Origin of the sequence: Bacillus sp. V59.32b (assembly GCF_003429085.1) — a bacterium.
Taxonomy (GTDB): Bacteria; Bacillota; Bacilli; order Bacillales; family DSM-1321; genus Peribacillus.
Window position 1 is genome coordinate 57,672 of the sequence record NZ_QVTC01000017.1, and the last position, 52,666, is coordinate 110,337.

A 52,666-nucleotide genomic window follows, 5' to 3' on the forward strand; every position below is an offset into this window, starting at 1 on the left:
CTATCCTGCACTACCTCTTCGATTTTATTCTTTACAAATTAATCTGGAAAGGGGCAGAGTAAATGGCATTTCTTTGGATGTTGATTGTTGGCGGGGTTATTGGATGGCTTGGCGGTTTGATCATTGGGCGTGATGTACCGGGCGGAATCATTGGCAATATCGTTGCTGGTTTTGTTGGGGCCTGGCTCGGTTCAGTACTATTGGGATCTTTCGGACCTGTCATTGGCGGATTTTATATTATCCCGGCATTAATCGGTGCAATCATTGTCGTTTTTCTAGTCAGTTTGGTCTTGCGAAGCATAAGGCGATAATCTGAAATGGATCTAAACACGGACTTATTCCTCCTTTAGTAAACGAATAACCATTTGGGGGGAGCCGGCAGTAGAGAATTTATCAGAATTCTGGTACTGACAGGTTTCCCATTTAGTCATCTTGTTGCATATGAATTTCAAACAAAGCTTTAAGTAACCGGCACTCTGCCATTACCGGGAAACATGCATCGCCTTAACCTAAACTGAGTGGAGGTATTCAGGTATGGAGAAGAAAGTAGTTGGCGTATTTAACGATGTGGATGAGGTAATCCGTTCCATTAATGATTTGAAAGAGCAGGGCTATACTTCCGATGACATTTCACTGATTAGCAAGAACAGAAAGGAAAATGAATATATCGCGGAGGAAACAGACACGAAAATGGAAAAAGCCGGAGTCACGGGCGCGGCAGCTGGTGGATTTATCGGTGCTGCCGTAGGACTGCTCGCTGGCATCGGTGCTTTTGCCATCCCGGGGATAGGTCCAATTATTGCGGCCGGGCCTATCCTTTCCACTCTTGGAGGAGCGACAGCCGGTGCAGGTGTCGGCCGCCTAATTGGAGCATTAATCGGCTTGGGTTTATCTGAAAAAGAAGCAAACGAATACGTAGAGAATATAAAAGAAGGTAAAATTCTCTTACTCGTAAATCGAGACGAGAATAAGCAGCCAGGAATTCAGATAACCCTCCGCCCCAATAAGGCATTAAATACCTCTGAAAATGTCAGGGAAGAAACAGTCAGGCAGGGTAAGAACTTTGAATCTTGATAAACCGAAACTGTAGGTTGAATAATGCTTAGCAGAGGGAGTCTTAAAAGGCCAAGGATCATGGCTTTAAAGAGACACCTCTTTTTTATTTACAGATAATTTGAACGGTAAGAAGTCTTTTATTTTATGGCTTCTATTCTTATTTATTTTCTTATTTAATTGGTGCTTTTCCATTTCCTCAATGATTGTCGTTATATTTTTAGTAACACTGAGCACGAACTTGCATCTGATCACATTCCGCTTGCTTTATAATTTCCTGCACGATTAGCTATAATATAGGATAGCAATATGTAAAGAATGTGATTTAGGAAAGGGTTCGGTTTATGAAAAAAGTTATAGTAGTCGGGGCGGGTATTCTCGGAGCATCGACAGCCTATCAGTTGGCGAAAATGGGTGCTGAGGTTCTGATTATAGATCGCAATGATAAAGGGCAGGCAACAGCTGCAGCTGCAGGGATTATTTGCCCATGGATATCGCAGCGGCGCAACCAGGCCTGGTATCAGCTGGCAAAGGCAGGAGCACGCTATTACCCGGGACTGATTAAAGAGCTTGAAAGCGAAGGGGAGACAAATACGGGTTATGCTCAGGTAGGTGCTCTCAGTATCCACACTGACATGGAAAAAATGAAAAATCTAGAAGAACGTGTACAAAAACGAAAACCGGACGCATCGGAAATCGGTGATATTTCCCGGCTTGATGAAAAGGAAACCCGAAAGCACTTCCCGCCGCTCGCTGAAGGGTATCATTCGGTTCATATTGGCGGAGCCGCCCGTGTCGATGGCCGTGCGCTGCGTGATGCGTTAAAGAGATCTGCACAAAGAAACGGGGCAACCCTTTTAACCGGGGATGCTGCACTGCAATTTAATTCGAACCGGGTAACAGGTGTAACGGTCGGTGATGAAACCCATTCGGCTGACAAAGTAATCGTTTGTGCGGGTGCCTGGGCCAATCAAATATTGAAGTCTTTAGGCGTTAATTTCCAAGTAAGCTTTCAAAAAGGACAAATCGTGCAGGTGCAGCTTCCTGATGCAGCTGACACACACAAGTGGCCGGTGGTCATCCCGCCTTCGGATAAATATCTTTTGGCTTTTAACGACCAGAGGGTATTAATCGGTTCAACCAACGAAGATGATATAGACGGTTACGATGTACGGGTAACAGCGCGGGGAGTGCAGGAACTCCTCAACAAAGGCTTGGAAATGGCTCCGGGTTTAGCGGATAGCACTTTTTTGGAAACAAGAGTCGGTTTTCGACCCTTCACCCCTGGTTCTTTGCCGGTGATCGGTTCTCTGCCCGGCTGGGATGACATTATAGTCGCAAACGGGCTCGGGGCATCCGGGTTGACGATGGGACCATATATCGGGAACCAGTTGGCAAAGCTGGCACTCGACATGGATTTGGATATAGACCTCAATGATTATGATATTCAAAAAGCAATCGGGGACAATTGATCCCCCATTGCTTTTTGTTTTTATTATATGTTTGTATTTGATAAAGCAAGCTCGTCCTCAGGCAGTGCCTTCGTTTTTCCGTCATCATTCAGCACATCACGCCATGTATGTCTTGGTTCATAACCAAGAATCTGTTTGGCCTTATCGTATGACATAAGAGTCTGATGGCCTTCGATAGGTGTCTTTAAAGTGACATTCGGGAAAAATCTGTCTACCAGCTCCTTGCTGGTCTCAGGAAAAATGGTATCCGGGGCCGTAATATGGAAAATTTCGAATCCCAAATCATCCTTTTCTATGGCAAGAAGACAGGCTCTGGCTGCATCCCGGACATCGCAATAGGCCCATGCATTTTTCTTTTGAGCGTCTCTTTGTCCTTCTTCACTCCAATGCATGATCGGAATTTTTTCATATTCATCCGGCTCATACATATTGGCAAACCGCAGCGCAACGACTTGGGTGTTTGCCATCTTGTTAAACATTTGTGACAGGTTTTCAGTCAACCGTTTTGCCATAGCATAGGAAGATTTGACGATTGTCGGATGTTCTTCGTCCACCGGCAGGTAGCTAAGTTCTTCCGGCTTGAACGGATAGCCGAGAACCGTTTCACTTGATGCCCATACAAGCTTAGGGATTTGAAGATCTTTGCAGGCTTCAAGGATGTTGAAATTAACGATCATATTGTTTTCAAATATTGCCTGGGATGTATTCCGTACATCTGTAGGGATATTCCCCAGGTGGACAACTGCGTCGCTTCCTTTTAAAAGCTGAACGACCTGGCCATAATCACGCAATTCGGCCTGGATAAAATTTTGGGCGCGAGATTCCTCCCGCAATTTTCTATCCGATGCTGTGACCTCATGACCGGCTTCCAGGATGGTCCTGACCGTCCATCGCCCGATTTTACCTGCTGCTCCCGTTACCACTACTTTCACGATTTACCGCTCCTTTATCATGTTTTACCAATTAGGGTACGCCTTCTGAGAATTGCCCGGATAAATGAGCACAAAATCCTCACAGCCAGTCGCACCTAATATCCTTGTTAGATTTCCCGTTTGTTAATTTTTTATGGGAGGAGACAGAATACCAAATAATGGTGGTTAACCTTATGTTTGGCCAAAAAAGTTTGATGTTGTGGAGAAATCATAATTAACTTTGTGTCAATAATACTTTGCAATAATTGAAGGATAAACTGTGGTAAAATGATATACAAATAATCATGCTGTAGACAATCGAGGTAAGTAATGAAGATTTATCGGTTGAAAAAAGATTATAAACATCTTTTCAAAAAAGGAGCAATATTCTTTCTCGTTTCACATTCTGAATTTATTGGAGTCAAAGAGTTTGTCCTCCAATCTCAAGATCTGAAAGTAAAGCTGAATGTAAATGAGGAAGAACTAGAGAGTTATTTTTTTGAATCAAAAGAATTTATTTATACAGGAGAGTAAATGATGAGAGAATTAATTCAAGATTGTTTTATTGATACCCTGGGCATGCCGCCAAGTGACGAACAAATCGAAACTGTTATCAAGAATATGCCCGAAGAATTAGTCAACTTAGCCGAGCAATCGGGAGAAAACGATAGCGAAGTTAGAGATAAAGTGTACGTATGGCTGAATGAAAACATTAATGACTTTCTATAAAAGCCTTTGTTCTTATTAATTTTATATCTTATTTTTCATTATAATTAGTATTGCAAAAGAAACTTTCACTGATTCATTCAACCTAAACTATATAGCTAAAAGGGACGATAAGACATTTAGTAATATGATAATAATTAGTTTAATGAGGTGCATTTATGGCTAACGCGGCAGGTCGAAAAAGGCTAAAGGTTGAAGGGGAAAACGGCAGTATTGAACTGACGAGTTATGATAAAGGACACGTATACATAGGTTACTACAATTTGGTTGTATTAGGCGAGGTTAAAAACGGTTATATACGCACTACCCATATGCTTTATGAATTATTAAATGTATCCAAATCATCGTTAAAGCTTGGAAAGGAAGAGTTACAGAGGATAGAGAGTTTTATAGAAACTCTAAATTCCGATAAATCGTTAATCACATCCAATCAGGCATTTGAGGCAGCTTTAGAAGCAAGGCAACCATTTAAAGGTGCGGTGGTCTGTATTCTTCGCATCGAGCGATATGATGACAGTGGAGACCCTTATTATATGTATCAATTGTATAAAGATGGTCATGGATATGGAGAATTGACGAGTGAATCACTGATCATGCGCAACCTTATGCAATTAATACCTGCCCTTGGCAACCTTCAGTTAATCGATGTGGTAAAACTAAAGGGCAACAATGTAAAGCCGTTTGAAACATGGACAGAAGTATTAGATTTTGAAGAATAATAAAGGGCCGGCGGATGCCGCTCTTGCGGAGCAATCACTGATCTGGCCCCATCTTTCCGGCTCGCGGTTTATTATATATTGATATAGAATAGTACAGAAAACCCCTTGGGCCGGATCAACCCTTGGGGCTCTTCTTTATTATTAGGCTGTAATGTGCATTAACTTTAGTGTCCTTAACTAAGATATTGATCTTTCTGATTTTTTCACGATAAAATGCCGGAATATTTATGGCTTCTGATTCGGGCCGTTTAGATCTAAAATAATTTTGCCAGACCATTCTTGGCCACTTGGTGTACCGACCCTTATGTCAACTTCATTAGGCCAGGAAGGGTGCAGCCTTGGTTGACCTCCAGGATAATTCCCCGCTTGTTGCCCTGCTCGGTAACCATCCCGATAACCTGCCCGATAACCATCCCGATACCCTTGTCTATAGCCTTGTCTATAACCCTGTCGGTATCCTTGCTGATACCCTGGTTGTTGCCCGGGATACTGTCCTGCTTGTTGCCTGTTAAGTTCCTCTGCTGTTATTTCTGTCTGCATATCATGTTCCTGACTTATTGGATTAACCGGCACATGATAGTACTGATTTTCATTATCCATATAATCACCACCTCATGCATGGTATGCTGTTTGGTAATCATTGAGCCTTTCCAAGCGATAAAAATTACAGAACCATCATCGTGTATGAAAAAATCAGTACATAGTTACTTAATTGGACGGTTTAGATAAAGACGAACTAATAGACATAGTATCCACTGAACAAAAACAAAACCCCTTCCTGATAAACATTCTAGATCTTTTAAAGAGGAACAGTCTTTCACCTGGACGCACTTCTATCCTGTGCATTGTACTCCATTGATTAACATTTTTGAATTGAATTTCTTCTTTCTGCAAATAATACAAATTGGTTAGGAAAAATAAACAATAAAGGAATGGAATCAAAAGTGGAACAAAATATGGGAATACATGAGAATATGAGCAACTTTGAAGGTAAGTTCAATCTAGATAAAACTGGATTTGATCCTAAGATGCCAGGTCACACAAGCCATCATGACATGATACTTAGGCAGGAGCCGAGAACAGTAAAGAAGATTGGAGCAGGTATAAGCCTGCCATATGAAACAAGAGAAGAAATGGCTTTACATCTTGATGATCACCAATGTGCATTAAATGTTGCCCTTCATCAGTATAATAAACATCACTGGTTGACAGAAGGGGCAGAGGCATTTTTAAGTTTACACGAACTTCTGAATGAACACAGAGAAAAAACAAATGAACATATCGATATGGTAGGGGAGCGTGTAGCACGTTTAGGTGGTGTCCCAACAGCGCATCCTATTACACAGCATGAACTTTCTTATATTAAGCATGAAGTGGAAGGACGCTATACGATGCGGGATTTCCTTCGGAACGATTTAGAACATGAGTTGAAAATTCAACAAATGTTAAGAAAAACGATTGAGCGAGCAACAGAATTAAAAGACTTTGGAACTGCGGAGATTCTACAGGAAGTGTTAACAGACCGTGAAGATTTAGGATACCATTTATATAGTAACCTTGAAGATGATTCTTTAGTTCGTGGCATGACCCACTTAGTGGATAATCACGAGGACATTGCTGGAGATCGCCCCATGGATCCTAAAAGTAAGTTACAGTAAAAATAATAAGAGGTTAGAAAGACCGAAAAAATTTGAGGATGTAAGAAGTTTTGTGTAAATGGTTAAACTTACCATTAAGGAGATGATCATTTATGCAAAACGAAACAAACTGGTTGGCTAAAGAATTAGCGAAAGATTGTCGGACAGTGGAAGACATTCAGGAAAAGTTGAAGGATCTGTTCAAAAATACCATTCAACATGTATTTGAAGCTGAGATTGACGATCACCTTGGCTACAAGAAGCATGATAACGAAGGTGACCATTCCGGAAACAACCGAAATGGATATAGCGAAAAAAAAGTTAAAACCAAGTTTGGAAATACAGAGTTAAAAGTGCCGAGAGACAGAAAAGGCAAATTTGAACCACAGATTATCAAGAAGTATGAAACTACATCGAACGGACTGGAAGACCAAATTATAGGCCTTTATGCAAAAGGCATGTCGACCAGAGACATTGAAGACCACATGCAGGATCTCTATGGAATAGAAGTCTCGCCTTCCATGGTCAGTAAGGTAACCGATAAAATCATGCCCCTTATTGTGGAATGGCAATCACGTCCCTTGGATCGGGTCTATCCGATCGTCTTTTTGGATGCCATCCACTTCAAAGTACGGAAAGAAAATCGGATGGTAAGCAAGGCTGCCTACAGTGTTTTAGGAATCAATCTGTCTGGCCACAAAGAGATTTTGGGCATTTGGATTGGAGAAAATGAGAGTGCGAGTTTCTGGCTGGGAGTCTGTAATGATTTGAAAAACAGAGGGATACTGGATATCCTGATTGCCTGTAAGGACGGGCTTTCTGGCTTCTCTGAGGCTATCAGCACAGTCTTTCCGCAGACCGATATCCAGTTATGCATCATTCACCAAATCCGTAATTCTATGAAGTATGTTTCATATAAGGAACAAAAAGCCATTATGACAGACTTGAAGAAAATCTATCAGGCCCTCACTCTGGAAGAGGCTGAACTGGAGTTCTCCAACTTCAAGGAGAAATGGGTCAAAAAGCACCCAATCATCATCAAATCATGAGAAAGAAACTGGCTGGAATTGACCGCCTATTTTAGTTACCCTGCCGAAATCAGAAGGCTCATTTATACCACAAATACGATTGAAGGCTATCACCGTCAGCTCAGGAAAGTCACCAAGACAAAGACAGCCTATCCAACGGATGATTCCCTCAGGAAGATTATTTATCTGGCTACTATGGAAATCTCAAAGAAATGGACGATCCCTGTAAGAGGATGGAAGAATGTATATCACAACTGGCCATTTATTATGGGGATAGATTGGAAGCTGAGCTTTCAGCCTGACCGAAGTGTTGTTCCGGCTTGACATGGAGCCTCTGCGGGCAGGATTTCTGGCGATTGCGCGATACCTTCTAAAAGAAAGGCATCACCCGGCTCAGAGCCTATCATACCCGCAACTCCATATAAAGCCTTTACATATAACGAAGTGAAAACCCCATTTACACAAAAAGATTTATACTCCCCAATCGAACCCACCAGAGACGACACGCGCCTCTCACGCGGTTTTGAAGTTAGAGGAAATGTGTTATTTCTAGTTTTTTAAGGGTTTTTTTTGCTGTAAAATCCCTGTTTATAGGCGTTTCACCTGTCTTGAATCAACGTTTCAAGGCTCTTTTCACTTTTGTGGAAAGGGTCTTTTTTATATCTGAAAAATACTTTTGGTCACATTTTGATCAGATTTGACCACATATCATAACTCAATGTACTTCTGAGATTTTTTTGCTGTTTACTCATTAAGTGTATCTGCTACATGAGTATAAATGTTCATCGTCAATTGTATATCAGAATGTCCTAGCCGCTCCTGAACCTCTAGATATTTTAATCTATAAATAATTATAATAGACTATGATATAGTTATAATTGAGACAGAAATGGTGTGTTCCTAGGTCACGCCTGGCTTTTTGTGACACCTAAGCAGGAGCGCCTACATCGTTTTTGCAAATAAAGGGGATAAGGAAGGTTATGATGAGCAGCATACAGAAAAAAACAGACGTTATCTTAATTGGTGGCGGAGTCATGAGCGCGACTTTGGGATCATTACTGAAAGAGTTAGCACCGGAATGGGAAATCAAAGTGTTTGAGAAGCTCGCAAACGCAGGAGAAGAAAGCTCTAACGAATGGAATAATGCAGGTACGGGTCATTCTGCACTGTGCGAGCTTAACTATACATCCGAAAAGTCTGACGGATCTATAGATATTAGCAAAGCTATTAAAATTAATGAACAGTTCCAAGTTTCAATGCAGTTTTGGACTTATCTTGTAAACAGTAAGCTGATTAATAATCCGCAAGACTTTATCATGCCATTACCTCATATGAGTATGGTACAAGGGGAAAAAAATGTAGCTTTTTTAAAGAGACGTTTTGAAGCGCTTTTAAACAATCCTCTGTTTAAAGGTATGGAATTTTCCGATAACCCAGAAAAACTAATGGAATGGATTCCGCTTATTATGGAAGACCGTACATCGAATGAACCTATAGCGGCAACAAAAATCGACTCTGGTACAGACGTTAACTTTGGTGCTTTAACACGCATGATGTTTGACCACTTAAAGAATAAAAACGTCGATATCAAATACAAGCAGAGTGTCGATAATATTAAACGTACTAGCGATGGCTCATGGGAATTAAAAGTGCGTAATGTCGATAACGGTAGCGTAGAACGCCATACTGCGAAATTCGTCTTTATTGGAGGCGGGGGCGGAAGCCTGCATTTACTACAAAAATCTGGTATTCCTGAAGGGAAACATATTGGCGGATTTCCAGTAAGCGGAATATTTATGGTATGTAATAATCCAGAAGTTGTAGCGCAGCATCATGCAAAAGTATACGGCAAAGCTAAGGTTGGAGCTCCTCCAATGTCTGTTCCGCATCTTGATACAAGATATATCGACAATAAAAAATCGTTACTATTTGGACCGTTTGCCGGCTTCTCACCAAAGTTCTTAAAAACAGGTTCAATGTTCGATTTAGTAACTTCCGTAAAACCGAATAATGTCCTAACTATGTTGGCGGCAGGCGCAAAAGAGATGTCTTTGACAAAATACCTGATCCAGCAAGTTATGTTATCGAAAGAACAGCGCATGGAAGAGTTACGAGAGTTTATCCCGAACGCCAAGCTTGAGGATTGGGATTTAGTAGCAGCTGGCCAACGTGTACAAGTTATCAAAGATACTGCTGAGGGCGGCAAAGGAACGCTTCAATTTGGTACCGAAGTTATTACTGCAGCCGATGGCTCGATTGCAGCATTACTAGGTGCTTCTCCAGGTGCTTCTACTGCTGTTCACGTTATGCTTGAGATAATTAAAAAATGCTTCCCGCAACATTTGAAAGAGTGGGAACCAAAAATCAAAGAAATGATTCCTTCTTATGGCGTGTCACTAATGGAAAATCCAGAGCTTCTGCACGAAATTCATACTTCAACAGCAGAGACGCTTGGTCTAAGCAAAAAAGAGCTAGTCTATAGTTAATTCTTTGGATGTAGAAACAAAGGTATTTAATGAAAACGTTTAAGCAACATTTTTTATCAATGGATTGAAGGTTCTTTTTTTCAAAATTCGCAGTTAGAGAGGCTACGGTGAACCGTATCATAAGTGTTCGTTGGTGCTCCAACCGAGGTGCGAATTTAAACACTGGATTCTTATTATAACAAGATGAAGCGAAGACCCTCACTCTTACCAGTGGGGTCTTTTTCGTTGTACAAATCAACATGGAACAACTTTCAAAGTTGGTTGGAGTTTATACCAGCTGCCAGTGAAGATTTAGCAAGGGAAGTATGTGAAAAGAAATATACTCACGTAAATGACTTTTATGTAATTAAATATGCTGTAGAGGTTGAAATTCAGGGTTCAGTTAAAACAAAATAGTAAAATATAATAAAAACCCTCTTTTAAATTAAGATACCTAAATATTATCTTGAATTACCAAATATTACATAAGATAATAAGTATGTATGTGCAATGAGTTAATTTAAGGAGGAATTATAAATGTCTATAGTATTATTTTGGATTGGCTTTGTGGGTATACCTATTTTCTTGGTCTTAGCATTCTTAGATTATCGCAAAAAGTCAGGGAAGATGAAACGAAACTTGTATTTAGCTGGAGCTAGTTTTATATTGTTTTTAATTGGTATAGCTATGACTCCTGAAGCTAAAGTAGAAACTCAAACAGCATCATCAGAAGTAAGTCAGGAAGAAGCTGATCAACTTAACGAAGATATAGAAGCTAAAGAAACTGAACTTAGTGAAATAGAAACCAAGGTAAAAGATAATCAAGAAGCTTATGATGCAGCTATGGCAATTGTAAATGATAAAGAAAACGCTGAAAAGGAATTAACCGATTTAAATAGCGCCGTTGATTCCAAGAAAGGTGAAATTACAGATTTAAACAATGACATTAAAGCAAAAGAAAAAGAATTAGCTTTATTAACGGGCAAAGTGCAACAAAAGAAAGAGGCTCCAAAATCATTGAGTGCTGGCAAATTCACTGTTGGTACTGATATACCAGCCGGACGTTACAAAGTCACATCGAACGGTGGATCTGGGAACTTCTTTATTAATGAAGGAATGGATGCAAACGTAATTATTGGTGGTGGATTTGGCTTAAAAGAATATATTACTCATTTAAATGATGGTGATGCTATTGACATTAACTTCCCTGCCAAATTTACACCTATAGAGTAGTTTATATCGTGGTGTGGTAATTGACGTTGCTGCACCACAAATATTAAATCATCAAGAAGGAATTAAAGCCGAAAGAGATTAATACTATAATCAACAATCTTTTGGAGGATGATGCAAGATGAAAAAGATTCTAACTTTAATTGCTGCTTTGAACCCCGATTTTCGAGATTTTATTGTTAGAATTAAAAACGACATGACTAGTAAGGAAATAAAGAAAGAAAAATACGATAAGGTTTTTGAACAGAAAAGCTATATAAGTTCAACTAAAGATTTTCCTGAATTGCACTTGATTCCATCCTTAATACACAGTCGGTCAATGACTGTCTAGGATTTATATTCTTCATAAAAGCCTGGACGTTCTTCCTAATTACTTGTTTTTTCTGCATTAAAAATAGCGCCCTATAAATAATTTAGTGGACTACAAGTGAAAAGCTTACACAGTCTCATAAAACGGTCTAAAACGGTTTCCCTATTTTTAACACAAAAACCGTGTAGTGCTTCAATGGATTCAATCGTATCGTGATTTCTAATTATCGTTGTCACATCAATATTTTTGGCGGGACCGTGTGGGAATCGAACCCACCAGAGACGACACGCGCCTCTCACGCGGTTTTGAAGACCGAGGAGCGCACCAGCTACCCTTCCGGCCCCGTACTGTAATCAGACTTTCCTATTATATAAGCGAGAAAAACAAATATCAACATGCACGCTCGAAAAACGTTGTTCTCATGCTTTATGGTTGAGTACTGGCAAGTATAAGATGTACTCCCGACAATTCCCTTGTAAAGGAAATCTATCAAGCCTATAATAAATGTAACTATTAAACATATTATATTGGGGTGAACGCCGTGCTGAGCGGATGGTTTTTGTGGTTTATCCTATTTTGGATAGTCGTATTGATTTCCCTGTTTGCCATTGGCGGCTTTTTCATGTTCAGGAAGTTTCTGAAGCGGCTTCCTAAGGAAGATGGGAAATCCGATATGGACTGGGAAGAATATTATGTAGGGAAAACCAGGCATTTATGGAAAGCGGACCAGAAGGAACTGCTGGAAGATCTGGTGGAGCCTGTTCCAGAATTGTTTCGGGATATTGCCCGCCAGAAAATTGCCGGTAAGATTGGTGAACTGGCCGTGGAGGAAAAGGTATCTGCAATCACGGAGGATTTAGTCATCAGGGGCTATATTTTGGCAACTCCGAAACGTGACCATAAGTTTTTGCGAAAAAAGCTTAACGAAAGACAAGTAAATATGACACCGTATGAGCATCTTTTTAGTTAAGTTTAAACAAGCAGGCAGATCAGAAAAATGATCTGTCTTTTTTTATAACAATTCTTGGAACATATGTACGGAGTCTTATTGAAAGAGTTATAATACTTAATAGAGATGATAGAGCGGAGTGATGGAAATGAAGTTTATTCATACGGCCGATTGGCATTTAGGAAAAATCGTCCACGGTGTACATATGACGGAGGACCAGAGGCATGCTCTCATACAATTTATTAAAATCGTAGAGGAAGAGAAGCCGGATGCGGTTGTTATTGCCGGAGATTTATATGATCGATCTGTTCCGCCGACCGAAGCAGTTGAATTACTTGATGAAATATTATATACGATAAATGTAGAGATGAAGACGCCGGTTGTGGCGATTTCGGGAAATCACGACAGTGCCGAACGCTTATCCTTCGGTTCTTCCTGGTACCGGCACAGCCACTTATATATGCAGGGGAAACTGGACAACGGCTTTGAGCCGGTGCATATCAATGGCGTTAACTTTTATTTAGTACCATATACAGAGCCTGGTGTCGTTCGCCAGCTTCTTGAAGATGACAGCATTCATTCCCACCAGGATGCAATGAAAGCCATTGCCGGAAAGATTGAAAAAACCCTGAACCATAATGAGCCGAATGTATTTGTCGGACATGCCTTTGTAATTGGAGGGAAAACGTCCGATTCAGAGAGAGCTCTATCTGTAGGAGGATCGGGAGTTGTTTCGCATGATTGCTTCGATGCTTTCAATTACACGGCTCTCGGGCATTTGCATAGTCCTGATGCGATTAAAAGCCCAACCGTTTATTATTCGGGCTCCCTTTTGAAATATTCATTTTCAGAGGCGAAGCAAAAGAAATCGATTTCGATTGTGGATATGAAGGCGGATGGAAGTTTCGATGTTTCCTACCGCTCACTATCCCCTAAACAGGATATGCGTGAAATCGAAGGCTTCATGGAAGAGCTGCTGGATCCGGGGTTCTACCAGTCTCAAAGTATAGAAGATTACTTAAAGATCACACTGATGGATGAGGGCTCGTTGATCGATCCAATCAACCGTTTACGTCAGGTGTATCCGAATGTTCTTCATCTGGAACGGAAATGGGATCTTATCGACCTCAAACGAAAACAGTCTTTTTCGTCTATCAAGGATGAAAAGAAGTCCGAGCTGGACCTTTTTGAAACGTTTTATAAGGAAATGACAGAAAGAGAGTTTGATAGGCCAAAGCGTGATGTCATGACCTCGGTTATTGAGGCTGTCAAAAAGGAGGAAGCTGTGAAATGAGACCTCTTATATTGACGATGCAGGCTTTCGGGCCCTATGCAGGGAAAGAAACGATCGATTTTACGGCATTGGGCAACCGGACGATGTTTGTAATCTCCGGTAAGACCGGCTCGGGAAAAACGACGATTTTCGATGGCATCAGCTTTGCGATTTACGGGAAAGCAAGTGGAGAAGACCGCAACGGACAGGAACTCCGAAGCCAGTTTGCAGACGATGACCTTTCTACAGAAGTAACGCTTGAATTTGCCTTGCGCGGAAAAACCTATTCGATTTGGCGGGCTCCTCAGCAGGAAAGAAAGAAAAAGACTGGTGAAGGTTACGTCATGGTGACTTCTAAAGCTGAGCTATATGAAATTGATGCTGCCGGAGAGAAAAAGCTACTTGGTGCCAATGTCCGGGAAGTCGACGAGAAAATAAAAACAATCATGCAGATCGATGCCAACCAGTTCCGACAAATCCTGATGATACCGCAGGGTGAATTCAGAAAGCTGCTCACTTCGGAAAGCAAGGATAAAGAACAAATTTTGCAGAAGCTATTCCATACGGAATTGTATAAAAGAATCGAAGAAAAGTTAAAACAAGAAGCGGCCGAACTCCGTAAACTCAGCGAGAAAAGCAGAAACGACCGAATCCATCTGATGAAGGAAATACAGGCGGGAGACAATGAGGAACTGATTACTGCCATTAATGCTGATGAACCCAATGAACTATTAGTGCTCCCATTACTGGCAGAAGAAATTCAGCGCAGTGAGGAGAAAATCACTGGCCTAGAAGCGGAAATGAAACAAAAACAAGTGGCAAGAGATCAAGTGCAAGCAGAAGTCTTCAAAGCGGAAGAACTGCTGAAGCGCTTTGCTGAACGGGAGAACTTGAAGCGGGAAAAGGCAGCGCTGGAAGAGAAGAAAACAGAAATTGATCAATACAAATCACAGATTTCCCTTGCTCAGAAGGCAAGGGTGCTGGAAAAGCAGGAACAATTATACTTGAGAGTCGGCAAACAGGTTAAACTGGTAACGGGCGAACTCGAAGAATTGAAGGGTAAAGCAGCTGCTTTGGCAACAGAAAGGGCACAGAACGAAAAGAGCTATGAAGCGGAACTTTCTAAGGCACCCCAGCGGGAGCAAGCACTATCCGAAATTCACCGCCTGCAACAGCTGAGTGAAGCGGTTCAGACCTTTTCAACAGTAAACGAAAAGACAACACTGTTAGAAAGACAATGGAAGGAAAGCAGCCAAAAGAGAGAACTTACGGAAGCCAATCTTGCCGAAATGGAAAAAGAGGCTGAGCGGCTACTGCTTGAGAAGAACAATAGTGAGAAAGCAGCTGTTTTATATGCGGAAAAAGAAAGAAAATTGGAAAAAAACGAAGAACTATTAAATAAATTAAGTAAGATAAATGCAACGAATCAAGAAATGCTTAGACTGCAAGAAACGGTGAAGGAAAAGCAGAAGCGTCTTGAGGCCGCCAAGCAAAGATTCTCAATCGAAAAAGAAAAGATGGAGCAGCTCGAATTGGACTGGCGGAAGAGTCAGGCAGGGATGCTTGCAGTAACGCTTGAACATGGGCAACCATGCCCGGTTTGCGGCTCGCATGAGCATACATCTCCGGCGCACCCTCCCGTTGATATGCCGAGTGAAGAGGCATTAAACAAGCAAAAAACTGCCCTTACTGCGACTGAAACAGATAAAGGAAGTGCAGAATCTCAATATTATCAGGCTGAATCCCAATATAACACTGTAAAAAAGGTGTTTACAGAAAAAATCGAAGAAATTCAGGGCATCCTTAGAGACTTTGATATTTCCAGGATTCATGATTACCAAGACAACCACAAACAGCAACAAGCCGATCTGGCACGAGAATTATCTGATTTAAAGTCAAAAAAAGAATCCCTTGCCGAGCTAGATGAAAAGCTGAGCGTCTTAAAAAAAAAATCTTCAACAGCCAAGTCTTCACTGGAAACCTTGAAAAAAGCCGAAGATACCGTGAAGGCACAGTTCATTGAGAAAAACGCCAGGCTTTCTGGCTTGAAAGAATCAATCCCTGAAGAAATCCGTACGCAAGAGGCCTACCAGCTTGTGTTAAAAAAAGCAATGGCAGCCCATCAAAAGCTGCAGACTGCTCTGGAGGAATCCCAAGCGCAGCTTCAGAAATTCAAGGAAGCAGAGTCAGCTGTTTTGGCTAATCAACAGTCAATCGTAAACCAGCTGGAGAAGCTGAACGAAGAGCTGGAAAAAGAGCGAAACAACTTCAAAGAAGAGATGGAAAAACAAGGGTTTGAGTCGTATGGTGCTTACACTTCATCCAAGAAAAGTGAGAGTGAAATCAACTCGCTTGAAAAATATATCAATGAGTACGAACAGAAATTTCATAGCGTGACTGGGCTGTATCATGATCTTGAATTAAGATTAAACGGGGTCGAAAAGCCGGATTTAGAGGGGCTGCAAAACAAGTTCCTGCTAGTCGATAGTGAATTGGAAGGTGTCCGAAAGCTTCAACACCAGTTAATCACTGCGAAGAGTAAAAATGTAGAAATCGCGGACAAGATTGAAAACATCATCGAAGAACAAAAATCGCTTGATGAGAAATATGCGATGATCGGACACCTGCATGAAATTTCAAAAGGGCAGAACCCGTTCAGGATCACATTCGAGCGGTATGTCCTGGCCGCATTTCTTGATGACATTTTAAAGGAAGCCAATACAAGGCTGCTTAAAATGACAGGCGGGCGCTATCAGCTTCTGCGAAAAATCGACCCGACCCGAATGAATATTCAAAGCGGCTTGGAACTGTCTGTTTACGACCAGTATACCGGACAGGAACGCCATGTGAAGACCCTGTCAGGAGGAGAGAGCTTTAAGGCTGCTCTCGCTCTGGCGCTCGGGCTTGCGGATGTAGTCCAACAATATGCAGGCGGCATTTCGCTTGAAACGATGTTCATTGATGAAGGATTTGGGACGCTCGATCCCGAATCCCTGGACAACGCAATTGAAGCGTTAATGGATATCCAAAGCAGCGGAAGGCTCGTTGGGATCATCTCCCACGTACCGGAGCTGAAGGAACGGATTGATGCCCGGCTTGAAGTTATTTCGACTCAAAAAGGAAGCTCGACTGAATTTCAATTTTTCGGTGCGTAAAGCGGAAGTTCAATTGTTCCTCAAACCTGTGTTCAAGGTGCTATAATCAATTTCATAGCAATTATAATAGATAAAGAGAGGGATTCGTGATGACAGTGAAAAGGATTGGGATTGATGCTGGTGGTTCGCTTATTAAGTTGGCTTATTTTGAAGAAGAAAAGCTACATGTGAAAACTTATTCCTATCATGATTTGTCATCGCTTATCAAGTGGCTCTCGATTATTGCCCCAGAAGCTAGAATTTGTATCACCGGAGGAAAAAGCGGGCGCGTTCAGGAAAAACTGACTTTGCCTGCTAAAGTAATCGATGAATTTGAAGCAACTGTGGAAGGGGCAGCTTTTCTGCTGAAGCAGGAGGCTAAACAATCAGTGGACCGCTGCATTGTTGTAAATGTCGGAACCGGTACCTCGCTCCATTTACTTACAGAGAATTCTTCCGAAAGGATTATTGGAACCGGGGTTGGAGGCGGGACATTTCTTGGCTTGGCTTATTTACTGTCGGGCGAAGATGATTTCAGAGAGGTCGTTTCCCTTGCAGAAAAGGGCAGCCGTTCGGAAATGGATCTGCAGGTGAAAGACATCTATGCACCACTAGAACCTCCCATTCCCGGACACTTTACAGCAAGCAACTTCGGAAAAGCTTCAGGCTTAAGCAGTGCAAAGAAAGAAGATGCAATTGCCGCTTTAACCGGGATGATAGCCCAAACAATTATGCTGTTAGCGGTACAGGCAGCGGGTATTCATCAAGTAAAGGATATTGTTTATATCGGCGGAACGGTGGCTGGCAATAAGCCGATACAACTCATGCTATCAGATGCTACAACAGCTTTCGGCTGCCAGCCACTTTTTCTGGAAAAAGGGGAATACAGCGGGGCTATCGGAGCGCTTCTATTTCAGTGAAAAAGGATGTCCGTGATGAAAAAGCATTTTACAATCGGAATGGCCGGGCATATTGACCATGGGAAGACGTCGCTTACAAAAGCGCTGACCAATGTAGATACCGACCGCCTAAAAGAAGAAAAGGAACGGCAAATATCGATTGAATTGGGATTTGCACCTCTTTATGAAAATGAAGAGTTGCAGGTTTCGGTCATCGATGTCCCGGGACATGAACGATTTATTCGGCAAATGATCGCAGGAGTGGCGGGGATTGATTTAGTTGTACTTGTGGTTGCCGCTGACGAAGGGGTTATGCCACAAACGAAGGAACACTTGGAGATCTTGGACTTTTTAGGTATCAAAAGAGGGATTGTTGCGATTTCGAAAAGTGACAAGGTGGAAGCGGACTTCCTTGACTTGGTCAAGGAAGAGATTGTGCTTGAGCTCGAAGAAAGCATCTTTAAAGATTCCCCGGTAATTATGGTGGACAGTTTATCGAAAAAAGGGATAGAAGAGTTGAGACAGCTTATCCTGGCAGAACTGGGAACCCTGGAATCCAGGGATACCAAAGGGCCGTTCAGGCTACCAATCGATCAGGTGTTTACTGTGAAAGGGCAGGGAACTGTTATCCGCGGAACCGTCTATGAAGGGTCCGTGGAAGAGGGGCAGTCTTTGCTCATACTTCCCAAAAACCTTGGGACGAAAGCCCGACAGCTGCAGGTCCATCATAAGCCTGCTATTCGTGCTTTCGCAGGCCAGAGAGCAGCGGTCAATCTCTCCGGAGTCGCAAAAGAAGATATCGAACGCGGAGATGTCCTGGTATCTTCCGAGCAGTTCATCGTCACTAAAACTTTGGATGTTTCGTTAAGAACAACCGGTGACCTGGAGCATATTGTCAAACAAAGAATGCCGATTAAATGCCATATTGGCACTTCCGAGGTAATGGGGCGGATTGTCTTTTTTGACAGAAATGAAATGGGTTCAGAAAATGGAGAGATTCTCTGTCAGCTTCGGCTAGAAGAAGAAATCGTTACAAAGAGGGGCGACCGTTTTATCCTGCGCCGTCCAAGCCCGCAGGAAACGATAGGCGGCGGCTGGGTCATTGATCCAAAGGGAGATAAATACCGGTTTGGCATGAAGACGATTGAAGAATTGGCCAGGAAAAAAGAAGGCAACCCGGAGGAGCGGATCATTTCAGCTTTGATGGAATCAAAAGGCTTGTCCGTTAATGAGTTAATGACGCGCACGTCCCTCCCCGAAGAAGAAATCATTCAGGTATTGGATCAGAGTGAATTCAACGAATATGGACAGGGACAATACACGACCAAGCGGGTAATCGATAACCTTACTGAAGAAGTGTATGATCGATTGAAGGAGTACGAGCAGGCGAATCCAATGAGGAAGGGCCTCAACAAAGCAGAGGTCATCCAAGGGCTTCAAGCTGTTTCCCCAAAAGCACTGCTTGAATTTGTGTTAACCCTTGGTGAAGAAAAAGACATTTGGAAAAGAGACGGCCAATTTTTCTTCACCGCTGACTTTGCACCCCATATTCCGAAAAATTGGAGCAAACGGGTGGAAGGTATGTTAGAGGCAATAAAGCAGGATAGCTTGCAGGTACGCTATCTGGAAAATTATCTCCAAGATGCTGGCATTCCAGAAACCATCCGTCCGGAATTAACCCGCTTTCTTCATGGGGAAAATTGGATAGTACCACTGGATGATAAATTCTATCTTTCCGTTGATATTTTCACGGAAGCAGTAAATAGGCTCAAGGAACACACAGGAACTTCCTTTGAAGTAGCAGACGCTAAAGAGATTCTTGGCCTATCGCGGAAATATATGATTCCTTTCCTAGAAAGGCTGGACAGCGAAAAGCTTACCCGACGCGAAGGAAACAACAGAATATGGCTATAAAAAAATCCGTTTGAGTCGCTCAAACGGATTTTTCTCTTTATAATACGTATATTGTTTTTTCTCGTTTTTCCGTTACAGCACCGACGATTGCTGCATTCGACATACCGGCTTCATGCAGGTTGGCGATAAATTCGTTAGCTTCGTTCTCAGGGATGCTTACAAGCAAACCACCGGAAGTAATCGCATCACATAGAACTAACTGTTCTTCCAAAGGCATGCTCTTTGGATACAACACATTACCGGCTAGCCAGGAATGGTTTGACTTTGAACCGCCTGGGATAATTCCTTCGGCCGCAAGTTTATGGGCACCTTCCAATACAGGGACTTTATCGCTGAAAATCTCGAAGCTCACTTCGCTGCCGCCTGCCATTTCACTGGCATGTCCCAATAAACCGAATCCGGTTACATCGGTCACAGCATGAGGATGGAAAGGCTTTAACGTTTCGGCCGAAAGCTTATTCAACATGGCCATTGTTTCGGTAACGGCTTTCTCCTGCTCAGGATTGACGGCATTTCGCTTAATCCCAGTAGTCAGGATCCCGACACCGATCGGCTTAGTCAGTACTAACAGGTCACCTGGCTTGGAGCCGATATTTTTCCAAATCTTGTCTGGATGCACAATCCCGGTAACCGATAAACCAAACTTCGGTTCCTGGTCATCGATGGAATGGCCGCCCGCAGTGATAGCGCCTGCTTCTGCCACTTTATCCTGCGCACCCTTGAGGATTTCGGCGAGCATTTCGCCCCCGAGTTTTTTGATTGGATAGCCGACGATATTCAGCACCGTTTTAGGCTCACCGCCCATGGCATAGACATCACTCAGAGAATTTGCAGCGGCGATCTGGCCGAACATATACGGATCATCGACAATCGGCGTAAAAAAGTCCACCGTCTGAATGAGGGCGATTTCATCTGTCAGTTTATAAACTCCTGCATCGTCTGATGTTTCGTTGCCTACAATCAGCTCAGGAATTGGATTTTGTTTTGGTAAAAGACGCAAAACTTGCGCCAGGTCCTCGGGACCAATTTTGCAGCCTCAACCAGCTTTGGTTGACATGGCTGTAAGCCGGATCTTTTCATGTTCTGTCATCAGTTCATCCACCTCCATCTTTCCTAGTATAATTCATTATTTCATTTATACGCTATGGATAAGCTCCGATTTTTGTTAAAGAAATTATTTATATTAAAATGACTTGCATGGAGGTGTCTGGTATGGAATATGAGGTGCAAATGGGCAATAGAAAAAGGATGATAACGGTCATCCTTTTTAACAGTGAATGATGATTTCCTTTTGGGAAGAAAAAACGGCGTCTTTTTTGGATATCCTAATCTCTAAAATATTATTGCTGAAGACTGCAGTGATTTTTTTACTGCTGATGGAAAAGGGAAAGGGAACCGTACGTTCGGTAGGTTTTTCATCTGAATCAGCCTTAGTTTTAACATAGGCAGTGATAACCAGTTGCTTGCCATTCGCTTTTATCTTTATTTTTTTAGGTTTCTTTTCGTCAAACAAAGCTTCCACGATGTATTCTTCATTGCACTCAAATATATCCACTCTATAGGTGTATTGATCGAGTAAATTCGTATTTGGGTCAAGGAAATACTTTTCCATCATTTTGTCAAATTGGCCCGCCTTCACATTGTTGTCATCGCGATGATCCTTCGACATTGCCATTCCTCCACGTACCTTTGCTTCATTCTATGTATTTCCTGCCATTTCGTGAAAAATGATATAATAGGTAAATCAAAATATAGGAGGGACCTCTGTGGTTCAACAGCTTTTACGACTGATCCCGCCGGTACATGAACTGCAGAAGCATGACCGGTTTTTGGATTTGATAAAAAATGACGGCTATGATGAAAAAACGCTGACGGCCATTTTAAAAGAAACACTGCAAGAGGTACGGCAGCTCATACAAAAAGAGGAATGGAAAGAGGCGGAACCGGGTACAGCTGGTTTTGTGATGAGCCTGTTTGATAATGTCCATCGAACGATTGATGAGAAATATTCTTATCGACTAAACAGGGTGATTAACGCGACGGGTACCGTCATACATACTAATCTGGGCCGTTCCCGGTTAAGCGAGGCAGCGATCCAGCATGTAGTGGATGTCGCCAGAAATTATTCCAATCTCGAATATAAGCTGGAAGAAGGGGAGAGGGGTTCACGGCATAGCCATATCGAAAGCTGGATTATGGAAATTACCGGAGCTGAAGCGGCGATGGTCGTGAATAACAATGCGGCGGCTGTGTTTCTCGTTCTCCGAGCTCTTGCTAACCAAAAAGAAGTGATTGTATCCCGCGGCCAGCTGGTGGAAATCGGCGGATCTTTTCGAGTTTCATCAATCATGGAAGAAAGTGGGGCCAGCCTTGTTGAAGTCGGTACGACCAATAAAACGCATTTGCCTGACTATGAGCAAGCGATTACCGATGAGACAGCTATTTTGATGAAAGTGCATACGTCCAACTTTAAAATGATCGGCTTTACCGAAACGGTGGAAGCACCGGAGTTGATAGATTTAGCAGCCAAGCATGACCATGTCCTTTTCTATGAAGATCTTGGCAGCGGAGTGTTATACGACCTTGAAAAAGAGGGGATAGGGGAAGAGCCCATCGTAAAAGCGGTTGTGGAAACCGGGGCAGACTTAGTCACATTCAGTGGTGATAAGTTGCTCGGCGGGCCACAGGCAGGGATCATCGCTGGTAAAAAGAAATATATCGACATCCTGAAAAAGCATCAACTGGCAAGAGTACTGCGCGTTGATAAAATGACGCTTGCCGCACTTGAGGCTACTCTAGCAGATTATATGAAGGGGCAAACAGCGGCAGACAACATTCCAACGATCAGGGATATCATGCAGAGTGAGGATGTATTGCGGAAGAAAGCCAATCTTTTCGAAAAGCTTGTAAAAGAGAGCGAACGTGGTTTTACGACAGCAATGGTCCAAGAAACAAGCGCTATTGGCGGTGGTACGATGCCAGGGGTGGAAATTCCGACATATGCCGTTTCGATTAGGCAAGAGCTTATATCCGCAAATGAACTCCATGAGAAACTGCGGATGGCGAATCCGCCAGTGATTACAAGGATCAAGCAGGATGAGCTTTTGTTTGATATGAGAACAGTAACGAGCGAGGAAATTTATGAAATGGCAACGGTTTTACAGAAGATAAACTTGTAATTGGAGCAGAAAGTCCTATCATAGGACTCCTGCTTTTTTTTACATATCGTGACTGCTGTTATGTTTTTGGCGGCTGTGGTTGCGGTTTTTTACTTTTTTGGATCCGCTTAGCGGTTCAGGCTGTCCGGAATGTGGTACCTTGCCGGCATTGTTGCGTATATCCTTCGCATCGTTTTTATTCAATCTGATCCCCTCCATTACCCAAAGAAGCATCATTCAAACTGTAAGCACGTATTGGCTTACATTAGTAAGATGCCTAAGATCGACTCTTTATATTCTGGTTGGGGTTGGTGGTGGTACATAAAATTATGTGAGATGTAAATCCTAACAAAACAATCATCATTAAGGAGTTGAGCATCATGCCATACCACAAAAACAAACAGCAGGCATTTCAAGCCGTGCAACAAGGCGTAAAGGAAGCGGTTGATGTGTATTCGGACATCGAACGTGATGACGCTGACTATGGAGGCCAACTATCCCATTTAAAACAGGAAGTTAACGAAGCCTTCCAGCAAATCGAAAATGCCCTTGAAAATGCTTCTGAGCATCAGCGGGTACAATTAGAGGAATATTTAAAGGGGCTTAAGAACATCTTAAAAGACTCTGAATGATTTCACTTCAATACAAAGAGGGAGTTGTGAATGATAACTCCCTTTAAGTGATACTTTTATTTCCATACGGTCATTCGCTCAGCAAGGGTAGAAGTGTGAAATTCTAACTGAGTCCCGTCAGGATCAAGAAAATAAACGGATGAACCGATACCTCTCTTTTCAGGACCACGGATTATCCGAATACCATTATTTTGTAAATGACCCGCAGCTTGATCGAACTCAGACTCGGCAATGAAAAATGCTACATGATCTACACCCAGGCTGTCGCTCTGCTCTGCTTTTTCATGCCTCTCCAAAAGACAAACCCAAGCATCACCCCATTCAAGATAAGCATCTTTATTGCCTTTATGGACAATGTTCATTCCAAGTATTCCACCGTAAAAGTCCAGAGATTTCTCCAAGGATGAGACATTAATGGTCACATGGCTAAACCCTTTCATGTTCATAATTACCTCCGCAAAATAAAAAGATTTGAGTTCATTATATCAATAAATATAATGGCGAAAATTAAAAAGGCGGCCTTGATATTCAAGACCAGCCTAGATTTATTATTGGTTTTTCTTGCGTTTTTTATTGTTTTGTTTCTGCTCTTCTGTCAGGGGCTCGTTGGAAAACTCCTCATTGTATCCGGCGCCAATCCCCTGGGCTTTTGCTGCATTCATGCCCGGAATCACATGGTTCGCTTTACGTTTTGCCATCATCCAACACCTCCACACTTAGCTTGTGAGCAGGGAAGTATATTTATACAATCAATTTGTGGCAATTCCCGACTATCATATATAATAGGAAATATAGAAAGCTTAGTGAAGAGGGGAAGTCAATTGAATTCTATAGATCAACAACTGTATGCGTACATAGTGGAAAACACAAAATATATTACCGAGGAATGGTTTCGTCAGAGGAAGGAACTATCCGGCCCATTTTATAATAAAAATACCAACCCTGTCATAGAAGAAGAGTTAAGTTCACAGCATGCTTTGACGATAAAGACTCTTGCCAGCGCTTTTCTGGAAGATAGCGATGCATTTGGTAATTACCTGGAGAAATGGGCGAATACCGTTGCTCAGAGCAGAGTCGAAAACCAAATTCCCATCCATGAGGTTTTAGAGGCTCTGAGTAAAACAAGGCAAACCATATGGGAGTATATTGAGACATTTATTTTTGAAAACAACGAAATGGTGACGACAGGGAAGATTACCAGTTGGAGTGCTACATATAACTCTGCTTTTGATCAACTGAATTATATGTTTTCTAAGAAATATAATGACATTACCTACAGCAGGCTAATGGACCAACAAACATTAATCAATGAATTGGGTTCGCCGCTGATCCCTATTTTAGAAGGAATAGCGGTTCTACCTTTGGTCGGAGACATTGATACAAAGCGGGCAAGGTCCATCCTTGAGATCACACCGCAAAAATGTGTGGAAAGCAAAATAAACAAACTTTTTATCGATGTATCAGCTGTACCAATCATTGACATGATGGTAGCGAGTGAATTATTCAAGTTGACCGAAGTACTCGGTTTATTAGGAATCAAAACCTATATTTCCGGAGTCCGTCCGGAAGTAGCACAAACCGCTATCCAATTAGGCTTGGACTTCAGCGGTCTCCCGACGTTTAGTTCAATGAAGCAGGCATTGGCAAAGATCGGTGTTAAGAAATCGACTATTTGATTGTGTCAATGTCACTGCCATTCCATAACTACTAAACCCGACCTTTAGCTTTAGGAAAAGTCGGGTTTGTTTCTTATTGTCTAAAAATGCCTCTGACGGGATTCGAACCCGCACTCACAAATGTTAAGCATAGGCTAGGGGAGAACACGCTTCCCTACGGATTTTCACCGGCAGGATTTTCACCTGCCTCAGCTTATTTGCTTTCGGTGCTTCTGAAACGCTTACCTTGCGACCCGGTGCTACAATGTTTTCCGGCGCTCTTCCCTTCTAGAGCTACAGAGGCGTTTATAAAATTATATGTATTCATAATGGTAATATCAACGTTTTATTAGACGATTACTATTTTAAAACAAATAAAAACTCCTTCTCAAGCGAAGGAGTAGATGTATGTTTAGCTTACTTTTCTTTTTCTTTATTCGATTCTATAAACCTTTTCATTTTTTCTTCATCTGACAAATTCTCTGATCCAGATGCTTTATCTTTCTCTTCTGCTTTAGAGAGCGTAGCTATATTCTCCTGGGCATCAGCAATCCGCGTTAGCTGTTTTACGATCTCTTTATCATTGGCCATATTAATTCTCCTTTTCCCCCATCTATTTAAAAAATGATTTCTCATTATATTGCTATTAGCTATTATATTATATAAGATTCTCTGATTTACAACAACTGACAATGTGAGTTTGATATATAAAAGTTCTTCTTGATATTATGGACTGTAATCATCCCAGATTTAATCTAATTCCTTTGACTTAATGGATTAATGGAGTAGCTTAATAAGAGGATTTTCTTGGATGACAACGAAGCAGTATTTATATTTGCGAAACTAATAGGGATAGGAAATGTTCGTGGGAATATGTTCTAATAATTCGTTATTTAGGTAAATGAAAAGAAATAAGCAAATCTTGGAGTATTAATCCATTTAACCCGAAAGCTTAGATTTGATAGGAAACCGGTAGAGTTTTCGATTAAGATATTAAACGGAGTGAGCTATCTCATCCTTTGGAAAAAAAGATATATGTAAAAAAAGTGGTATATACTAATTTTGTACTATGTTTCTAATATTTTGCTCAATTTATTGAGCCATTTTTCAAACCATTCTATAGGTAGGTGAACTAAGGAAGTATCGAGATTTTGAAGTTCATCTATACTATAGGTGTTTACGAGATATAATTCCCATTGACAATCTATATCATATGCAATCGCAGAAGCTGTTTCCTCTGCAGGAGTAAAGTGATATTTATGCAGCTCTTGATAATCATCCCACCAAAAAAAGTATCTGTAACACCAATCAGCAATTTCTTGATGAGATAGGGTGGGTGGTTCTTCATTAACAGCTTTTTTTAAGACATATACTAAGTTTTCACTGTATATGGAAGTTCTAATTCCGACACATGATATTCACCACACAATTGAATTTATTTTAAGCGCATGAAAAAGTTGGGAAACAAAAAATTATCTGGTTTTTAAGTAATCATGTATCCTCTTTGTTTAAAGAGTAGGCATAACCATGAGTGTTTTGTTTCAAATAAGTATACGACATGGAGCCGGAATAGAAAAATTACAGTTAACACTCAGAGAAGAATCTATGATTTGTTAGTAAAAGATAGACCTTTGGCTTCAAGAGCTAGCCGGATTATTCCCAGAGCTTTTGGACCCATACCATGTAACTTTAAGACATCCGCCTCGGTGACCTTAGTAAACTGTTCAAGTCTCGAAAATCCAGCTGCTGTTAGTGCACGTGTGGCGGGTTTTCCTATTTTAGGTGGAAGATCACTTTCAGTTTCAATCGGATTGTTCTGAGACATAATAATTCTCCCTTCTATGAATTCATCATCATAATTTTGAGCAAGCTACAGATTCATTATGTAACATGGTATAAATGAATAGAAGAGCTTCGACAAAACCTTTTAAAAAAAGGGGGAAACAGGATAGCAATCGTGTTATCACAAGAAAGTTTCCGATCGTTGTAAAAGAGTGGTGAAAGCTATCAACTACCAAATGGAAATATCTTCGATAAGACACTTCCAGAACTTTAAAATTCTATAACGACTTTATCAGTTCTATACACAACTTTCACTTCATTTAGTATTAACGTTTCTGTCGTTTTTTCCTTATCTTATTAATATCTGTGGCTACGGCGATGACAAATAATACAGGAAGCGGCAGGGCATAAAAGAAAATGTTATTAAAGAATAAAGAAAGAACAAAAAAGACTATCATCGATGAGACGATTATTAAGCTTTTATCGACTTTAAGATCTCTTTTAGACTTATAAAAATCTAAAAAATAAGATGCAATCAACCCGATGGCTAAAGTATTTAATATTTGAAACAACCAGAACACCATCTTTCCCTATGAATGTATATAATTTATATCGGTCACATATCCATTTATTTTCTAAAAACAGCTAAAATACTATGTTGGAAAATCAATAATTTGAAGGTCTACAATTCTAAACGTTTATATAATAAGGAAATGAAAGCATATGAAAGCTTGCGTATAAGATAAACTTATCAAATATAATAACTTTCTTGTTATTTACTTATATCTAATCTTATATTAATATTAAATTGTAAGAAAAGTGAGGATGGGTGAAAATTCGAACTTTTCGACAAGAAGCTTGATTTTATTTATATTTAGTTTAGTAGACTTGGTTTTTTGTGCGGTAGCACACCACCACGTTTTACTTCTTATGTGCAAATTTTTTTTGACAATTTAATAGGGGGTAGTAAATCGATGACAAAAAATGATGTGTACCAAGCGCGTTCTTCCTTTGAGATTAACGGAAAACGCTACAACTATTACAGTTTGGATGCTTTAGAAAAAGCGGGAGCAGGCAAGGTTTCTCGTCTGCCATATTCCATCAAGGTTTTGCTTGAGGCGGTGCTTCGCCAGGTTGACGGGCGAGTGATCACGAAAGAGCATGTTGAAAACCTTGCTAGATGGGGCACAAGCGAACAAAAGGAAATTGATGTACCATTCAAGCCTTCACGTGTAATCCTGCAAGACTTTACAGGTGTGCCTGCAGTGGTAGACCTCGCTTCTTTGCGTAATGCAATGGCAGCTCTTGGCGGAGATCCGGATAAAATCAATCCTGATATTCCGGTTGATCTAGTTATTGACCACTCTGTCCAGGTAGATAAAGCAGGAACGATGGATTCATTAGCAGTAAACATGGACCTTGAATTCGAACGTAACACCGAGCGTTACCAGTTCTTAAGCTGGGCTCAAAAATCATTCAATAACTATCGTGCTGTTCCTCCTGCAACTGGTATCGTTCACCAGGTTAACCTGGAATACCTTGCAAATGTCGTGCACGCAATCGAAACGCCAAACGGCGATCACGAAGTATTCCCGGATACATTGTTCGGTACCGATTCACATACGACAATGATCAACGGTATCGGTGTTCTTGGATGGGGCGTCGGCGGTATTGAAGCGGAAGCAGGTATGCTTGGACAGCCTTCTTACTTCCCGGTTCCTGAAGTTATCGGTGTTAAGCTGACTGGCAAGCTTCCTAATGGAACAACTGCAACTGACCTTGCCTTGAAAGTAACTCAAGTTCTAAGAGCAAAAGGTGTAGTCGGCAAGTTTGTAGAATTCTTTGGACCAGGTGTAGGTTACCTTCCACTTGCTGACCGTGCGACAATCGCAAACATGGCACCTGAATACGGCGCGACTTGCGGATTCTTCCCGGTTGATAGTGAAGCAATCGCTTACTTGCGTCTAACTGGCCGTGATGAAGAGCAAATCAAGATCGTTGAAACTTATAGCAAAGAAAACGGTTTATTCTACACAGCTGATAAAGAAGATCCAACTTATACAGATGTGGTTGAAATCAACCTTTCTGAAATTGAACCAAACCTTTCAGGACCTAAGCGCCCGCAAGATTTGATTCCGCTTTCTCAAATGAAATCATCCTTCAAGGATGCAATTGATGCTCCTATGGGCAACCAGGGATTCGGGTTGAAGCCTGAAGAAATCAATAAAGAAGTGACAGTGAAATTCGCTGACGGCCGCGAAACAACTATGAAAACAGGTGCAATCGCAATCGCTGCGATCACAAGCTGTACAAACACTTCAAACCCATATGTAATGCTTGGCGCTGGTCTTGTTGCCAAGAAAGCAGTGGAAAAAGGGCTTACTGTTCCTGATTATGTAAAAACATCTTTAGCTCCTGGTTCCAAAGTTGTTACTGGTTATCTTCGCGATTCCGGGCTGCTTCCATACATGGAAAAATTAGGTTTCAACCTAGTTGGTTATGGATGTACAACATGTATCGGTAACTCCGGTCCATTGGCTGAAGAAATCGAAGCGGCTGTTGCTGAAGCGGATCTTCTTGTAACATCTGTCCTTTCTGGTAACCGTAACTTTGAAGGACGTATCCATCCATTAGTTAAGGCGAACTATCTTGCTTCTCCACCATTGGTAGTTGCGTATGCACTTGCTGGAACTGTGGATGTTGACCTTCAAAAAGAAGCACTTGGGAAAGATAAAGACGGCAACGATGTTTTCTTTAGCGATATTTGGCCAACACACGAAGAAATCAATGAAGCTGTTAAACAAACGGTTACTCCTGACTTGTTCCGTAAAGAATATGATACCGTATTCAACAGCAACCAACGTTGGAATGAAATCCAAACAAGCAACGAGGCGCTTTATCAGTTTGATGACAAATCAACTTATATTCAGAACCCTCCATTCTTTGAAGGATTAACTCCGGATGCTGGTACAGTTAATGCCCTTTCAGGCTTACGCGTAGTCGGTAAGTTCGGCGATTCCGTAACAACTGACCACATTTCACCGGCTGGTGCAATCGGTAAAGATACTCCGGCGGGCAAATACTTGCGTGAAAACGGTGTGCAGCCACGTGACTTTAACTCATACGGTTCCCGTCGTGGTAACCATGAAGTCATGATGCGAGGTACGTTCGCTAACATCCGTATCCGTAACCAAATCGCACCTGGCACAGAAGGCGGCTTTACAACTCACTGGCCAACTGGCGAAGTGATGGCGATTTATGATGCATGCATGAAATACAAAGCGGATGGAACTGGACTTGCGGTTCTAGCCGGTAAAGATTACGGTATGGGAAGCTCTCGTGACTGGGCTGCCAAAGGCACAAACCTTCTTGGCATCAAAACAGTTATCGCAGAAAGCTTCGAGCGTATCCACCGTTCTAACCTTGTACTTATGGGTGTTCTTCCTCTTCAATTCAAAGAAGGCGAAAACGCAGAAGTACTTGGCTTGACTGGAAAAGAAGCAATTGATGTTCACGTCGATGAAACCGTAAAACCGCGTGACATCGTCAAAGTTACTGCTACTGACGAAAGCGGCAATAAGAAAGAATTTGAAGTACTTGTCCGTTTCGACAGCGATGTTGAGATTGACTACTACCGTCACGGCGGAATCCTGCCAATGGTATTGCGCGACAAATTAAAAGCGTAATTTTTTGAAAAAGGCAAACTCTACGGGGTTTGCCTTTTCTTTTTTACGGGAGGATTTTGAAGTGGGGTCCATACATGCTATATTAATTTTATATCCTTAAGTACTTTATTCCCTTTCGAATCCTTGTTATCATGGAAATCGATGTACTTATCACTTATTCTTTCCATTTACATAAACTGGTTACATAATTACTCATCGCATCAAGCTAGGAGGACCACATATGATTAAAAAAGTAATCGGCGCAGCCGTGCTTATTATTTTATTAACGGTTGCGATCGTACAAGCCATGAGCCCTGAAGAAAAAGAAGTCAGCAGTGATAATCTGGGCGGCCTTAGAGTAGGCGTCAAAGCGCCGGATTTTGAGTTGAAGACACTTGAAGGAGAAACAGTTCAGCTCTCCGACTATCGTGGGAAAACGGTTATGTTGAATTTCTGGGCTACCTGGTGTACGCCATGTCAGAGAGAGATGCCCGAAATGGAAAAATTTTATCAAAATATGGACAGTGATACGGTAGTGCTTGCCGTCAATATCGATCCCGAAAATGATGTGAACGCTTTTGCCGCCCGCGTGGGCGCGACCTTTCCGATTCTTTTAGACAGCAAGCCGGAAAAAGTCAATGATAGGTATCAAATCTTGGCCATGCCAACCACTTATTTTATTGATGAGAAAGGGAAAATAAAAAATAAGTTCGTCGGCGAAATGAATTTATCCATCATGGAAAACAATATGAAATAACGAAATGGCGGCTCCTTCTCAGGGCCGTTATTTTTATTGAAAAAATTTTTTATATAGGAATGTCATAATTTTACGTCAATTTGGCAAGGATATGAATAAAATAGGAAATTGGGAAGGTGAAAGCCATGAAGAAACGAAAGCGGTCTTTTGAGGATCTGGTCAATGAAAATAAGCAAGAGTTGCTAAAGGATGCCAAATTAATGGAAAAGATTGAAGAACGTCTAGAAAACAGACATTTAAAGAGAGCGGATTAATGTTTAACAAAAATTGACAATCATGTTTAACCGCTCTTCTGCAGAAGTTATGCATAGGAGGGGATACAACATGGGAAATCCAAAGAAAGACTCTAAACATTTTGTACCAAGTCATCTAGGTACACAGCCACGCGGTTTCAGCGGCAATAAAGGAAAACAAATGGGAGATAAGTCAGGTCAGCATCCTCAAGTCATTCAAACCAAAGGTGAATAATCGCCCTTCACATAATTATATTATGTAAACAAATTAAATTTTTCCTTTTATTATTTAAAGAAATTCAAGACAAAATAAGAGGGAACCACACATTTGAGGAGGTATGATCATGGCCAATTTCAAACCAAATCCGGATGACCGATCCGATAATGTCGAAAAGCTGCAGGATATGGTTCAAAACACTATTGTTAATATCGAGGAAGCGAATGATTCTCTGGAGTTTGCAACCGGTGAACAACGCGAGCAAATTAAAGAAAAGAACCACAGAAGAGAAGAAAGCATTAATGCTTTTCGAAGTGAAATCAAAGATGAAGCAGCTGACCGGACAAACGGTTTCAGAGATAAACTCTAATTAAAGGAAGAAGAGAGGGAACGATTCATGTTCCCTCTCTTCTTTTTTATGGATAAGAAAGTATAAAATTTTCAACATGTATTGATGTCTAGCGTAAGCAGCCCAGCCCCTCGAGGTCATAAGAGGCAGGTGTTCTTCCTGCCCCTCTCCGGCGGGCAGGCTGCGCCTTATGCTGGTCGGACTTGCCCAAAATGGGCTGGCATCGACGTTTGCCACACGAGGAGACAGCTCTTAGTCGATGTTCCTACAGGGCGCTTGCGCTTTTCTTAAGAGAAACACGATTTCAGGATTAATCATGGTTTTATGATAAACTAAAGGGGAAACTGTGTGAATGGATGATGACTGAATACATGAAATCTAAAGAGAATTCCCAAACAAAAAAAACTATTAAAGAACAGTTCGACGCGTATGCGGTTGAGCTAGAGATAAATGGTTATATAGAAAAACCGAATGAATTATTGCGAATGATCGCGAAGATGGGTGAGGTGCCTAAAACAGATTTAGAGACGTTGGGTTTGAAGAGTGTATTGTTCAGTATCCTTGCCGAATCGCGAAAGAAAACCAATGGTGAGGATTCATTATATGATTCTTGGCTTCAAGAAGCTCTGAAAGCCGAACCCGCGAACGAAAGAGCAAACGGCCTCTTGATTGCTTCTAATTGGAAGAAGAACCGGACATTACTGGATAAATTACTCTTTCCGTTAATCCGTGAAACCGACAACCGGACCGCAAAGAAGAAAATAGCGGAAGAATATATCGATATATGTGAAGAGAATATCGACCTTCTTGAGGAAAAGATCGCGGGTTTGAAGAATGGCCAGCTTACTGCAAAACGTTATTCTGATGAGGAAATGGCAGTAAAGTACGACAAGGCCGTTCAATATCTATCCGAAATCCAGAAAGAGCTCATCGCCATGCTTAAGGCCGCCAGAGAATACGAAGAGTCAATATCGGGTGTGTTCCATACATCGACTCATTTTCAGGATCTGAAAGGATATCTCGATAGCATCTCGGAATTAAAAGCTGAATGGGACTCGCTCTTTTACGTTCAGGATGCCGATGTTAGCAAGCAAAGTGAGAGCCCACTTGCCCAGTTGCATTCGATGGTCGGGATGGAAGAAGTGAAAACGCGGATTGATGACTTTTACCGTTTTCTGCAGTACCAAAAGAAGCGGAAGGAACTTGGCCTGCAATCGAGAGATGAGCAGAGCCTGAATATGGTCCTTACCGGGAATCCGGGAACTGGAAAAACCACGCTTGCCCGTCTGCTTGCGAAGATCTATCATGAACTCGGTGTTTTGCCGCGTGATGAAGTATTGGAGGTCGACCGTTCCCAGCTGGTTGGCGCGTATCTTGGGCAAACGGAGGAAAATGTTAAAAGCATTGTTGAGCGGGCTTTAGGTGGCGTTTTGTTCATCGATGAAGCTTACAGCTTGAAAAGAGAGGGTCAGTCCGGAAATGATTATGGGCAGACAGCGATTGACACGCTGGTTTCTTTAATGACGAGCCAAAAGTATGCGGGCAAGTTTGCGGTCATACTGGCAGGATATCCCGAAGAAATGCGCCAATTTTTGGACGCCAACCCGGGCTTAAGAAGCAGGTTCCCCAATGCTAATCATGTTTTTTTGCCGGATTATACAACTGAGGAATTGCTCATGATAGCCGAGCGAACCGCTGCTGAAAACGATTATATCCTTTCCGATGGTGCGGCGACAGAATTAGAAGCGCGCATTGAGAAAGAAAAGGTGGATGATACATTCGGGAATGCCCGTACCGTCCGTTCCATCGTCATGGATGCCATCTTCAAAAAGGGCGCTCATGCCCCGCTTGAAGACGAAGAAATCCTCACCTTCACGCTGCTAAAGACTGAGGACTTTCAAATAAGTGAGACAAAGCCTGAGGTACCTCCAGAAAAAAGATTGGAAAAGCTTGTGGGATTGCCGGAAATCAAAGATGAGGTGAAAGCGCTCGTGTCCTTTGTCAAAATGCAACAGATTCGTCGCCATCAAGGTCTTCCTGCCGTACCGGTACAACTTCATTCTGTATTTACCGGCAACCCGGGGACGGGGAAGACGACGGTTGCCAATATCTACTCGGAGTTGTTAAAGGAAACGGGGATGCTGAAGCGCGGCCATCTTATCGTGGCCAGCCGCGCCGACTTTGTGGCCGGTTATGTCGGGCAAACGGCAATCAAGACGAAGAAAAAAATCCGCGAAGCGCTCGGCGGTGTGTTGTTCATCGATGAAGCCTATTCACTATTAAGTCCCTCGGCTGGTGATTATGGGAAAGAAGTCGTAAATACTCTCGTCGACGAAATGACGAAGCATAATGAAAATTTAATCGTGGTGCTAGCAGGCTATCCAAATGAAATGAATCTGTTATTAGAAAGCAATCCGGGCCTTCGTTCCAGATTCAAGAAATTCTTTCATTTTAAAGACTATTCAAATGACGAGCTAATTGAAATTATCCAAAGATATGCCTCTCGTTTTCTATATTCAATCGAGGGGGACGCCTTGTCTTATTTAAAAACTCATCTTGAAGAGAACACAGTTAGCGGAAATGGCCGGTATGCGACCAATCTGGTTGATGAAGCAATCCAGGTACAGGCAATGAGATTAATGTCGAAGCCAGGCACTTCATATAATCCGCAAGATTTAACCGTCATCTCAATGGAAGATATGAAAAGAGCTGCCGGGAAGATGGAAAGAGGAGAACTATAGTGCATATTTCAGAAAAAAAGATCGAAGTCCGCTACGCCGAAACAGACCAAATGGGTGTGGTCTACCATGCTAATTATCTCATCTGGATGGAGCTCGGACGTACGAAGCTGATTGAGGACCTTGGATTTAAATACGCCGAAATGGAAGCCGATGGAGTCATCGCACCCGTTATCGACATTCAGGCCTCCTATAAAAAATCCGTGCTATACGGAGAAACAGTGACCATCAAAACATGGATCGAAAAATATGATGGCCTGAGGATAACGTATGGATACGAAATCCTGAAGGAAACAGGAGAAGTGTCTGTTACCGGGACGTCTGTTCACGTTTGTGTTAAGAAAGATAGTTTCCGCCCTATTTCGATAAAGCGCCTTTTTCCGGAATGGCATGAAGCGTATGAAAAAAATAAAAAATAAAGGATCGTTGGTTGGGCGTTCAGCTATTGCCCTATTTTTTTGAGAGAAGAGGGAGAGGGAATGGCATTTGGAATTAACAGAGGACAGCTTGCTGAATGGAAGCAGAAGATAGACAAAGGGGAAATTGCCTTCTTGACTCATTATTGGCTGGATGACCGCTTTCCCGACTGCAAGACTGTCACCAAGGTCGGATGTCGCGATCTGGAAAAATTAGCGGAGTGGGGAAAAAAATACGGACTAAAAAAAGAATGGATCGACCATCGCAAGGATAGCTATTCCCATTTTGACCTACTTGGAGAGAAACAGAAGGAAATCCTTCAAAAAGAGGGGATAGAGGAGAAGTTGTTAAAATAAAAAGTAATTTTACCTATTAATTTAATATAGTATCGTTTTCCCCTGAAGACACCCCAACTGATGTACACAAAGGCTTTTATACACTTTTCAAAGACTATTTAAAAACGAAAATGCTATGAAAAAATAGCATTTTAACATAATAAATCAGAAAATTCTAAATTATTCATTTTTAGTCTTGCCTTCCATCAGGTTTGCAAGTAAGATAATTTTGTAACCGTTTTCATGAAATCGATTTCAGGTTTTTTAAAAAGGGGGGAGGTTGATTGGCGACCATTGCAGATGTAGCAAGGGAAGCAGGGCTTTCGAGAGCAACGGTTTCAAGGGTAATTAATAATTATCCATACGTCTCAGAAGAAAAGAAGCATCTTGTCCTTAAAGCGATGGAAACGCTGAATTACATTCCCAATGCATCTGCCCAAAAGCTTCGAAGTCAAAAAACACATACAATCGGTGTATTGATTCCTCGTCTTACAAACCCATTCTTTGCTTACTTACTTGAAGGCATTGACACAATTGCAACGAAACATGAGTTTCAGCTATTAGTATGTCAAACAAAAAACAGTAAACAAAAAGAAATCCATTTCCTGAATTATTTAAAATCAAAACAAGTAGACGGTATTATCTTAACTTCCATCGAAAACAGTTGGGAAACAATCGCCGCCTACATTTCATACGGCCCGATTGTATTATGCAACGAATACTCTTTTCAATCCTTGGTTCCAATGGTCAGGCTGAATCAGTATGAAGGAGGCTATATCGGCACCCGCCATCTAATCGAAAAAGGCCACCGGAAAATCGGTTATTGCTATGGAGAGCAAATGACTCAGTTAACCAAAGACCGTCAGGATGGTTATAAAAAAGCGCTATCGGATTTCGGCATAGCTTTTAATGGAGACTGGGTTTTTAAAAGAGCCTATGATCTGGAAGACGGCCAAACGATTTTCCAACATTCACTGGCCATGGAGGACCCGCCAACCGCTTTTTTTACAGGCAGTGATCAGGTAGCTGCCGGGATTATCAAAGAGGCCCGAAATCAGGGTTTAACTGTACCACTAGATATTGCGGTCATTGGTTTTGATGATCAGCCGATCGCAAGCCTAATTGAACCTGGGATTACAACCATCAAGCAGCCAGCGGAGGAAATAGGCATTCAAGCGATGAACTTGATGATGAAATCAGTAAGTAACGATTTGACGGATAACGATATGGATATTCAATTGCCATTACAGCTGGTATTACGCCATTCAACATAAACCAAAAAGGACAGGGGGATTTCTAATGAAAGCAAAAAAGAGGAAATTATTAACCGGTTTTATGGCACTTTCGCTTTTTTTAGCGGCATGCAGTTCCAGTGAAACGAGCACAGACGAAAAGGGCGATGGTGAAAAATCGGAAAAAGACAAAAAGGTTACGATTGTCTATGCAAATGGTAAGGATGTCACAAAAGGGACAACAAAAGTAATCGAAGCCTTCGAGAAAGCAAACCCTCATATTGATATTAAATTACAGGAAATGCCTTCAGATACCGGGCAGCAGCATGACGCTTATGTGACCGCGTTTAATGCGGAATCCTCTGAAATCGATGTTGTTTCCATGGATGTAATCTGGCCGGCGGAATTTGCCCAGGCAGGTTACGTTCAGCCGCTGGACCGTTTTCTCCAGCAGGATGGCATTGATTTAAGCAGTTATAATCAAGGAGCATTAGGGGCGGCACAGTTTAATGGCAAGCAATGGGCGATGCCAAAGTTTATTGACGGCGGTCTTCTGTTTTACCGTAAAGACCTTATAAAGGAAGATGAAATTCCAAAGACATGGGATGAATTGCTGGCAACAGCCAGCGAGAAGAAAGGGGAAGGTGGCACTAAGTTCGGATACGTCATGCAATCGAAGCAATATGAAGGGCTTGTCTGTAATGTGATTGAATTCGTTGCTTCCTACGGCGGGAAATTCATTGATGAAAACGGAAACGTCGTTGTCAATTCTCCTGAAACGATTAAAGGACTGAAAAAGCTTGTTGAAATAGCAAAGTCCGATGCCGTTCCGGATAATGTCACGAACTTTACAGAAATCGAATCCGATCAAGCGTTCATTGAAGGGCAAACTGTCTTTCTTCGGAACTGGCCGTACGAATACGCCAGTGCGAACGACAAAGAAAAGTCAAAAATCGTTGGCAAGGTCGGCATCGCTCCGCTTCCTGCCGGGGATAAAGGATCTGCGGCAGCACTGGGCGGCTGGCAGGCGGGAATCAGCAAATTTTCCAAGCATCCGAAAGAGGCATGGGAATTCCTGAAGTTTTTGACTGGTCCAGAAGGACAGAAAATCGATGCAATTTATGGCGGACACGCGCCAACGATCACAGAGCTTTATGAAGACAAAGAAATCTTAGAGGCTAATCCGACATTTGGGGAAAAAGGATTTGTCGACGGCTTGAATGCGGCAGTGTCACGTCCGGTGGCGCCAAACTACCCTGAAATTTCCGAAATCATCCAAATCGAAGTATCTAAAGCTATAGCGGGACAACAGACGGTTGAACAAGCCGTACAAAACATGGATAAAGAAATCAAAGCAAAGCTTGTGAAGTAATGTTTTGAAAAAATTTGTGATTAGCCTTCATCCTGTGAAGGCTAATCCACTTTTTAGAAAAAGGCTCTGTTAAACCATAATGTTGTTTTGGGAAGGGAATCTGCGAGACTCCTGCGGAAAAACGGGCTGGCAAGACCCCGCAGCGAGGTACGAGTGAGGAGGCTTGCCAGTTCGTCCGCGGAAAGCGAGTAGATTCCATGACCATTTGAAAATCAACAATGGAATTTAACAGAGCCTAGAAAAAAGGAGGGCAAGCTTTGGATATTCAACCCGGACAAAATGGTGTCAGGTCTGAAACAAATAGGAAGGTGGTTCCGCGAAAGACGAAGAAAGAAAAACGTAGGCTGTCCGAGAGTTCGTTTGCTTATCTACTTATTACGCCAGCGCTGATTTTAATACTTGTAATCGCCATCTGGCCGGTGCTGCAATCTTTTTACTATAGCCTGTTCGACTTAAGGCTGAACAACCCGACTAAATCGGAAGTTCACTTAAGCTATCATATCGACCTCGATCGTTACTTGAACAATTACCCTTTTTTACTCAGCGGAATTGATAATGAAATCAATGCCGGAAATGCCCCGGATCAATTACAAGAGATCAAACAGAAATTAAATGAGACAGATGAAAAAATTCAATCTTCAGATGAAGCAAAAAATCAGTATGAACAAGTAAATGATAAGTTAATGAATTTCGAACAAGTTAGTTCAGAGCTTAGTTTAGCTAAGTTAGACAAGGATACAGCCCAAACGGTTCTGAAAGACATGAAACAAGTCAATACTGAATTGCGGCAAGTGGCATCCAGTACACAACTGGGCCAGGAAGAAAAGCTGTTGGGGCTTTCATCTGGGTTAGCTGATTCTATTATTAATCCGAATTTTATCGGACTTAAGCATTATCAGGATAATTTTTCGGACAGCCGTATGTGGAGGGCAATCGGCAATACCGTTCTATTCACTGTCATATCCGTAGGTGTAGAACTTGTTTTAGGGCTTGGAATAGCGCTGTTGATTAATAAGGTTTTCTTCGGGCGGGGGTTAATCCGGGCGACGATATTGATTCCGTGGGCAATCCCGACTGCGGTATCCGCATTAATGTGGAAATTCTTATATGACGGCCAAAATGGGATTGTTGCTAAAATATTTGAAGATATCGGCCTTGTCAGCAGCATGTCCACGCTCCTGACAACAGACACCGGTGCTTTTTTTCCGTCATCTTTGCGGATGTTTGGAAGACAACCCCTTATATGGCCCTTTTGCTTTTGGCCGGGCTACAAACGATACCGGGCTCGCTTTATGAAGCCGCATCGATTGACGGGGCTGGCAAGTGGAAACAATTTGTCAACATTACCCTGCCATTATTAAAGTCCAGTCTATTGGTTGCCTTACTTTTCCGGACGCTTGATGCCTTCAGGGTTTTCGACCTGATCTATGTATTAACAGGAGGCGGACCGGCTAACTCAACGGAAACGATTTCGATCCTTGCCTATAAGGTCATGTTCTCACAAACGAATTTCGGTGAAGGATCGGCGCTCTCTGTAATTGTCTTTATCTGTGTGGCGATTATCTCAATGATTTACATTGGTTTTTTAGGGAAAGACCTGTTGAACGATAGTTCCGGAAAATAAGGAAGGAGAGAGAAGGATGCAGAAAAAAGCGGGACCATTGTTTTATTTTTTCCTCATAGCTTTTGTCATCATAGTCATGTTTCCTTTTTTATGGATGCTCATTAGCTCCATTAAGCCATTAACGGAACTGTTCGGTGATAAGGCCTTTACTCCATATACAAAGAATCCTACGCTTAATAGCTATGTTTCCGTATTTGTGGATTACCCGTTTTTAAAATATTTATGGAACAGTTTCGTCGTTTCTTCGATTACGACTATTTATACCGTCTGTGTGGCATCATTCGCGGCATATGCGATTGCAAGATTGAAGTTTAGAGGGAAAACGGTCATTCTCGGGCTTGTCTTATCGGTGACGATGTTCCCGCAAATCGCGATCATTTCACCGATTTATATTTTCCTGAAGAACATCGGTCTAACCAATTCGTATCTCGGGCTGATTATTCCTTACACCACGATTGCCCTGCCGTTATCGATCTGGCTTCTCGTCGCATTCTTTCGGAAAATTCCCTTTGATTTGGAAGAAGCGGCCAAAATTGATGGGGCTTCCATGATGCAAACGTATTGGAAGGTGATTTTACCGCTCGCTTTACCGGGAATTTTTACAACCGCAATTCTTGTGTTTATTGCCGCCTGGAATGAATTTCTGTTTGCTCTTACAATCAATACTGATGAAGCGTATAAGACAGTACCGATTGGGATTTCCATGTTTCAAGGGCAATATTCGATACCCTATGGTGAAATCGCCGCAGCTACGGTTGTTGTGACGGTGCCACTTGTCGTCATGGTTCTTTTGTTTCAGCGGCGCATCGTATCCGGCCTTACATCAGGCTCGGTGAAAGAGTAATGAAACTCAAAACCCGATTCAAAAAACCTATATCATTAAGCCTGGAAATGTATATTTACATGCTTTCGAACAGACAAAAACATATATTATTCATTGGAAATGGACACTGTTAAAAAGCATAGAAACTTTCAAAGATCTAGTCTAGGTAGAGAGAAAACTAAATAAACATAAAACCTTCCAAATATCAAAAATAGGAAGGTTTTTTAGCATGTTTTCTTATAGTATCGCATGAAAAAGTTCAAGTTTTATTGAAGATGATAACAATTAGCTGGTTTAGTTGAACATGAATTATTGTCTATACCCACGTGGTATAGGCGAACTACCATTAACGAAACGATCATTCAATAGGGCCAGATTGTGGAACAACACACGTTTATAGACCTTTATGTTATCAAATAAATAGTTTTTAAACTAGGTGGCGGAGTCGTGTTGCCTTGTTAAGGTGAAATGTTTTTTTATGGTCTGTTTTTAGTAACTTACCGTTTGTTTTTAACCACTTATCGTTGAATTGTAAACTTTTCCATTTTTTCATGTTATATTTTGTTTAAGAAGCGGAGGGGGCTTATGCAAATTAAGCTAATAATCGATGAAAAATATACCGAGACGGAAGTACATATTCACACAAAAATACAGTTCTTTATCTGGTGGACAAAGAAGACGAGCAGATATTGCACGTGCTATTATTCATAAACCAAATATCTTATTCTTAGATGAACCAACATCTGGTTTAGATCCACAAACAAGACTATTTGGGTTCCAAAATCGGGCCAGATTGTGGAGCAGCACCAAAGGATTAATAGGATACGCGAATTTTATGTATTAAAAAAGGCGGTCATTAATGGACGCCTTTTTTAGGTTATTTGCTTGTTTGATTCAACTTTCTGCATCTTATGCAACGCGTGTTTAGTTCCCCATTCATGCATGGCTTCTAAAATGGGTGCCAAACTCCTGCCATATTCAGTAATCGAATATTCAACCTTGGGAGGAACCTGTGGATATACTACACGCAGAATAATATCTTCATTTTCTAATTCTCGTAACTGGTTTGTCAGCATCTTCTGCGTGATTCCAGGAACACTTCTTTTTAGTTCGTTGAATCTTTGCGTACCTTCCTTTAATAAATGCAATATGATAATCGGTTTCCATTTCCCAACTAATATACCTAAAGCATCTTCTACACGGCATAATTCCGGTTCTATTTTCATCTTAAGTCACCCCAGTAGTATCCTTTTATATACTATACCACTTTTAAGTGCGTACTTTATTAAATGGGGATTGTGAGTAATAATAGCATTGTCAGTCAAAAAACAAAATTATTTATACAGGATGGTTGAATCATATGGAAAAATATCGAATCGACCCAAGCAAGGGTCTTGAATTTGGACTTTATACATTAGGAGATCATCTCCCAAATCCGATCACTGGAAAGCGCATTTCAGCGAAGCAAAGGATAAATGAAATCATTGAATTGGCTAAGCTTGCTGACCAGGCAGGAATTGATTTTTTTAGTGTAGGTGAAAGCCATCAGGAGTATTTTACCACTCAGGCACATGCAATCGTTTTGTCAGCCATTGCCCAAGCTACACAAAAAATTAAAATTGGAAGTTCGTCAACAATCATCAGTACATCAGATCCCGTACGCGTGTATGAGGATTTTGCGACCATAGATTTGATCTCTGATGGTCGTGCAGAGATTATTGCTGGCCGTGCATCCCGTGTTGGGCTGTATGAACTGTTAGGCTACAACCTAAGTGATTATGAAGCGTTATTTGAGGAAAAATTTGATTTATTGCTTAAGCTCAATGAAGAAGAAGTAGTTAATTGGAGCGGGAATTTCCGTGAGCCGTTAAGGAATGCTGAAATTCTCCCGAGACCTAAAGACGGGTCACTTCCTATTTGGCGTGCGGTTGGCGGTACGCGTGCAAGTGCGATGAAGGCTGGTTATGCAGGAGTCCCCATGATGTTGGCTGCATTGGGAGGTCCTTCTAGTCTCTTTAAACATTCCATTGACGCTTACCGGGAGGTTGCCAAGAGTAACGGTTTTGACCCGGCCGCTCTGCCGGTTGGGACAACAGGATTTTTCTTTGCTGCAGAAACAACACAAGAAGCAATGAGAGCGATGTATCCTTATATTAATGAAGGCATGAAGTTGACAAACGGACAAGGTTTTCCAAAACAGGCATTTGCACAGGCAACAGACAAACGCAGTGTCATAAATGTCGGCAGTCCCCAGGAAATCATTGAAAAAATCCTGTATCAGCATGAGTTATTCGGTCATCAGCGGTATCTGGCGCAAATGGATTTTGGCGGCATGCCATTTGATTGGTTAGTAAAGAACATTGAAATTATCGGAACTGAAATTTTACCAGCCATAAGAAAATATACAGCAACAAAATAGGAGGCAATCATCATGAAAATCGTTGGGATTTCTGGCTCAATCGTAGGCTCTAAAACACGGACTGCAATGGACTACACATTAAAAACAGTCAAAGAAAAGTATCCAGACGCAGAAGTAACACTAATAGATTTAGCGGATTACGACATTCAATTTAGTGATGGACGAAACTACATGGAATATGAGGGTGATACAGGATTCATCACAAAAACCATTATGGAAGCGGATGCCATTATCATAGGTACTCCTATTTTCCAGGCATCCATCCCAGCGACGTTAAAAAACATTTTTGATCTGCTACCTGTTAATGCTTTTCGTGATAAAGTCGTGAGTATGCTTGTAACAGCTGGCACACCAAAGCACTACTTAATTATTGAGCAAAATTTAAAACCGATTTTAGCTTATATGAAAGCACAAATTGTTCAAACGTATGTATTTATCGAGGAAAAGGACTTTCATCGTAAAGAAATTGTCAATGATGATGTGCTCTTTCGAATTGAACGTTTAGTGGAAGATACTGTTATGTTAACTGAAACTTATACAAAAATTCGCGAAAAAAAAGAAGAGCAATATGATTTTTAAAACAAGAAAGCATCAACTCTTTTGGGAAGTTGATTGCTTTTTTGTTTTAATTTTACTATAAAAGAATGTGAGGGTTTACACTTAAAGTAATGGGTGCTTGAGTTAAAGATCCAGCTGCCGAACCAAGCAGCTTTTCTTATGAGCTATAGGTGACAGGTTAGTGAAGAAAAAGGGATTTTTAGGTTGGTTGACGAATAAAAACTCTTTAGGAAAAACTTAGGGGGGTACGACAATGGAAAATGTAATAGATGGAATCAATCGTTGGATAGGTTTTATACCAGAAGAGTTCAACCAGATGACAGAAAAAGAATTAAATCATCGACCATTGACACACAAATGGTCTAAAAAAGAGATTTTAGGACATCTATGCGATTCAGCAGTAAACAATATGAATAGGTTTATAAAGATTCAGTATGAGGAACAACCATATGTTATACAATCTTACAATCAAGACCAATGGGTATTAATTCAGAAGTATCAGGATCGACCATTGGATGAGGTAATTAACCTTTTTTGTACATTAAATAAGCAAATCATAAATATAATAGCCAATACTCCAAACGATAAATTATCAAATCTTTGTGATATAGGAAATAATCAACAACAATCATTAGAGTAGCTAATAAAAGATTATCTGAACCATATGGAACATCATATTAACAACCAAATTCTAATTACAAGATAAAGTGTTGTATGATTATTCTATTCAAAGTATGGATACTTGAGTGAAAGATTCAGCTGCCGAACCAGGCAGTTTTTCTTGTTGAGCTAGCGGCACAGTTTAGTTCCAGAACATATCAGTTAGGAGCCTTTCTACTATCAGAAATTTTTCACACAGTGATGATAACTTTTCCTTGAGCGTGTCCTTCTTCAAAATACCTGAAAGCTTCGGGCACTTCACTCAATTTATAACATCTGTCAATAACCGGCTGTACTTTGCCGTCTTCAATAAGTTCTTTTATATAATTCAGGTCTTTTTGGTTTGACCTTTGTAACATGTTACCCATTTTCTTACTCCCGGTCATTGATATCAAGGGCCCAAGGACCATGGTTTGAAACATCCCCGCCCCGGAACCTCCGACGTGAACAAAAGTTCCATTTGGACTTAATGCACGCTTATAAGCTGAAATCGGTTGATATCCGTTAAATGCAAGAATCAGGTCATAACTCTCCTTATTTTGGGCGAAATCTTCTTTTGAATAGTCCACGCAAAAGTCTGTTCCAATCGAACGCAAGATCCCTAAATTTCTCGTGCTGCACACACCCGTTACCTCAGCCCCAAATGATTTGGCAATCTGTACCGCGAAAGTCCCTACACCTCCGGAGGCCCCATTAATCAATACCTTCTGACCTGATTGAATCTTTCCTTTATTCCTTAGACCCTGCAAGGCTGTGACTCCCGCCATGGGTACCGCAGCTGCTTCCTCAAAGGACATATTGGCTGGTTTTAATGCTAATGCATCTTCGGGAACAGATACATATTCAGCAAAACCACCCCAGCCACAACCGGATAGGTCTCCGAATACATCATCGCCTGGTTGAAACTGCTTAACATCTTTGCCAACAGCTTCAACTTTTCCTGCTATGTCACCTCCCGGTATGGAGTATTTGGGTTTTAGAAGACCAAAAGCAAAGCGGGCTAAGAACGGTTCCCCTTTCAAAAGAACCAGGTTACCATAATTCACGGATGCTGCATGAATTTTTACTAGTACTTGATTGTCCGCAGGAATAGGTTTTTCCACCTCTGTTAATTCAAGAACATCAGGTGGACCATATTTGTTACAAATTATAGCTTTCATAAATATTCCTCCTGATTTCTTTCGGATATTTTCAAAAAAACGATAATGACTCTAATTAAAAGATATTCCAGTTCGAGAAACAAATACCTCATTATGAAAACGAAAGGGTATTGTCTAATTTTGTTGAAACAAAGGAATTGAAGAAGATTTGTTGAATAAAAATCTATCATACAAATATGCCTTATGTCGTTATTCAATCCACTAACCGGGTCTTTTCTTCAATAAGTAGAATGAATATATTCAACAATCAGGCGTAGTTCTTTAATAAGGAATCAGCTTTTTCACAGTTAGGTCTTGTTGTATGGAGAAGTTAAATATGACTGTATTTTGAATTTAGTGCTTTAAATAATTAAACAAAGGATTATTTAACTTTTTGAAGAAGAGTTGAATGCTAAACAATTAGAAGGATGGAGGCTTTCGGGATGTTGAAACTGTTTCAATATAACTGGCAAGTTCGTGAGGATTGGTTTACATGGTGCGAAGCCGTACCGGAAGAAGAATTATTAAAGAAACGGGTTGGTGGGGTCGGCAGTATCCTATTTACCCTGTTTCATATCGTGGATGTTGAATACAGTTGGATTTTAGGTTTGCAAGGAGAACCGGAACCTAAGGAGCCACCGTTTGAGACTTATGCCAGCTTACAAAAAGTGAAAGATCTTTCAAGACAATATCATAGGGAAGTGGAGCCATTTGTGACATCTTGGACAAACGAAATGGAATCCCGGACGCTCTCAGAAACCGATTCCCAAGGGGAAACAGTCAGCTTCAGGCACGGAGAGATCATGCGTCATGTCATTGCTCACGAAATACACCATATAGGACAGTTATCTGTGTGGGCACGTGAAATAGGAAGGAAGCCTGTTACCGCGAACATGATTGGAAGAAGATTATTCAACAATTAACCAAAATAAACTCTGACCACTCTGTAACATTAGGAAAAAAAGCATAAATCAGAGCAGTTTGTCCTTAGTATACAGACACTAATTACAAGGGAATATGCATATTTGGGTGGGAAATTAAGACTTCAATTCTATAGCTAATATGTTTTAGGAAGGTGGACATACTTTATACATTAGAATGGCTTGGTTAATGACGTAAAATATTAATTAAACTTAACAACCGATTTCTATTATAAGTCACTAACCGAAAAATGAGCATATTGTATAGTTCTTGTCTTCTCAACAGATACTATGAAAGTTAGAAAGGGGAGATAGAATGCCCCAAAAAGAAAAAGCTCCAAATCTCATAGAACAGCCTTTAATTCAACAGGCACTACTGAAGCTGGATTTAAAAAGGATACTAAGAAGTGAAAACTATCGAGTAAACCTAAAATTGGAGAGACAATCGTAGGAGATGACGGAATAACTGGTCGAACTAGATAGTCATCATACCGATCACATCCATAGACTACTCTAATCAGGAGATGAAAAGAATGAAAACAAAGGATGACTTTTCAGAGGGAGCCAAAGTAACAAAAGACAATCAAATATTTGGAACACCTAATAGTAAGAGTAAGAATGGAACAGGCGACTCACCAAATGATAATGTTGGTAATAATAAAAGTGAACGTAACGAGTAGACTGGCAGCCGAGAATTTCTTGGCTGTTTTTTTATTCATTATTTTATGCCTTTTTGAGCTACCCAGTCGTATTAGTAAAACTTCCTAAAATTATTTTGACATATGAAAGTATAGACGGGATGGGATTTCTTTGAGAGTATGAATATATACCCATATGAAAGAGGGTATAGGGCATTCGATTTGATTATTATTGGAGCTGGTCAAGCGGGTTTATCTATGGGATAGCAACTTTCCAAAACTAGCAAATACCCGGAACAGTATGAATATACATTTGATTTACTATTTCAATTGTATAGAGAGATATTTTTAAAGATTAATTAATGGAAGGAAGGTTATTGTTTTTGTTAATATTTCGTAGGCTAGTAAATAGGATAAGTAAGGTCAATAATACATTTATTTTCGTTTCGACTATTTTAGTTATAGCGGTTAGCACTTTTGTAATGAGAAAAATAGAACCCGATACATTTCCAAGTTTATTTGATTCTTTGTGGTGGGTTATGACAACGATGACTACTGTTGGTTATGGAGATTTTTATCCCACAAGCGTAGGCGGCCGGATTTTCGCCATGGCATTATACATAATAGGGATCGGTATCTTAGGAGTTGTAATAGGAAAAATCGTTGATTCGTTTGGTACTTTCAAACGTTTGAAAGGGGAAGGTAAATTGAGATATAAGGGAAAAAATCATATTGTAATTGTTGGTTGGTCAAAGAAAGCAGAGTATGCGGTGAAGGGAATTCTTTCTACTAAGGACTCTGACGTTGTGATCATTGATGAATTGGATAAAGAGCCTTTTGAACACGACAGAGTTCATTTCGTTGCTGGTGATGCTGCTACAGAGAATACAATAGATATGGCGAATATTAAGGAAGCCAAATCTGTCATTATTTTTGCTGATGATAAGATTGATAATCCATTATTGGTTGATGGGAAGAGTATGTTGCTAGCAGCCTCTATAGAACAATACGCACCAAATGTAAAAACAATTATAGAAGTAATAAAGGAAGAGCATCTTAGAGGTTTTACTCACGTTAAAGTGGATGAATTTATCTTATCTAATGAACTTGTTTCTAGTAGAGCTGTTGCCTCTTTATAAAATAAAAAGAGCCTTGTTGGCAATGGATTATTAATAGCAGAGTAAATAATGCATCATTAAGTATTTTATTGATTACGGGAATATTCAACCCTTATGCAAACCGCATTTGGTCATAGATCCTCATCATAAATGAAGGTTTCCTTAATGAACGTTTGGAAATAGGAGCTGATTAACATCATCTTTTTAAGAGGAGCTGCCATCTCTTATTAATTAGCTTGGGGTGTGACATCTTTATTTAACGATAGTAATTATAAAAAGGAATCGATAATATATATAAGTCTGATCATTAATAATACGTTTGATAATTAGTAAAAAGTTTGATTAAAATCCTGGTTAATGTGCAGGATTTTTTTGTTAAGCAATCGGGTCAGATTGTGGAACAGTGCCTAAAAAAATGGGATATTTATGTTGAAATACAGATAAGATTGTGAAGTAGGTTCACCATATGTCTATGCTTTAATTAGGATATCACTTAGGTTCATTATTAGGGGAAACATTTAGTTGGTAAGACGTACTTAAAGATTAGAAAATGGAAAAAAAGGCAGAAGACGAAGATAGAAAGGAACGGTAAAAATTGAACTGGATTATTACAACAGCAGGTATAATTATTATTGGGATAGTGTTTTAATTTCAGGGTTGTTAGTAGTAGTAAAAGAAGTAAAGAACAAGGAAAATTCAATTTTCATTATTATACTCGACATTTTTTCTTCAGTTCCTGTGACTAGCGAAGGAACTCGAATTTGGTTCGGAGTACTCTTAATAGTCGTCGGTTTATTATTGTTTTTAATGTAGTAATACAAATCAAAATGATGAATATTGGGTTTAGCAAATATCCAGTTGTATTATCTCTGCGAGTTAGGGCTCTCAAACGAACGAGGCAGGATAGTTAAAATGTTTTTCTATAAATAAATTCAACACTATTGTTGATAGTTTCTAGATTTTAAGGAGAGGGAATTTAAAACTATGACAGAAATTACATTCTTAGCTTCTTCAAAGCCATTTGAAATACCAGATGAAATGGAAGAACACAATAATCGAATAGTATTTGAACTTGAGGAAGATGCGATCTTTTTCTCTGTTCAAAAGGTTGATGATTATTGGAAGAAAAAAATTAAAGGGTTGTTTTCTTTGCCCTACGTTTATGAAGTAAATGGAGTTGGAAATCGTCTTTTTCTAACGTACCTTGATAAATATATGGAATCAGGAGATGCGTTGGAAATTTACCAAGTACCAAATCAACACGCATTCAAAAATTACAAACAAAGGATGGAAGAACGTCCTGAGCCGATTGAAGTAAATGTGGGCAGTCATACTTACCGGAACATTTATGGTTTATATCAGTTAAATACTAAAAAGTGGTTAGATGATTTAAACCACCGAAATTACATTACACATCATGGTATTACCACATTTGTTAAGTATTAACTGTAGGTCATTAATCAATTTCATATTTTCAGACAATTAGAGGCGTAGATGCGGAAAATCTGTACTATATAGATGAAAATGAACACTTGTATCAAGTTAATAAACAAAACGGTAATGAAACGAGAATAACAGATCAAAAGTTTTCATCGATACACGTAGATGAAAATTGGATCTATTACTTGAATTCAGGTGATAACTATCATTTATATAAAATGAAGAAAAATGGAGAAGACAATCAATTATTAGTGAAACAAGAGATATCAGATATACATCTATTAGATAATTGGATTTACTCTAAAATAGATGGAAATCAAGATATTTATCGAGTTAAAACAGACGGGACAGAAAATCGTTTGTTTTCAAAGCATATCTAAAAGCATTTATAAATTAAAAGTAAAAAAGCACTGTTTCTGGCAGTGGTTTTTTATTGTTGTGCGCCTGGCATAGGCGCAGTCTGTGCGAGTGCCGAACTATGAAGGCAGTAGTGATTGTTAGCATAACACATGGGTATCCACTGTGACGTGGAATCTGAAGGAAGCGGGCAGAAAATTCCGCTCTGAGAAACACGAACTTCATATAAGGCTAGGTGGCCACTGGAAGTCTACAACACAGGACAAAGTCCTTATTGCCAAAGGTGACACAGAGTAAGTAAAGCAGATAAGTGAGACTGTGTTCGTATCCGGGGAGGTCTGATATAGAAACACGAAGATCCCTTTGTAACCTGTCCAGAAATAATAGGGGAAAATCTTTTGTTGTTCAACTTACAGATGCTTTTCTTCAATAAAATATCAGTAATGATCTTCCGAAATCAGGCGCAATTCTTTAATAAGGAATGCGCCTTTTCACATTAAACCCAGAGTGTGGAATAACACCATTTTTTAAAAGTCTAATATTGTCCTATTACCACAAATCTTAAGGAGGGAACGGTATTTCAGTAACAAAAACAGGAAAATAAAATATGGATCTGTTTTTTTTCAGTATTAATAAAGGATTTTAGCATTTAATGTCAAAATAATTGAAGGATGGTAGCTAACGTTGACGAAAGAGGGGAGTTTATGAACGAGCAATTAGGAGTTGTCGGAAATCAAATTAAGCAGCATAGTGAATTGCTGGCGGAAAAGGTTTCTGAATTATTGAACCAAGACATCGCCCCATCCTTACTGCTTTCAAGTAAAGATCAAGAAATCAATTGGCTTGAATTATTTTTTGAAAGTCTTGGCGACTCTCTATGCTCGTGCCCAGACGCAGCTTTCAGGAATATATTGCGGTGTACCGGCATATTCGGTCAGAGAGCCATCGATTCAGAAATTTCTCCAGACAAATCACTGTATTTTTTTATTTACTCCCGAACGGTTATTTCTGATTTCCTATTTGAAAAAATTAACGGTAACCAGCTTACCGCAAATACAGTGCTCTCTGCAAGCCGGACAATTAATCAGCTAATTGATTCAGCCTCAATTTCTTTTATCAGCCATTATAAGGAAAGTTTATCGGCTGCCAAGTATGCGTTAGCAGAATCCAATGAAGGATTACATATTACCTTAAAAGAACTTAATGACCTTAAGACAGCTTTGGATGAAACGACAATTTTTTCCATTACGGACAAAAACGATAATATTACATATATCAATGATAAGTTTTGTGAAATTACAAAATACTCGAAAGAGGAACTAATCGGTCAAAATCACGGTAAAATTCTGAATTCCGGATACCATCCGAAACATTATTTCGAAGATGTTCGGAAAACGATTCAACAAGGGAGGGTCTGGAAAGGGAAAATTATGAATAAAACAAAAGAGGGTACTACTTATTGGGTGGACACGACAATTATCCCCTTTCTAGATAGCAATGGGAATACATACCAGCACATTGCCATTCAAAATGACATTACTGAACAACAAAGGACGGAAGAACTTTTACGTAAAACAGAAAAGCTTTCATTAGTCGGAGAATTGGCAGCCGGAATCGCACATGAAATACGTAATCCTCTGACGACAATAAGAGGATTTGTGCAGTTGCTTAGTCAGTCTAATGAGAATAAAGATCTGCAGTATACTGAGACCATTTTAGATGAAATAGACCGGATAAACTTTATTGTCAGTGAATTCATGGTATTTGCCAAGCCTCATGCTATGTACTATACAAAGTGTAATCTGTCTGAAGTCTTATCAAGCATTATTCATTTGCTCCGTGCAGAAGCTATGTTAAAAAACGTAAAAATCAGTCAATCATTCTCTTCTGATAAACTGTATATTTTTGGTGAAGAACATCAATTAAAGCAAGTTTTTTTAAACATGTTGAAAAACGCTATCGAAGCTTTACCCGATGGAGGGAATGTCCATGTTTCTGCTACTTCTGACAAAAATTATGTCACGATATCGATAGAGGATAACGGAATAGGAATACCTCCGGAACAAATCCCAAAACTTGGAGAACCATTTTATACGACGAAAGAAACAGGGAATGGATTGGGCCTTATGGTAAGCTTCAAGATTATTGATAACCATAACGGAAACATGACCGTTAAAAGCGATGTGAATTCCGGTACTACTTTCCTAATAACTTTTCCCCTGTACAAAGAGAATAAAGTATCTAATTAACACCTATTATCAGGAAACATCCCAAAATTATTGGCGTAAAGCCGATTCTCACAGGGATTAATCCAGATGTTGCTCAAAAAACAATTCAATCAAATACTGAGTTAAACAATATAACTATTGAAGCAAATATAGAGCGCGCCTTATATAACATTGGTATTACTTAGAAAAAAGAAGTAGATGATTAAATAAAAACAAGGGGCTGTACATTATTGGTACATCTGCTTGTTTATTTTTTTAGTTACACCTGTCAGGATAACATCTAATTCACAATGATCTTCCACAATCAGTCGTGTTAGTGGAATAACATTACAAAAAATGGCGAAAAGGAAATATAAACAGCTACTTGATTTTCTTTATCAAAAATCGCTTATGCCTCATTAAAAAAGCTCCAACCTTTCAGTGTGAACTATGACCCGAATAATGGACACTTAAAAAAGTCTCTTATTCGGGTTTTTTGTA

At 40.6% G+C, this 52,666-nt stretch carries 49 protein-coding genes, 1 tRNA gene and 3 pseudogenes; 41 read left to right on the top strand and 12 right to left on the bottom strand.

From position 1 onward, the window contains the following. Positions 1–62: 62 nt before the first annotated feature. The 3 genes from D0463_RS05075 (at position 63) to D0463_RS05085 (ending at position 2,525) form a co-directional block, all read left to right on the top strand. Entirely contained in the window at positions 63–311 is a 249-nt protein-coding gene (locus D0463_RS05075; RefSeq protein WP_117305804.1) for a GlsB/YeaQ/YmgE family stress response membrane protein, read from the top strand. A 223-nt stretch (positions 312–534) separates the two neighbouring features. Beyond that, a complete protein-coding gene (locus D0463_RS05080) occupies positions 535–1,074 on the top strand; it encodes a general stress protein (protein ID WP_117305806.1) in 540 nt (179 codons plus the stop codon). A 323-nt stretch (positions 1,075–1,397) separates the two neighbouring features. Continuing rightward, positions 1,398–2,525: an NAD(P)/FAD-dependent oxidoreductase gene (locus tag D0463_RS05085; RefSeq protein WP_117305809.1), complete on the top strand. Its 1,128-nt coding sequence runs from the start codon at positions 1,398–1,400 to the stop codon at positions 2,523–2,525. Between the two features lie 23 nt (positions 2,526–2,548). On the opposite strand, the gene D0463_RS05090 is transcribed toward D0463_RS05085, so the two are convergent. Further along, the gene (locus tag D0463_RS05090; protein ID WP_117305811.1) at positions 2,549–3,457 is read right to left on the bottom strand and encodes an NAD-dependent epimerase/dehydratase family protein; all 909 of its coding nucleotides are present in this window, start codon (positions 3,455–3,457) and stop codon (positions 2,549–2,551) included. Between the two features lie 309 nt (positions 3,458–3,766). Between D0463_RS05090 and D0463_RS05095 the strand changes: the two genes are divergently transcribed. The 3 genes from D0463_RS05095 to D0463_RS05105 all read left to right on the top strand — a co-directional run bounded on the left by D0463_RS05095 (position 3,767) and on the right by D0463_RS05105 (position 4,881). Next, entirely contained in the window at positions 3,767–3,970 is a 204-nt protein-coding gene (locus D0463_RS05095; protein ID WP_117305813.1) for a hypothetical protein, read from the top strand. Between the two features lie 3 nt (positions 3,971–3,973). Further along, positions 3,974–4,165: a hypothetical protein gene (locus D0463_RS05100; protein WP_117305815.1), complete on the top strand. Its 192-nt coding sequence runs from the start codon at positions 3,974–3,976 to the stop codon at positions 4,163–4,165. 155 nt (positions 4,166–4,320) lie between these two features. Beyond that, complete coding sequence (locus D0463_RS05105; RefSeq protein WP_117305817.1) at positions 4,321–4,881, top strand: hypothetical protein; 561 nt, start codon at positions 4,321–4,323, stop codon at positions 4,879–4,881. A 225-nt stretch (positions 4,882–5,106) separates the two neighbouring features. Here D0463_RS05105 and D0463_RS05110 read toward each other — a convergent pair whose 3' ends face one another. Beyond that, positions 5,107–5,481, bottom strand: coding sequence for a FliH/SctL family protein (locus D0463_RS05110; RefSeq protein ID WP_117305819.1), 375 nt, complete (start codon positions 5,479–5,481; stop codon positions 5,107–5,109). A gap of 344 nt (positions 5,482–5,825) precedes the next feature. Between D0463_RS05110 and D0463_RS05115 the strand changes: the two genes are divergently transcribed. From D0463_RS05115 to D0463_RS05135, 5 genes and pseudogenes are all read left to right on the top strand, one after another. Next, entirely contained in the window at positions 5,826–6,539 is a 714-nt protein-coding gene (locus tag D0463_RS05115; RefSeq protein WP_254052714.1) for a ferritin-like domain-containing protein, read from the top strand. A 92-nt stretch (positions 6,540–6,631) separates the two neighbouring features. Then, positions 6,632–7,848 (top strand): annotated as a pseudogene (locus D0463_RS05120) (IS256 family transposase). Between the two features lie 681 nt (positions 7,849–8,529). After that, positions 8,530–10,032 (top strand): malate:quinone oxidoreductase, encoded by a 1,503-nt coding sequence (locus D0463_RS05125; RefSeq protein ID WP_117305823.1) that lies wholly within the window; start codon positions 8,530–8,532, stop codon positions 10,030–10,032. A 516-nt stretch (positions 10,033–10,548) separates the two neighbouring features. Further along, complete coding sequence (locus D0463_RS05130) at positions 10,549–11,244, top strand: hypothetical protein (protein WP_117305826.1); 696 nt, start codon at positions 10,549–10,551, stop codon at positions 11,242–11,244. A gap of 118 nt (positions 11,245–11,362) precedes the next feature. Beyond that, entirely contained in the window at positions 11,363–11,572 is a 210-nt protein-coding gene (locus D0463_RS05135; protein ID WP_117305828.1) for a hypothetical protein, read from the top strand. Between the two features lie 226 nt (positions 11,573–11,798). Here D0463_RS05135 and D0463_RS05140 read toward each other — a convergent pair. Further along, a tRNA-Sec gene (locus D0463_RS05140) sits at positions 11,799–11,895 on the bottom strand. Between the two features lie 197 nt (positions 11,896–12,092). Between D0463_RS05140 and D0463_RS05145 the strand changes: the two genes are divergently transcribed. From D0463_RS05145 to selB, 5 genes are all read left to right on the top strand, one after another. Beyond that, positions 12,093–12,521, top strand: a complete 429-nt coding sequence (locus D0463_RS05145) for a DUF2621 domain-containing protein (protein WP_117305830.1) — start codon at positions 12,093–12,095, stop codon at positions 12,519–12,521. A gap of 127 nt (positions 12,522–12,648) precedes the next feature. Further along, positions 12,649–13,794, top strand: a complete 1,146-nt coding sequence (locus D0463_RS05150) for an exonuclease SbcCD subunit D (RefSeq protein ID WP_117305832.1) — start codon at positions 12,649–12,651, stop codon at positions 13,792–13,794. Continuing rightward, positions 13,791–16,928 carry an AAA family ATPase gene (locus D0463_RS05155; RefSeq protein ID WP_117305834.1) on the top strand — a complete coding sequence of 1,046 codons (3,138 nt, stop codon included), beginning with the start codon at positions 13,791–13,793 and terminating at the stop codon, positions 16,926–16,928. Before D0463_RS05150 ends, D0463_RS05155 begins: the two co-directional genes overlap by 4 nt. 89 nt (positions 16,929–17,017) lie before the next feature. Beyond that, positions 17,018–17,827 (top strand): type II pantothenate kinase, encoded by an 810-nt coding sequence (gene coaW / locus D0463_RS05160; RefSeq protein ID WP_117305836.1) that lies wholly within the window; start codon positions 17,018–17,020, stop codon positions 17,825–17,827. Between the two features lie 15 nt (positions 17,828–17,842). Next, on the top strand, positions 17,843–19,720 hold the full coding sequence (gene selB / locus D0463_RS05165; protein WP_117305838.1) for a selenocysteine-specific translation elongation factor: 1,878 nt from the start codon (positions 17,843–17,845) through the stop codon (positions 19,718–19,720). Between the two features lie 37 nt (positions 19,721–19,757). Here selB and selD read toward each other — a convergent pair whose 3' ends face one another. Beyond that, positions 19,758–20,810, bottom strand: a complete 1,053-nt coding sequence (selD, locus tag D0463_RS05170) for a selenide, water dikinase SelD (RefSeq protein WP_117305840.1) — start codon at positions 20,808–20,810, stop codon at positions 19,758–19,760. Between the two features lie 177 nt (positions 20,811–20,987). Beyond that, positions 20,988–21,389: an Hsp20/alpha crystallin family protein gene (locus D0463_RS05175; protein WP_117305842.1), complete on the bottom strand. Its 402-nt coding sequence runs from the start codon at positions 21,387–21,389 to the stop codon at positions 20,988–20,990. Positions 21,390–21,486: 97 nt separating this feature from the next. On the opposite strand from D0463_RS05175, the gene selA reads away from it, so the two are divergent. Beyond that, positions 21,487–22,899 (top strand): L-seryl-tRNA(Sec) selenium transferase, encoded by a 1,413-nt coding sequence (gene selA / locus D0463_RS05180; RefSeq protein ID WP_117305845.1) that lies wholly within the window; start codon positions 21,487–21,489, stop codon positions 22,897–22,899. A 39-nt stretch (positions 22,900–22,938) separates the two neighbouring features. Here selA and D0463_RS05185 read toward each other — a convergent pair whose 3' ends face one another. Then, positions 22,939–23,097, bottom strand: coding sequence for a small acid-soluble spore protein P (locus D0463_RS05185; RefSeq protein ID WP_117305847.1), 159 nt, complete (start codon positions 23,095–23,097; stop codon positions 22,939–22,941). Positions 23,098–23,258: 161 nt separating this feature from the next. Here D0463_RS05185 and D0463_RS05190 point away from each other — a divergent pair, with 161 nt between their 5' ends. Then, on the top strand, positions 23,259–23,510 hold the full coding sequence (locus tag D0463_RS05190) for a hypothetical protein (protein WP_117305849.1): 252 nt from the start codon (positions 23,259–23,261) through the stop codon (positions 23,508–23,510). Between the two features lie 56 nt (positions 23,511–23,566). Here the strand turns inward: D0463_RS05190 and D0463_RS05195 are convergent, their stop codons facing one another. Together D0463_RS05195 and sspO are read right to left on the bottom strand one after the other, a co-directional pair. Next, on the bottom strand, positions 23,567–23,956 hold the full coding sequence (locus D0463_RS05195; RefSeq protein WP_117305851.1) for a VOC family protein: 390 nt from the start codon (positions 23,954–23,956) through the stop codon (positions 23,567–23,569). Positions 23,957–24,058: 102 nt separating this feature from the next. Then, positions 24,059–24,208 (bottom strand): small acid-soluble spore protein O, encoded by a 150-nt coding sequence (sspO, locus tag D0463_RS19195; protein ID WP_133299558.1) that lies wholly within the window; start codon positions 24,206–24,208, stop codon positions 24,059–24,061. Positions 24,209–24,331: 123 nt separating this feature from the next. Here sspO and D0463_RS05200 point away from each other — a divergent pair, with 123 nt between their 5' ends. Next, complete coding sequence (locus tag D0463_RS05200) at positions 24,332–25,186, top strand: STAS domain-containing protein (RefSeq protein ID WP_160118368.1); 855 nt, start codon at positions 24,332–24,334, stop codon at positions 25,184–25,186. A gap of 396 nt (positions 25,187–25,582) precedes the next feature. On the opposite strand, the gene D0463_RS19315 is transcribed toward D0463_RS05200, so the two are convergent. Together D0463_RS19315 and D0463_RS05205 are read right to left on the bottom strand one after the other, a co-directional pair. Further along, positions 25,583–25,756 (bottom strand): hypothetical protein, encoded by a 174-nt coding sequence (locus D0463_RS19315; protein WP_160118369.1) that lies wholly within the window; start codon positions 25,754–25,756, stop codon positions 25,583–25,585. A 1,012-nt stretch (positions 25,757–26,768) separates the two neighbouring features. Then, entirely contained in the window at positions 26,769–26,990 is a 222-nt protein-coding gene (locus D0463_RS05205; RefSeq protein WP_117305855.1) for a helix-hairpin-helix domain-containing protein, read from the bottom strand. 931 nt (positions 26,991–27,921) lie between these two features. Between D0463_RS05205 and acnA the strand changes: the two genes are divergently transcribed. The 13 genes and pseudogenes from acnA to D0463_RS20050 form a co-directional block, all read left to right on the top strand. Then, positions 27,922–30,633, top strand: a complete 2,712-nt coding sequence (acnA, locus tag D0463_RS05215; protein ID WP_117305860.1) for an aconitate hydratase AcnA — start codon at positions 27,922–27,924, stop codon at positions 30,631–30,633. A gap of 220 nt (positions 30,634–30,853) precedes the next feature. Then, positions 30,854–31,369 carry a peroxiredoxin family protein gene (locus D0463_RS05220; RefSeq protein ID WP_117305862.1) on the top strand — a complete coding sequence of 172 codons (516 nt, stop codon included), beginning with the start codon at positions 30,854–30,856 and terminating at the stop codon, positions 31,367–31,369. Positions 31,370–31,494: 125 nt separating this feature from the next. Further along, on the top strand, positions 31,495–31,623 hold the full coding sequence (locus D0463_RS05225) for an FbpB family small basic protein (RefSeq protein ID WP_117305908.1): 129 nt from the start codon (positions 31,495–31,497) through the stop codon (positions 31,621–31,623). Between the two features lie 70 nt (positions 31,624–31,693). Beyond that, a complete protein-coding gene (locus D0463_RS05230) occupies positions 31,694–31,837 on the top strand; it encodes an acid-soluble spore protein N (protein ID WP_117305864.1) in 144 nt (47 codons plus the stop codon). 109 nt (positions 31,838–31,946) lie between these two features. Further along, positions 31,947–32,189, top strand: coding sequence for a small acid-soluble spore protein Tlp (tlp, locus tag D0463_RS05235; protein ID WP_117305866.1), 243 nt, complete (start codon positions 31,947–31,949; stop codon positions 32,187–32,189). A 335-nt stretch (positions 32,190–32,524) separates the two neighbouring features. Next, entirely contained in the window at positions 32,525–34,909 is a 2,385-nt protein-coding gene (locus D0463_RS05245) for an AAA family ATPase (protein ID WP_254052715.1), read from the top strand. Then, positions 34,909–35,325: an acyl-CoA thioesterase gene (locus tag D0463_RS05250; protein ID WP_117305871.1), complete on the top strand. Its 417-nt coding sequence runs from the start codon at positions 34,909–34,911 to the stop codon at positions 35,323–35,325. Before D0463_RS05245 ends, D0463_RS05250 begins: the two co-directional genes overlap by 1 nt. A 60-nt stretch (positions 35,326–35,385) precedes the next feature. Further along, positions 35,386–35,679: a hypothetical protein gene (locus D0463_RS05255; RefSeq protein WP_117305873.1), complete on the top strand. Its 294-nt coding sequence runs from the start codon at positions 35,386–35,388 to the stop codon at positions 35,677–35,679. Positions 35,680–35,942: 263 nt separating this feature from the next. Further along, a complete protein-coding gene (locus tag D0463_RS05260; protein WP_117305875.1) occupies positions 35,943–36,932 on the top strand; it encodes a LacI family DNA-binding transcriptional regulator in 990 nt (329 codons plus the stop codon). Between the two features lie 25 nt (positions 36,933–36,957). Beyond that, a complete protein-coding gene (locus D0463_RS05265; RefSeq protein WP_117305876.1) occupies positions 36,958–38,262 on the top strand; it encodes an ABC transporter substrate-binding protein in 1,305 nt (434 codons plus the stop codon). 308 nt (positions 38,263–38,570) lie between these two features. Then, positions 38,571–39,886: pseudogene (locus D0463_RS05270) on the top strand (carbohydrate ABC transporter permease). Positions 39,887–39,902: 16 nt separating this feature from the next. Continuing rightward, the gene (locus tag D0463_RS05275; protein ID WP_117305878.1) at positions 39,903–40,730 is read left to right on the top strand and encodes a carbohydrate ABC transporter permease; all 828 of its coding nucleotides are present in this window, start codon (positions 39,903–39,905) and stop codon (positions 40,728–40,730) included. Positions 40,731–41,352: 622 nt separating this feature from the next. After that, a pseudogene (locus D0463_RS20050) lies at positions 41,353–41,517 on the top strand (ATP-binding cassette domain-containing protein); the annotation flags it as partial. A gap of 64 nt (positions 41,518–41,581) precedes the next feature. On the opposite strand, the gene D0463_RS05285 reads toward D0463_RS20050, so the two are convergent. Then, the gene (locus tag D0463_RS05285) at positions 41,582–41,935 is read right to left on the bottom strand and encodes a winged helix-turn-helix transcriptional regulator (protein ID WP_117305880.1); all 354 of its coding nucleotides are present in this window, start codon (positions 41,933–41,935) and stop codon (positions 41,582–41,584) included. A gap of 134 nt (positions 41,936–42,069) precedes the next feature. Here D0463_RS05285 and D0463_RS05290 point away from each other — a divergent pair, with 134 nt between their 5' ends. The 3 genes from D0463_RS05290 (at position 42,070) to D0463_RS05300 (ending at position 44,326) form a co-directional block, all read left to right on the top strand. Beyond that, positions 42,070–43,128, top strand: a complete 1,059-nt coding sequence (locus D0463_RS05290) for an LLM class flavin-dependent oxidoreductase (RefSeq protein WP_117305882.1) — start codon at positions 42,070–42,072, stop codon at positions 43,126–43,128. A gap of 12 nt (positions 43,129–43,140) precedes the next feature. Then, the gene (locus tag D0463_RS05295) at positions 43,141–43,707 is read left to right on the top strand and encodes an NADPH-dependent FMN reductase (protein ID WP_117305884.1); all 567 of its coding nucleotides are present in this window, start codon (positions 43,141–43,143) and stop codon (positions 43,705–43,707) included. 232 nt (positions 43,708–43,939) lie between these two features. Beyond that, a complete protein-coding gene (locus D0463_RS05300) occupies positions 43,940–44,326 on the top strand; it encodes a DinB family protein (protein WP_117305887.1) in 387 nt (128 codons plus the stop codon). A 211-nt stretch (positions 44,327–44,537) separates the two neighbouring features. On the opposite strand, the gene D0463_RS05305 is transcribed toward D0463_RS05300, so the two are convergent. Continuing rightward, positions 44,538–45,506, bottom strand: coding sequence for an NAD(P)-dependent alcohol dehydrogenase (locus tag D0463_RS05305; RefSeq protein WP_117305890.1), 969 nt, complete (start codon positions 45,504–45,506; stop codon positions 44,538–44,540). Positions 45,507–45,928: 422 nt separating this feature from the next. On the opposite strand from D0463_RS05305, the gene D0463_RS05310 reads away from it, so the two are divergent. The 6 genes from D0463_RS05310 to D0463_RS05330 all read left to right on the top strand — a co-directional run bounded on the left by D0463_RS05310 (position 45,929) and on the right by D0463_RS05330 (position 52,207). Beyond that, complete coding sequence (locus tag D0463_RS05310) at positions 45,929–46,408, top strand: DinB family protein (protein ID WP_117305892.1); 480 nt, start codon at positions 45,929–45,931, stop codon at positions 46,406–46,408. Between the two features lie 530 nt (positions 46,409–46,938). Further along, positions 46,939–47,085: a hypothetical protein gene (locus tag D0463_RS19570; RefSeq protein WP_174234295.1), complete on the top strand. Its 147-nt coding sequence runs from the start codon at positions 46,939–46,941 to the stop codon at positions 47,083–47,085. Between the two features lie 320 nt (positions 47,086–47,405). Next, positions 47,406–48,182, top strand: a complete 777-nt coding sequence (locus D0463_RS05315; RefSeq protein ID WP_117305894.1) for an ion channel — start codon at positions 47,406–47,408, stop codon at positions 48,180–48,182. A gap of 963 nt (positions 48,183–49,145) precedes the next feature. Beyond that, positions 49,146–49,607 (top strand): hypothetical protein, encoded by a 462-nt coding sequence (locus tag D0463_RS05320; RefSeq protein ID WP_117305896.1) that lies wholly within the window; start codon positions 49,146–49,148, stop codon positions 49,605–49,607. 59 nt (positions 49,608–49,666) lie between these two features. Then, entirely contained in the window at positions 49,667–49,981 is a 315-nt protein-coding gene (locus D0463_RS20210; protein WP_483295718.1) for a DUF5050 domain-containing protein, read from the top strand. Between the two features lie 681 nt (positions 49,982–50,662). Beyond that, a complete protein-coding gene (locus D0463_RS05330; protein WP_160118372.1) occupies positions 50,663–52,207 on the top strand; it encodes an ATP-binding protein in 1,545 nt (514 codons plus the stop codon). Positions 52,208–52,666 lie beyond the last annotated feature (459 nt).

Bases quoted from the DNA above. Each gene is read 5' to 3' on its own strand.
- D0463_RS05075 (WP_117305804.1), top strand. From the start codon at position 63: ATGGCATTTCTTTGGATGTTGATTGTTGGCGGGGTTATTGGATGGCTT.
- D0463_RS05080 (WP_117305806.1), top strand. From the start codon at position 535: ATGGAGAAGAAAGTAGTTGGCGTATTTAACGATGTGGATGAGGTAATC.
- D0463_RS05085 (WP_117305809.1), top strand. From the start codon at position 1,398: ATGAAAAAAGTTATAGTAGTCGGGGCGGGTATTCTCGGAGCATCGACA.
- D0463_RS05095 (WP_117305813.1), top strand. From the start codon at position 3,767: ATGAAGATTTATCGGTTGAAAAAAGATTATAAACATCTTTTCAAAAAA.
- D0463_RS05100 (WP_117305815.1), top strand. From the start codon at position 3,974: ATGAGAGAATTAATTCAAGATTGTTTTATTGATACCCTGGGCATGCCG.
- D0463_RS05105 (WP_117305817.1), top strand. From the start codon at position 4,321: ATGGCTAACGCGGCAGGTCGAAAAAGGCTAAAGGTTGAAGGGGAAAAC.
- D0463_RS05110 (WP_117305819.1), bottom strand. From the start codon at position 5,481: ATGGATAATGAAAATCAGTACTATCATGTGCCGGTTAATCCAATAAGT.
- D0463_RS05125 (WP_117305823.1), top strand. From the start codon at position 8,530: ATGAGCAGCATACAGAAAAAAACAGACGTTATCTTAATTGGTGGCGGA.
- D0463_RS05130 (WP_117305826.1), top strand. From the start codon at position 10,549: ATGTCTATAGTATTATTTTGGATTGGCTTTGTGGGTATACCTATTTTC.
- D0463_RS05135 (WP_117305828.1), top strand. From the start codon at position 11,363: ATGAAAAAGATTCTAACTTTAATTGCTGCTTTGAACCCCGATTTTCGA.
- D0463_RS05150 (WP_117305832.1), top strand. From the start codon at position 12,649: ATGAAGTTTATTCATACGGCCGATTGGCATTTAGGAAAAATCGTCCAC.
- D0463_RS05155 (WP_117305834.1), top strand. From the start codon at position 13,791: ATGAGACCTCTTATATTGACGATGCAGGCTTTCGGGCCCTATGCAGGG.
- coaW (WP_117305836.1), top strand. From the start codon at position 17,018: ATGACAGTGAAAAGGATTGGGATTGATGCTGGTGGTTCGCTTATTAAG.
- selB (WP_117305838.1), top strand. From the start codon at position 17,843: ATGAAAAAGCATTTTACAATCGGAATGGCCGGGCATATTGACCATGGG.
- D0463_RS05175 (WP_117305842.1), bottom strand. From the start codon at position 21,389: ATGTCGAAGGATCATCGCGATGACAACAATGTGAAGGCGGGCCAATTT.
- D0463_RS05185 (WP_117305847.1), bottom strand. From the start codon at position 23,097: ATGGAGGGGATCAGATTGAATAAAAACGATGCGAAGGATATACGCAAC.
- D0463_RS05190 (WP_117305849.1), top strand. From the start codon at position 23,259: ATGCCATACCACAAAAACAAACAGCAGGCATTTCAAGCCGTGCAACAA.
- D0463_RS05195 (WP_117305851.1), bottom strand. From the start codon at position 23,956: ATGAACATGAAAGGGTTTAGCCATGTGACCATTAATGTCTCATCCTTG.
- sspO (WP_133299558.1), bottom strand. From the start codon at position 24,208: ATGGCAAAACGTAAAGCGAACCATGTGATTCCGGGCATGAATGCAGCA.
- D0463_RS19315 (WP_160118369.1), bottom strand. From the start codon at position 25,756: ATGGCCAATGATAAAGAGATCGTAAAACAGCTAACGCGGATTGCTGAT.
- D0463_RS05205 (WP_117305855.1), bottom strand. From the start codon at position 26,990: ATGTCTCAGAACAATCCGATTGAAACTGAAAGTGATCTTCCACCTAAA.
- acnA (WP_117305860.1), top strand. From the start codon at position 27,922: ATGACAAAAAATGATGTGTACCAAGCGCGTTCTTCCTTTGAGATTAAC.
- D0463_RS05220 (WP_117305862.1), top strand. From the start codon at position 30,854: ATGATTAAAAAAGTAATCGGCGCAGCCGTGCTTATTATTTTATTAACG.
- D0463_RS05225 (WP_117305908.1), top strand. From the start codon at position 31,495: ATGAAGAAACGAAAGCGGTCTTTTGAGGATCTGGTCAATGAAAATAAG.
- D0463_RS05230 (WP_117305864.1), top strand. From the start codon at position 31,694: ATGGGAAATCCAAAGAAAGACTCTAAACATTTTGTACCAAGTCATCTA.
- tlp (WP_117305866.1), top strand. From the start codon at position 31,947: ATGGCCAATTTCAAACCAAATCCGGATGACCGATCCGATAATGTCGAA.
- D0463_RS05245 (WP_254052715.1), top strand. From the start codon at position 32,525: ATGATGACTGAATACATGAAATCTAAAGAGAATTCCCAAACAAAAAAA.
- D0463_RS05255 (WP_117305873.1), top strand. From the start codon at position 35,386: ATGGCATTTGGAATTAACAGAGGACAGCTTGCTGAATGGAAGCAGAAG.
- D0463_RS05265 (WP_117305876.1), top strand. From the start codon at position 36,958: ATGAAAGCAAAAAAGAGGAAATTATTAACCGGTTTTATGGCACTTTCG.
- D0463_RS05275 (WP_117305878.1), top strand. From the start codon at position 39,903: ATGCAGAAAAAAGCGGGACCATTGTTTTATTTTTTCCTCATAGCTTTT.
- D0463_RS05285 (WP_117305880.1), bottom strand. From the start codon at position 41,935: ATGAAAATAGAACCGGAATTATGCCGTGTAGAAGATGCTTTAGGTATA.
- D0463_RS05290 (WP_117305882.1), top strand. From the start codon at position 42,070: ATGGAAAAATATCGAATCGACCCAAGCAAGGGTCTTGAATTTGGACTT.
- D0463_RS05295 (WP_117305884.1), top strand. From the start codon at position 43,141: ATGAAAATCGTTGGGATTTCTGGCTCAATCGTAGGCTCTAAAACACGG.
- D0463_RS05300 (WP_117305887.1), top strand. From the start codon at position 43,940: ATGGAAAATGTAATAGATGGAATCAATCGTTGGATAGGTTTTATACCA.
- D0463_RS05305 (WP_117305890.1), bottom strand. From the start codon at position 45,506: ATGAAAGCTATAATTTGTAACAAATATGGTCCACCTGATGTTCTTGAA.
- D0463_RS05310 (WP_117305892.1), top strand. From the start codon at position 45,929: ATGTTGAAACTGTTTCAATATAACTGGCAAGTTCGTGAGGATTGGTTT.
- D0463_RS19570 (WP_174234295.1), top strand. From the start codon at position 46,939: ATGAAAACAAAGGATGACTTTTCAGAGGGAGCCAAAGTAACAAAAGAC.
- D0463_RS05315 (WP_117305894.1), top strand. From the start codon at position 47,406: ATGGAAGGAAGGTTATTGTTTTTGTTAATATTTCGTAGGCTAGTAAAT.
- D0463_RS05320 (WP_117305896.1), top strand. From the start codon at position 49,146: ATGACAGAAATTACATTCTTAGCTTCTTCAAAGCCATTTGAAATACCA.
- D0463_RS05330 (WP_160118372.1), top strand. From the start codon at position 50,663: ATGAACGAGCAATTAGGAGTTGTCGGAAATCAAATTAAGCAGCATAGT.